This is a genomic window from Acetivibrio ethanolgignens (assembly GCF_001461035.1).
GTDB classification, from domain to species: domain Bacteria; phylum Bacillota; class Clostridia; order Lachnospirales; family Lachnospiraceae; genus Velocimicrobium; species Velocimicrobium ethanolgignens.
In genome coordinates this window covers 1-48,152 of sequence record NZ_LNAM01000135.1, presented here as the reverse complement: position 1 = coordinate 48,152, position 48,152 = coordinate 1, and the positions used below count along the sequence as shown (strand labels likewise).

The 48,152-nt window shown below is 42.1% G+C and carries 46 protein-coding genes and 1 pseudogene; 13 read left to right on the top strand and 34 right to left on the bottom strand.

Translation table 11 applies throughout. The features are described from left to right. The first annotated feature begins 319 nt into the window (after positions 1-319). From ASU35_RS07190 to ASU35_RS20135, 4 genes and pseudogenes are all read left to right on the top strand, one after another. Positions 320-706, top strand: coding sequence for a tyrosine-type recombinase/integrase (locus ASU35_RS07190; RefSeq protein WP_058352354.1), 387 nt, complete (start codon positions 320-322; stop codon positions 704-706). 224 nt (positions 707-930) lie between these two features. After that, positions 931-1,485, top strand: coding sequence for a type II toxin-antitoxin system PemK/MazF family toxin (locus tag ASU35_RS07185; protein WP_058352353.1), 555 nt, complete (start codon positions 931-933; stop codon positions 1,483-1,485). Between the two features lie 192 nt (positions 1,486-1,677). Further along, positions 1,678-2,055 carry a hypothetical protein gene (locus ASU35_RS20590; protein WP_058352352.1) on the top strand — a complete coding sequence of 126 codons (378 nt, stop codon included), beginning with the start codon at positions 1,678-1,680 and terminating at the stop codon, positions 2,053-2,055. A gap of 105 nt (positions 2,056-2,160) precedes the next feature. Further along, positions 2,161-3,110 (top strand): annotated as a pseudogene (locus ASU35_RS20135) (ATP-binding protein). 265 nt (positions 3,111-3,375) lie between these two features. On the opposite strand, the gene ASU35_RS07165 reads toward ASU35_RS20135, so the two are convergent. The 14 genes from ASU35_RS07165 to ASU35_RS07100 all read right to left on the bottom strand — a co-directional run bounded on the left by ASU35_RS07165 (position 3,376) and on the right by ASU35_RS07100 (position 14,661). Next, positions 3,376-3,690: a hypothetical protein gene (locus tag ASU35_RS07165; RefSeq protein ID WP_058352350.1), complete on the bottom strand. Its 315-nt coding sequence runs from the start codon at positions 3,688-3,690 to the stop codon at positions 3,376-3,378. Then, on the bottom strand, positions 3,687-4,325 hold the full coding sequence (locus ASU35_RS07160) for a hypothetical protein (RefSeq protein ID WP_058352349.1): 639 nt from the start codon (positions 4,323-4,325) through the stop codon (positions 3,687-3,689). Before ASU35_RS07160 ends, ASU35_RS07165 begins: the two co-directional genes overlap by 4 nt. 1,053 nt (positions 4,326-5,378) lie before the next feature. After that, the gene (locus ASU35_RS07155) at positions 5,379-5,699 is read right to left on the bottom strand and encodes a hypothetical protein (RefSeq protein ID WP_058352348.1); all 321 of its coding nucleotides are present in this window, start codon (positions 5,697-5,699) and stop codon (positions 5,379-5,381) included. Continuing rightward, positions 5,693-7,201, bottom strand: a complete 1,509-nt coding sequence (locus tag ASU35_RS07150; protein WP_058352347.1) for a helix-turn-helix domain-containing protein — start codon at positions 7,199-7,201, stop codon at positions 5,693-5,695. The genes ASU35_RS07155 and ASU35_RS07150 overlap by 7 nt, the downstream gene beginning before the upstream one ends. 106 nt (positions 7,202-7,307) lie before the next feature. After that, positions 7,308-7,721, bottom strand: coding sequence for an ATP synthase F1 subunit epsilon (gene atpC, locus ASU35_RS07145; RefSeq protein ID WP_058352346.1), 414 nt, complete (start codon positions 7,719-7,721; stop codon positions 7,308-7,310). Between the two features lie 11 nt (positions 7,722-7,732). Further along, the gene (gene atpD, locus ASU35_RS07140) at positions 7,733-9,130 is read right to left on the bottom strand and encodes a F0F1 ATP synthase subunit beta (RefSeq protein ID WP_058352345.1); all 1,398 of its coding nucleotides are present in this window, start codon (positions 9,128-9,130) and stop codon (positions 7,733-7,735) included. 202 nt (positions 9,131-9,332) lie between these two features. Continuing rightward, entirely contained in the window at positions 9,333-10,196 is an 864-nt protein-coding gene (gene atpG, locus ASU35_RS07135) for an ATP synthase F1 subunit gamma (protein WP_058352344.1), read from the bottom strand. A 20-nt stretch (positions 10,197-10,216) separates the two neighbouring features. Next, entirely contained in the window at positions 10,217-11,725 is a 1,509-nt protein-coding gene (atpA, locus tag ASU35_RS07130) for a F0F1 ATP synthase subunit alpha (RefSeq protein ID WP_058352343.1), read from the bottom strand. Positions 11,726-11,754: 29 nt separating this feature from the next. Continuing rightward, complete coding sequence (atpH, locus tag ASU35_RS07125) at positions 11,755-12,303, bottom strand: ATP synthase F1 subunit delta (protein ID WP_058352342.1); 549 nt, start codon at positions 12,301-12,303, stop codon at positions 11,755-11,757. Further along, complete coding sequence (gene atpF / locus ASU35_RS07120; protein WP_058352341.1) at positions 12,291-12,833, bottom strand: F0F1 ATP synthase subunit B; 543 nt, start codon at positions 12,831-12,833, stop codon at positions 12,291-12,293. Before atpF ends, atpH begins: the two co-directional genes overlap by 13 nt. 52 nt (positions 12,834-12,885) lie before the next feature. Then, complete coding sequence (gene atpE / locus ASU35_RS07115; protein ID WP_058352340.1) at positions 12,886-13,152, bottom strand: ATP synthase F0 subunit C; 267 nt, start codon at positions 13,150-13,152, stop codon at positions 12,886-12,888. Positions 13,153-13,191: 39 nt separating this feature from the next. Beyond that, positions 13,192-13,920 carry a F0F1 ATP synthase subunit A gene (gene atpB, locus ASU35_RS07110; protein WP_058352357.1) on the bottom strand — a complete coding sequence of 243 codons (729 nt, stop codon included), beginning with the start codon at positions 13,918-13,920 and terminating at the stop codon, positions 13,192-13,194. A 25-nt stretch (positions 13,921-13,945) separates the two neighbouring features. Further along, positions 13,946-14,347, bottom strand: a complete 402-nt coding sequence (locus tag ASU35_RS07105) for a hypothetical protein (RefSeq protein ID WP_058352339.1) — start codon at positions 14,345-14,347, stop codon at positions 13,946-13,948. Further along, positions 14,344-14,661 (bottom strand): AtpZ/AtpI family protein, encoded by a 318-nt coding sequence (locus ASU35_RS07100; RefSeq protein ID WP_058352338.1) that lies wholly within the window; start codon positions 14,659-14,661, stop codon positions 14,344-14,346. The genes ASU35_RS07105 and ASU35_RS07100 overlap by 4 nt, the downstream gene beginning before the upstream one ends. A gap of 160 nt (positions 14,662-14,821) precedes the next feature. On the opposite strand from ASU35_RS07100, the gene ASU35_RS07095 reads away from it, so the two are divergent. From ASU35_RS07095 to ASU35_RS07085, 3 genes are read left to right on the top strand one after another with little or no spacing between them, the layout of a single operon-like run. Next, positions 14,822-15,298, top strand: a complete 477-nt coding sequence (locus tag ASU35_RS07095; RefSeq protein WP_058352337.1) for a ribonuclease FAU-1 family protein — start codon at positions 14,822-14,824, stop codon at positions 15,296-15,298. A gap of 26 nt (positions 15,299-15,324) precedes the next feature. Further along, positions 15,325-16,443 carry an L-threonylcarbamoyladenylate synthase gene (locus ASU35_RS07090; RefSeq protein ID WP_058352356.1) on the top strand — a complete coding sequence of 373 codons (1,119 nt, stop codon included), beginning with the start codon at positions 15,325-15,327 and terminating at the stop codon, positions 16,441-16,443. Further along, a complete protein-coding gene (locus ASU35_RS07085) occupies positions 16,436-16,888 on the top strand; it encodes a low molecular weight protein arginine phosphatase (RefSeq protein WP_058352336.1) in 453 nt (150 codons plus the stop codon). Before ASU35_RS07090 ends, ASU35_RS07085 begins: the two co-directional genes overlap by 8 nt. Here the strand turns inward: ASU35_RS07085 and ASU35_RS07080 are convergent. Next, positions 16,872-17,570, bottom strand: coding sequence for an N-acetylmuramoyl-L-alanine amidase (locus ASU35_RS07080; protein WP_058352335.1), 699 nt, complete (start codon positions 17,568-17,570; stop codon positions 16,872-16,874). The genes ASU35_RS07085 and ASU35_RS07080 overlap by 17 nt on opposite strands. A 51-nt stretch (positions 17,571-17,621) precedes the next feature. Beyond that, positions 17,622-18,794 carry an aminotransferase class V-fold PLP-dependent enzyme gene (locus ASU35_RS07075; RefSeq protein ID WP_058352334.1) on the bottom strand — a complete coding sequence of 391 codons (1,173 nt, stop codon included), beginning with the start codon at positions 18,792-18,794 and terminating at the stop codon, positions 17,622-17,624. Between the two features lie 61 nt (positions 18,795-18,855). Between ASU35_RS07075 and ASU35_RS07070 the strand changes: the two genes are divergently transcribed. Beyond that, a complete protein-coding gene (locus ASU35_RS07070; protein WP_058352333.1) occupies positions 18,856-19,104 on the top strand; it encodes a putative Se/S carrier protein in 249 nt (82 codons plus the stop codon). Between the two features lie 5 nt (positions 19,105-19,109). On the opposite strand, the gene xdh is transcribed toward ASU35_RS07070, so the two are convergent. The 8 genes from xdh to ASU35_RS07025 all read right to left on the bottom strand — a co-directional run bounded on the left by xdh (position 19,110) and on the right by ASU35_RS07025 (position 29,478). Then, a complete protein-coding gene (xdh, locus tag ASU35_RS07065; protein WP_058352355.1) occupies positions 19,110-21,665 on the bottom strand; it encodes a selenium-dependent xanthine dehydrogenase in 2,556 nt (851 codons plus the stop codon). Positions 21,666-21,725: 60 nt separating this feature from the next. After that, entirely contained in the window at positions 21,726-22,334 is a 609-nt protein-coding gene (locus ASU35_RS07060) for a nucleotidyltransferase family protein (protein ID WP_058352332.1), read from the bottom strand. Position 22,335: 1 nt separating this feature from the next. After that, on the bottom strand, positions 22,336-23,745 hold the full coding sequence (gene yqeB, locus ASU35_RS18610) for a selenium-dependent molybdenum cofactor biosynthesis protein YqeB (protein ID WP_083504183.1): 1,410 nt from the start codon (positions 23,743-23,745) through the stop codon (positions 22,336-22,338). A 14-nt stretch (positions 23,746-23,759) separates the two neighbouring features. Further along, a complete protein-coding gene (gene yqeC, locus ASU35_RS07050) occupies positions 23,760-24,455 on the bottom strand; it encodes a selenium cofactor biosynthesis protein YqeC (protein ID WP_058352331.1) in 696 nt (231 codons plus the stop codon). Positions 24,456-24,514: 59 nt separating this feature from the next. Beyond that, on the bottom strand, positions 24,515-26,236 hold the full coding sequence (locus ASU35_RS07045) for a glycosyl hydrolase family 18 protein (RefSeq protein ID WP_058352330.1): 1,722 nt from the start codon (positions 26,234-26,236) through the stop codon (positions 24,515-24,517). A 159-nt stretch (positions 26,237-26,395) separates the two neighbouring features. Further along, the gene (locus ASU35_RS07040) at positions 26,396-26,722 is read right to left on the bottom strand and encodes a hypothetical protein (RefSeq protein WP_058352329.1); all 327 of its coding nucleotides are present in this window, start codon (positions 26,720-26,722) and stop codon (positions 26,396-26,398) included. Next, positions 26,700-27,548 (bottom strand): hypothetical protein, encoded by an 849-nt coding sequence (locus ASU35_RS07035; RefSeq protein ID WP_058352328.1) that lies wholly within the window; start codon positions 27,546-27,548, stop codon positions 26,700-26,702. Before ASU35_RS07035 ends, ASU35_RS07040 begins: the two co-directional genes overlap by 23 nt. Positions 27,549-27,972: 424 nt before the next feature. Then, positions 27,973-29,478: a serine/threonine-protein kinase gene (locus tag ASU35_RS07025; protein ID WP_058352326.1), complete on the bottom strand. Its 1,506-nt coding sequence runs from the start codon at positions 29,476-29,478 to the stop codon at positions 27,973-27,975. 221 nt (positions 29,479-29,699) lie between these two features. Here ASU35_RS07025 and ASU35_RS07020 point away from each other — a divergent pair, with 221 nt between their 5' ends. Further along, the gene (locus ASU35_RS07020; protein WP_058352325.1) at positions 29,700-30,491 is read left to right on the top strand and encodes an adaptor protein MecA; all 792 of its coding nucleotides are present in this window, start codon (positions 29,700-29,702) and stop codon (positions 30,489-30,491) included. A 52-nt stretch (positions 30,492-30,543) separates the two neighbouring features. Here the strand turns inward: ASU35_RS07020 and ASU35_RS07015 are convergent, their stop codons facing one another. Next, the gene (locus ASU35_RS07015; RefSeq protein WP_083504181.1) at positions 30,544-32,799 is read right to left on the bottom strand and encodes a transglycosylase domain-containing protein; all 2,256 of its coding nucleotides are present in this window, start codon (positions 32,797-32,799) and stop codon (positions 30,544-30,546) included. A 209-nt stretch (positions 32,800-33,008) separates the two neighbouring features. On the opposite strand from ASU35_RS07015, the gene ASU35_RS07010 reads away from it, so the two are divergent. Beyond that, a complete protein-coding gene (locus tag ASU35_RS07010) occupies positions 33,009-33,494 on the top strand; it encodes a QueT transporter family protein (RefSeq protein WP_058352324.1) in 486 nt (161 codons plus the stop codon). Between the two features lie 180 nt (positions 33,495-33,674). Here ASU35_RS07010 and rsmA read toward each other — a convergent pair whose 3' ends face one another. The 4 genes from rsmA to ASU35_RS06990 form a co-directional block, all read right to left on the bottom strand. Continuing rightward, positions 33,675-34,544, bottom strand: a complete 870-nt coding sequence (gene rsmA / locus ASU35_RS07005) for a 16S rRNA (adenine(1518)-N(6)/adenine(1519)-N(6))-dimethyltransferase RsmA (protein WP_058352323.1) — start codon at positions 34,542-34,544, stop codon at positions 33,675-33,677. 14 nt (positions 34,545-34,558) lie between these two features. Next, a complete protein-coding gene (locus ASU35_RS07000) occupies positions 34,559-35,332 on the bottom strand; it encodes a TatD family hydrolase (RefSeq protein ID WP_058352322.1) in 774 nt (257 codons plus the stop codon). A gap of 14 nt (positions 35,333-35,346) precedes the next feature. Continuing rightward, positions 35,347-37,323 (bottom strand): methionine--tRNA ligase, encoded by a 1,977-nt coding sequence (metG, locus tag ASU35_RS06995; RefSeq protein ID WP_058352321.1) that lies wholly within the window; start codon positions 37,321-37,323, stop codon positions 35,347-35,349. Between the two features lie 69 nt (positions 37,324-37,392). Continuing rightward, on the bottom strand, positions 37,393-38,262 hold the full coding sequence (locus ASU35_RS06990; RefSeq protein WP_058352320.1) for a YitT family protein: 870 nt from the start codon (positions 38,260-38,262) through the stop codon (positions 37,393-37,395). Positions 38,263-38,411: 149 nt separating this feature from the next. On the opposite strand from ASU35_RS06990, the gene ASU35_RS06985 reads away from it, so the two are divergent. Further along, a complete protein-coding gene (locus tag ASU35_RS06985; protein ID WP_058352319.1) occupies positions 38,412-39,089 on the top strand; it encodes a TIGR00266 family protein in 678 nt (225 codons plus the stop codon). A 188-nt stretch (positions 39,090-39,277) separates the two neighbouring features. Here ASU35_RS06985 and ASU35_RS06980 read toward each other — a convergent pair whose 3' ends face one another. Beyond that, a complete protein-coding gene (locus ASU35_RS06980; RefSeq protein WP_058352318.1) occupies positions 39,278-41,851 on the bottom strand; it encodes a leucine-rich repeat protein in 2,574 nt (857 codons plus the stop codon). 1 nt (position 41,852) lies between these two features. Beyond that, on the bottom strand, positions 41,853-43,943 hold the full coding sequence (locus ASU35_RS06975) for a bifunctional diguanylate cyclase/phosphohydrolase (protein ID WP_058352317.1): 2,091 nt from the start codon (positions 43,941-43,943) through the stop codon (positions 41,853-41,855). Positions 43,944-44,209: 266 nt separating this feature from the next. On the opposite strand from ASU35_RS06975, the gene ASU35_RS06970 reads away from it, so the two are divergent. Further along, on the top strand, positions 44,210-44,758 hold the full coding sequence (locus ASU35_RS06970) for a Uma2 family endonuclease (RefSeq protein ID WP_058352316.1): 549 nt from the start codon (positions 44,210-44,212) through the stop codon (positions 44,756-44,758). Here ASU35_RS06970 and ASU35_RS06965 read toward each other — a convergent pair. The 3 genes from ASU35_RS06965 to ASU35_RS20465 all read right to left on the bottom strand — a co-directional run bounded on the left by ASU35_RS06965 (position 44,677) and on the right by ASU35_RS20465 (position 47,643). Next, a complete protein-coding gene (locus ASU35_RS06965; protein ID WP_083504179.1) occupies positions 44,677-45,939 on the bottom strand; it encodes a right-handed parallel beta-helix repeat-containing protein in 1,263 nt (420 codons plus the stop codon). The two genes, ASU35_RS06970 and ASU35_RS06965, sit on opposite strands and share 82 nt — an antisense overlap. 39 nt (positions 45,940-45,978) lie before the next feature. Then, on the bottom strand, positions 45,979-47,313 hold the full coding sequence (locus tag ASU35_RS06960; RefSeq protein WP_058352315.1) for a sensor domain-containing diguanylate cyclase: 1,335 nt from the start codon (positions 47,311-47,313) through the stop codon (positions 45,979-45,981). A gap of 195 nt (positions 47,314-47,508) precedes the next feature. Further along, positions 47,509-47,643, bottom strand: coding sequence for a hypothetical protein (locus ASU35_RS20465; protein ID WP_278278067.1), 135 nt, complete (start codon positions 47,641-47,643; stop codon positions 47,509-47,511). A 96-nt stretch (positions 47,644-47,739) separates the two neighbouring features. Here ASU35_RS20465 and ASU35_RS19175 point away from each other — a divergent pair, with 96 nt between their 5' ends. Further along, entirely contained in the window at positions 47,740-47,892 is a 153-nt protein-coding gene (locus tag ASU35_RS19175) for a hypothetical protein (RefSeq protein ID WP_156059369.1), read from the top strand. Positions 47,893-48,152 lie beyond the last annotated feature (260 nt).

The following is a 48,152-nucleotide window of genomic DNA, read 5'->3' as shown; positions in this document are numbered from 1 at the left end:
TGCCAGATATTGAATTTTCAAGGTGCATAGCGAAAATTTATGTGCGAAGTTTGAGTTAACAGCTTAAAGGCGAGTTGCTTTAATCGGGCAACCATAGAGGAATGGATTCTCTGGTTAAAAAATGAGCGTAATTGCTGTCCAGCGACATGCAATAACCGCTTGGCTTGCCTGCGGGTTTTTCTAAAATATCTTGGAAGCAAAGAATTAGATTTTCTTTACCTGTATCATGAAGCAACTTTGATACTACGATTAAAAACACCGAAAACAAAAGTAAAAGGAATGAGCAAAAATGCTGTTAAGGTTTTGATGTCAGTACCTGATGTTACAACCAAAACCGGAAGCATTTGTTTTCTATTCCAGAAATACCGGAGTGTTTGGAAAACTTACACAACCATCTGTCAGTAAAATGCTTAAGAAACATGCCGTATGTGCACATAAAATATGCGATGAAGTTCCCATAAATCTTCATACACACCAAATACGACATGCAAAAGCATCCCACTGGCTTGAAGATGGTATGAATATCGTACAAATCTCTCTTCTTCTGGGACACGAGCATCTTCAAACAACTATGGTTTATCTGGATATTTCAAATAATAAAAAAGCTGCTGCATTAGCTACATTGTCTGATGAAACCAGTCAAAAAGTAACATCAAAATGGAAAAATGCAGATGGTTCTCTTCTAAATCTGTGCGGATTAAGCTAATTATTGTTGTATAAAAAATCTAAACCTTTTCCATTCAAAAGCATTATAATGGATACCTGCACGGAAAGGTTTGGATTTTATTTTGGTTTGGATAAATGAGATAATCGAAATGAAGAAACAAGAGAAAATCCATCAATAGTTTTTGTGGAATCCTGTGTGAATATATGTTATTATAGCATGTAGGGAAATAAGCCCTACATGCTATAATGATTGGAGTGAAAAAAGTGACACCAGAAGAAAAAAATGTCTTAGTTAAGTCCCAAAAGATTAGCAGGTGGAATGCACAAAAGCTATATTATGCTATTGGGAAAAAAGCTCAAAGGAAATGGACCGTAAAAAGAGGAGAGGTTTATTTTGTGGATTTGGGAGAAAATGTAGGTAGTGAAGAGAATAAAATCAGACCGGTTGTAGTTTTACAATCAAACGCATATAATTTTCATTCACCTGTTTTTACCGTAGCAATTATTTCTTCTAGTACTCTCACAATTCCAGATATTCAGATTCCAATAACAGGTAAATATCCATTTGTAGATGAAAATGGAATAACTAAAAACCTATGTGGTGCAATAGACCTTGGGCAGATAAAGACGATTGGTAAAGAGAGAATTGTGTCAAAGAAAGTTTGTGATTTATCAGCGGAAATGAAAGATGTTGATACTAAATTGTTGAATGTACTGGGATTAAGTAGTATAATGAAGAAAAAGGACAATTTAATTCAGTCGTTAAATGGAAAAGTAGAATATTTGAAAGAACAGCTTAAAAAAAATAATGAGGAATAGTTCATAAAATATTTGACTTTTCATATAATATTGGTGTATGATAGTCATACAGTTATGGTTGGTCTGGCGACTGACCGGTAAAAATTGATTCAGTTATGGTGAATCTGGCGATTCATCGGCAAGCCCTTACGAAAGTAGGGGCTATTTTTTACCCTTTTTTGGGGTAATGGATGTAGAAAGAAGGTGAGAAAATTGAAAATCAAAAAAGTCGGTGGAAAGCCTATGGTAATCCATACCAAAAAGAAAGCTAAGATTCATATACGTCGGCGCAAGAAGGCTTCCATCAAAGCTTCCAGCATCTATACGGTTGACCGAAGTCCGAAGATTAAAGGGTCGAAGATTACAACTACTGAAAACAAGAAGTTTCGGAGAAGTACGATTCATCCTGCCCCCAAGGCAAAGAATTTTTCCATTAAAGTTGCAGGAGCAGCCGCTGGAGATAACACTCTATTGGCTGTTGATGATGGAATTGTAATTGATAACGACAAGAAAGTAACTGTCGATAATGACAAGCATCTTGTAGTTGTCGACAAAGATGGAAAGAAAACAGTAATTGACGATTCGCAGTAATACTGGTAAAGAGGAAAAAACGTGGATAATATTATTACAGCGTATTTTTATGATGATAATTGATACATAAAGAAGTGCAACTGCACAAAAACAAGGAGTGAAACTATGGAGATTAAGAGAGATTCATACCTTGAACAGTTAAAGATAAGAAAAGATAACGGAATGATTAAGATTATCACGGGAATCAGGAGATGCGGCAAATCATTCCTGTTATTTGTGTTGTTTAAGAAATATTTATTGGAGAGTGGTGTAGATAATGACCACATCATTGTAGACGGCAGTCTGCTTGGTACTCTTCTTGCAAAACCAAAATCTTATCCAGTAGGTATGATTAATCTTCTTAATATCTATCCTCTGACCTTTGACGAATTTCTTGACGCTACAGACAAAGCTTTGTATGCTTACTATAAAAGCATTGAAAAAGAACAACAAATTGAAAAAATCTTTCACAACCGACTGACGGAAGCCTGCAACAATTACTTTATTATTGGCGGTATGCCTGAGTGTGTTGCCTCATGGATAAATATAAGGACCCTGCAAAGATTACTCAAATCCAACGCGATTTTGAAGAGGCTATTGAATGGCTTGTTTCCGCAGGCATGCTCAACCGTGTTTACAACGTTTCCAAAATAGAGCATCCACTTTCTGTCTTTAACAGACTGGATCAGTTCAAGCTGTTTCTGTTTGACACCGGTCTTCCTAAACATATGGCTGGTATTGATAATAGTGCTATTCTTTTAAAAACAGATTACCAGTTTAAAGGAGCCCTAACAGAAAACTTTGTTTTACAACAGCTTCGTGGGCAATTTGAAGTCGAACCCCACTATTTTTCAGATAAAAATAGTGAAATAGATTTTGTAATTCAATCTGCTACAGAAATCATCCCCATAGAAGCCAAAGGCGGTGAAGATAGGTCCGCTCCTTCCTTTAAAAAATATGTTATTGCTAGGAAACCGTCTTGTGCCCTTCGTTTTTTGAAACGAGGCTACCGCAAAGACGGATATATTACCAATCTTCCATTGTATCTTGCAAATAGAACGCGAGAGCTTTTATAATTTCACAAAATACCAAATCCCCCTTGCTCTAAGCAGTACCTATGGCTTAGGGCAAGGGGATATCTTGTTCAACTTTACAGCTTGAATTTATGATAATCCGCCACACCAAAACCAGATATATCTTCTCCATAAGGGTCATTATATAGTCCCGTAGAGTTTTGTAATTTCTAATTTCTCCTGTTATAGCTCAAGTCATTTCGTGCCTAAAAACTATATAATGTCCATGTAAAAATGTTAAATATCGACCAGACAATACTAAGTGCAATTAAATATAAATATTTCTTTTTATTACTTTCCTTATAATACTTAGCAAAAAACATATAAGGCACACATAATATAGTGCCGCAAAGAAAACAATCACACCGCATCCTAACAAGACATATTGTTGAACTTGTTCAGGCAACTCCTTATACCATCCGCCAAATCGAAATGCTGCTCCCAAAAGATGAAAAAACACCGGTACAGCAAAAATTAAGTCATAGCAAAAAAGTCTAAATTTTTTCTCTTGAACAGAAAAGCTTATCTTATTTTTCTGTTCCACTTCTTCATTTTCAAACTTACGTTCTCTACATTGAATCATTTTAAACTCCAAAGCATAGGTTTATATAAAATAATCGCTATAAGTATCAACTGTGCCACATTTGCCAGATAGGTCAAAGCAACACTAAAGCCATACCTCCAACAGTTTCTTTCCCAAAGCCGATTATATTTCTTTATATAGCGAAGCTCTAAAAAGTCCACAATGCAGCTCCAAAGAAAGCATATTTCGATAATTCCGATTGTACACAGCGAAAGTAGTCTTAGCCACTGTTCAGATATGCTCGCTGTATAGCCGGAAAACCCCCGGAGCAGATAATAACACGCCAATGGATATACCAGCAGGGCTGCCAGCTTTAAAATACTAACAGTGCCAAAATGCTCTCCGGTAAAAAGCCGCATACCAGCTACACTATCCCCCAAATAGATGTGATAATTTTTATTTTTGGCAAGCAGCTTTAAGTCAGCCCTTTCCATGTCCTGCTCTGAAAGCTCTGTACTTCCAACAGGAAAAGCAAATAACTTTTCTGCTTCTGAATTTTCCTGTCTTATAAAGTAGTCAAACCCCTTATTATGCTTTTCCAGCATCCATCCACGCTTTGCCATGCCACGATAATAGTAATTTGCATCTGCAATACCCAAGCAGGATAGAAGATGAAAAACTTCCATTCGTTTCATTTGCATACCTCACTTCTCTATATACTTTTAACATTAATTTATAAAATGAGTTGCCTATTTGTCGGGCAACTCATAAAATATATCATCCCTCAATTATCCATACTTAGCCATGAGCAAAACTCCGCACATATAGTATTTATACAGGTTTATGAGACATGACAAACCTTTTTATCATTCCAAAATATATAGTAATAATCAGTTCCATTGGTATAATTAGCTTGTCAAAACAAGCTCCACCGAAAGGAGCTGATTGTTATCTATCACCAAGAAATCCTAAACGATATCTGACTGTTTCCTTTCAACCAGTTGCTAAATTTTACGATTCACTCTTCCTGAATCTTGATCTTTCTTTCGTTCATGAATACCCTTCTACGGGGCGACCTGGTTTCTCCTACCACGCTATGATTTCAAACCTTGTTGACAATCTGAATAATAACCTTCTTATTGCACATTACTGCGGCTTTGATATTTCTTATCCGCTTTCATCTTACTGACATTTGACCGTTTCCTGATTCACTTTGATAATACCATTTTATCTGACATTATGCAATCACAGGTCATTTCACTCGCAGAGAAAGGTATTATAGATACTTCCTTCATAGGTTTGGATTAATTTTGAATTCAGCTTTCAATATTTTATCAAAACCAAGTTTATAGACAAATTCTTTTACAAAAAGCACACTTACACCAGAGAATAAGTTACCTCAATTAAAGTTTATTTTCATCTCTCGAGAAACTATCCAAATCTTACCACACATTTTTCATTTTGTTTATGACGTTTCAAGAGTAATTTAATAATTTTTTAAATTACCTCTAAAACGTCATAAACTTTTTTCTATTTTTATAGTATAGTAACCTCATCAAACAAAAGAAAGGAAGATTCTTATGCGATTAAAAAAACAATTTGCACAGTACTCACTACCATTATTTTCGTCCTAACAGTCGCTGTAAGCACCTTTGCAGAAGCACCAACAGGGAATCCTATTCCAACAGGAATAACTTCCTCTGCTATTACCACGGTATGATTTTTTAGCTGCTGCTTTCATAATATTTTTATTTTATGCAGCAGCTTTCCTCCACTTCAATTTCCTCGCCATATACAGCTTTAAAATGATTGAAAACAATTCCTTTTGTTACATTCTCCTGCATTAAATCCAGTAAATAATACGCCTGAATATACATTTGTTTTCTCTTTTCTCCTTGCGTATTCTGCCGTTCCATCGTATAAGCCGCATCCACAAGTATCTTTCCTACACCCCCAACTCTTCTACAGGATAATTCAAGTTGTATTTTTTTCTCCAGTTGTCTTAGGGCTTCTTCAAAGCAATCCTCTTCCTCTAAATAAAGTGCCAGATTTCCCAGAACTGTCAACATTCCGTATGCCTGAAATACCGGTGCAATTTTACTTTGGCGGTAGCCCCCCCCCCCATAATATCCTCATAAAGCTCTATCGCCTTTTTCTTTTGTCCCATTTGTGCATAAGCAATTCCCATTCCATTTAATATCAAAATCTCCTGCTTTGCCAAAACATAATCCTTTATTTTTGTCCAGTCCTCTAATTTCAGCGTCATTTTTAATGCCTCTTTCAGAAGCTTTAAAACCTCCTCCGGCTCTTTTTCCTTTAATTGAAGCTCCAGCATTGCCAACATGTAGCTGACATACTGCTGTCCCTCTATCGTATCCGGGCACAGGAATGCCAAAAGCTTTTCTTTTGCCTCCTGATTTCGATAGCGGCTGGCCAGCCAGTCTATTTCCCGCTTCTTTTCCAGAAGCACATAATCCCAGCAGCCAATTTCATTTGTCCGCTTTTCCTTTTTCCAGGAGACCCTTTCTGCCAGCCTTTGAAAATTCTTCTCTCTGGCTTTTCTTCCACCTTCGATACGAGCAAGGGTTTCCTGTGTACATATCCCCTCACTTAGCTTTTCCTGAGTTATCCCCATAGCCTTCCGATTTTTTCGGATAATTTCTCTATCCAGATAAAGCTCTCTTTTTACCTTTGTAAAAATTGATGTTTCAGAGACCTTATAAAAATATTCCTTTTCTATCGCCTCCAAAGCATCTTTTTGTCTTATCAGCCGCTCCAGCTCTTTTTCTTTACCTTCCAGCTCCTGTAATGCGATTATCCGAAGCTTCAAAAGCTCTAAGAGATTGGAAATTGTATTATTTTCTGTCAAAATCCTAATTGCCTTTTTACATAATTCCTGTACCTGCTGATACTTTTTCTCTTTTATCAACCGACGACAGTAAAGCAATACCGTAAATGGATAAATTTTTGCCTTTTCCTCTTCATCAAGCCACTGTTCTTCTATATATGCCAGCAGCCTTTCAAAAAAGCGACTTAGCTCCTCTTCTTCCTTTATTCTATCTGCCCATAGGAGAAATAATCCTGCCTCCAGCCAGCTTACCGCATGGCTCCAGATGCCTTCTTCTCTCCAAAAAGGCATAGTCCTGTCCATAGCACTTTCCAACCAGGCGATTGCCTCCTGCTTTTTTTGTTCCTCTGTCCATACAAGAAAAGCCCGTACCATATCCAGATATTGAAAATGTAATACGTCCTCTTCCATCAGATATTCTTCGTATTCCGCTAATTTTTGCTCTACCTCTCTATATTGCTCCTGTCCCAATGCCTCTTCAATGGAATCCCGCAGCACATAGAATTTATATTCTTCCTCTGATATGACATATTCCAGCTTGTCTGCACTTTTCCCCATGCGGCTCATAAAAGCCTCCAAAAGAAAGGTATCCGGTAAGTCGTTTCCCATTTCTATGCTTGACAGCTTCCGCTGCTCACATAAACCGCAGGCCAGCTCCTTTTGCGATATCCCTCTTTCTTCTCTTGTCCTTAATATCAGTTCTCCAATGCCGTGTATCTGCACACCTTTTCACCTCTCATATTTTATTTTAAATGTGCAAGATTATATTCTCATATTAATAAAACCTGCCGCAAATCTCAAGTATTCACCGCAGGTCTTATTTTATATTTTATTTACCATACTTCTGTCCAAGGTCAATTCTTACCAGCGACTTTCTAAGTGCCAGTTCAGCACGAACCTCATCGATTTCGCCCTCTGCACCTTTAAGTCTTCGTTCTGCACGAATCTTTGCCTCGTTGGCACGGTTCACATCAATCTCTTCCGGCCATTCGCAGGCTTCTGCCAGTACGATAACCCTGTCTCCCAGAATCTCCACAAAGCCCTCGTGGAGAGCAGCCTCCTTTACCTCGCCGCCATTCATAATCCGCATAACTCCCGGTGCAATCACCGCCGTCAGCGGAATATGTCCTGCCAGAATACCAATATCACCCTCTGTGGTCTTAAGCTCCAGCATATCAGCCTCTCCGGTAAAGAATACCCGTTCCGGGCATATCACCTGAACCTGAAATAATTTATCTGCCAAAGGAATACCTCCTATTTGTTATCCATTCTAGCAAGAACATCATCAATATTACCTGCATTTAAGAAGTAGCTCTCAGGAATATCGTCATGCTTGCCCTCCAGGATTTCCTTGAAGCCCTGGATTGTCTCAGATAACGGTACATACTGACCTGGTAAACCGGTAAACTGCTCTGCAACGTGAAACGGCTGGGATAAGAATCTCTGAATCTTTCTTGCTCTTGCTACTAAAAGCTTTTCCTCCTCAGAAAGCTCGTCCATACCAAGAATAGCAATAATATCCTGCAGCTCCCTGTATCTTTGCAGAACCTCCTGTACGCCACGGGCTACCTTATAATGCTCCTCACCTACGACACGAGGGTCCAGGATACGGGAGGTAGACTCCAACGGGTCAACCGCCGGATAAATACCCAGCTCTACAATAGCACGGGAAAGTACAGTGGTTGCATCCAGATGGGCGAAGGTAGTAGCCGGAGCCGGGTCCGTTAAGTCATCCGCAGGGACATAAACAGCCTGTACGGAGGTAATGGAACCATTCTTTGTAGATGTAATACGCTCCTGCAAAGCACCCATTTCTGTCTGTAAGGTAGGCTGGTAACCAACGGCACTAGGAATACGTCCCAATAACGCGGATACCTCAGATCCTGCCTGAGTAAAACGGAAAATATTGTCGATGAATAAAAGCACATCCTTACCGCCTTCATCACGGAAGTTCTCTGCAATTGTAAGACCGGTAAGACCAACTCTCATTCTCGCTCCAGGTGGCTCGTTCATCTGACCGAACACCATGGTAGTTTTATTAATAACGCCGGACTCTATCATCTCGTAGTACAGGTCGTTACCCTCTCTGGTACGCTCACCTACACCGGTAAATACAGAATATCCGCCGTGCTCGGTAGCGATATTCGTAATCAGCTCCTGGATTAGAACGGTCTTACCTACACCGGCACCGCCGAACAGACCAATCTTTCCACCCTTCTGATAAGGACAAAGTAAGTCAACAACCTTGATACCTGTCTCCAGAATCTCGGTAGAGGTTGACTGCTCCTCAAAGGAAGGTGCCTTTCTGTGGATTGGCATATATTTTACACCTTCTGGAGCCGGTTTTTCATCAATCGGCTGACCAAGTACATTAAACATACGTCCTAATGTATTTTCACCAACCGGTACAGAAATTGGTCCGCCGGTTGCTTTGGCATCCATACCACGCACAAGACCATCGGTAGGTCCCATAGCGATACACCGCACCGTATCATCTCCCAGATGCTGGGCTACTTCTACGACCAGTGCTTTGCCATCTTTTGTCTCAATATTAATAGCATCATAAATTTCAGGGAGCTTACCCTCCTCGAATTTAATATCAAGTACCGCACCGATAATCTGAGTGATTTTTCCGATATTTAAATCTGCCATAATTTCGCTCTCACTCCTTTTTCATATTTTGCTGTTGCAAGGCTGCAAGCCTCGTGATACTACGAGCTGCTCCGTGCTACGCACTCCCACAGCTCTAACCTCTTCGAAATCCGCCCTAACGGGCTACTTTCTCAGACGTTGCGGGCTCCAAATCTGTGCTTTTTTATGCTAGCATAAAACGCACAGGCTTTTCGCCCTTGTATCACTCTATCGCAGTTGCTCCTGCAACAATTTCGGTAAGCTCCTGTGTAATGGAGCTCTGTCTTGCTCGATTATATTTCAAAGATAAATCAGATATCATTTCCTCTGCATTGTTAGTTGCATTATCCATCGCCTGCATACGGGCACCGTTCTCACTGGCTAACGCCTCGATTAAAGCACCATAAATAATGCCATTGATGTATTTTGGAATGATTTTATCCAATACCTCCTCTGCCTCCGGTTCATAATTCATGAGAGTCAGCCTGTCTGCCGCATTTTCCTCCTCCGAAGGCTCTGCCGGTTCAAAGGGCAGAAGCTTTAAAAGGGTAGGAATATGGGTTACCGTATTCTTAAATACGGTATAAGCCAGATAAATTTCTCCCACTTCATCGTTAGAGAAAGCGTCCATGACTGCTCTGCCAATGGCCGCGGCATCATTGTATAAAGGCTGGTTTATGACCTCGGAATAATCCGCCTTAATCTCATAGCCTGCCCTTGCCAGAGCATCTCTGCCCTTTCGGCCAATAGCATATACCCTAACGTCCTCTTTTTCAAAATCACCTCTGGTAATCAGCTTAACTACATTTGCATTGTAGCCGCCTGCCAGACCACGGTTTGAGGTAATGACGATAACTGCCTTTTTCTTAGAAGAGCCGCCGGAAAGCATTGGATGTGACAAAGTACCGGATTTGGAAAGCATCATATTAATTGCTTCATACAAATATTTAAAATATGGCTTCGCTTCCTCCGCATTGCTTTTTGCCTTCTGCAGCTTTACGGTGGAAACCAGCTTCATTGCCTTTGTAATCTGTCCGGTGCTTTGGATACTGCCTTTACGTCTTTTGATATCTCTCATTGACGCCATGGTCTAATCACACCTTCCTGTTAATTTAAGAACTGCTTTTTGCACTCTTCGATTGCCTTTACGAGCAGGCTCTCTGTTTCCTCACTAATTACCTTTTCTTCACGGATTTTCGCAGGAATATCCGGATATTTGGTATCAATAAATTCAAATAATTCCTTCTCAAAGGCCAGAACATCTGCTACTGCAATGTCCAGAAGATGCTTTCTGGTCGCAGCATAGATAATGATAACCTGATATTCAACTGCCATCGGCTGATACTGAGGCTGCTTTAATACCTCGCGGATTCTTTCACCCTGTGCCAGCTTCTGCTTTGTATCCTCATCCAGGTCAGAACCAAACTGGGAGAATGCTGCCAGCTCGCGGTACTGAGCCAGGTCAATACGGATTGGACCTGCAATCTTCTTCATCGCCTTAATCTGTGCTGCACCACCTACACGGGATACGGACAGACCAGCATTTACTGCAGGACGGAAGCCGGAATTGAACATTTCGGTCTCCAGATAAATCTGACCATCAGTAATAGAAATAACGTTAGTCGGAATGTACGCAGAAACGTCACCTGCCTGAGTTTCAATAATAGGCAGAGCAGTTAAGGAACCGCCGCCCAGCTCATCGGAAAGTCTCGCTGCACGCTCTAACAGTCTGGAATGTAAATAGAATACATCTCCAGGATAAGCCTCACGTCCAGGTGGTCTCTTAAGCAGTAAGGAAAGGGTACGATATGCAACCGCATGCTTACTTAAGTCATCATAAATAACCAGTACATCCTGTCCATTTTCCATCCATTCCTCACCGATTGCACAGCCAGAGTACGGAGCAATATACTGTAATGGTGCCAGCTCACTGGCTGTCGCTGCAACAACAGTTGTATAGTCCATTGCACCGTATTCCTCTAAGGTCTTAACAATGGTAGCTACCGTAGAAGCCTTCTGTCCAATAGCTACATAAATACATTTTACATTCTGGCCCTTCTGGTTAATGATAGTATCAACAGCAATCGCTGTCTTTCCTGTCTGTCTGTCACCGATAATCAGCTCACGCTGACCACGACCAATCGGTATCATGGAGTCAATGGCCTTGATACCTGTCTGAAGCGGCGTGTCTACAGACTTTCTGGAAATAACACCAGAAGCCACTCTTTCAATCTGACGATATTTCGTAGTTTCAATAGGACCCTTGCCATCAATCGGCTGTCCTAAAGCATTTACAACACGTCCAAGCATAGCATCGCCTACCGGCACCTCTACTACTCTTCCGGTTGTTTTAACTGTGTCACCTTCATTTATATTCTTGGAATCACCAAGCAATACGGCACCAACATTATCCTCCTCCAGGTTCAGAACCATTCCGAAGATTTCATTTGGAAACTCCAGAAGCTCACCAGCCATGGCCTTTTCCAAACCGTGGATACGGGCAATACCGTCGGCTACCTGAATTACCGTACCAACATCAGAGACTTCCAGCTTTGTGCTGTAATTTTTGATTTGCTCCTTGATAACAGAGCTAATCTCTTCCGGTCTCAAATTCATGATACTTGTGCACCTTCTTTCTGTTCATTCTAGTTGAGCTGTATCTTCATCAGATCCTTTGCCATATTATCAATCTGGGTACGGATACTGGAATCCACAACTCTGTCGCCTATCCGGATGACCATGCCTCCGATTAAGGAAGGGTCAACCTTATAATCCATGTTGAACTCAACATATTTTGTTACCTCTAAAAGCCGTTTCTCTACGGCTGCCTTCTGCTCATCTGTCAGAGCAACTGCAGAGGTAACCTTCGCAGTGCCGATGTTTTTATATTCCATTACCTGGTCCAGGAAATACCGGAAAATCTCAGGAATCTCATTATGTCGTCCCTTCTGGACGATAATTACAAGAAAACCTACAATGTTATCAGAAACCTCTCCCTTGAAGACATTTTCGATAACCTTAATTTTTTCTTCCCTGGTAACCTTTGGGTGGTTTAAGAGATTTAAAAGCTCTTCATTTTCGGCAAATGCGTCTAAAACGGCCTCGGCCTCCTTCGCAGTGGCATCCATGGTATTTTCCTCTACTGCCAGCTCGAACAGGGCATCACCGTAGGTTTTAGATACTAATTTTGCCATGTTTCATCACCCATCTCTTTTAACGTGTTTTCGATTAACTCGGCCTGTGCCTTTTCATCCATGGATGCTGCGGCAACCTTGCCAGCCATTAAGGATGCAACGGAAATCATTTCCTTCTTAACCTCATCCTTAACCTTGCTCTTTTCCAGTTCAATCTCTTTATTGGCTCTCTCACGGATACGGGCTGCTTCTGCGTTTGCCTCGTTCACAATCTCGTTTTCCTTCTTCTGAGCCTTTTTACGGGTTTCAGAAAGGATTGCCTCTGCCTCTTTACTTACCTCACTAAGCTTCTTGGAATACTCTGCCTGAAGTCTTCCCGCTTCTTCTCTTCCCTTCTCGGCAGCCTCCATATCTGCTGCAATCTTATCCTGACGCTTTTTCAAAAACTCCCTTGCAGGATTAAACAGCAGGTAGGACATGCCCAGGAACAGAACGAAAATAGCAAGGGCTTCAATAGCAGCATCTGCAAGAAGCTGTAAGTCCAGTCCGAAGAGACGATCAAATCCCTCTGTTGCTAAAAATACGTACACTTTTTGGCCTCCTTCCGCTTATGGTCTTATTAAATAAGCCACCAGCTATTTATTAAAGCTTACCAAGAAGTGGGTTAGCGAATAACAGAATAAGTGCGATAACCAGACCATAAAGACCTGTTGTCTCTGCTACGGCCTGTCCTAAAAGCATAGTAGACATGATGGTTCCTCTTGCTCCCGGATTACGTCCTACAGCGGCAGCACCCTGTCCAGCTGCATTACCCTGTCCAATACCAGGACCAACACCGGCAATCATTGCCAGACCTGCACCAATTGCGGAACATGCTAAAATTAAACCTTCGTTTGTAATATTGCTCATAATTAATTTCCTCCTTAAAAATTAAATTAAGAATTTGATTTACGCTGAGGCTTCATCACCGATAGCATCGGCAATAAATACCATCGTTAACATAATAAATACGAACGTCTGAATGGCTCCTGAAAATACATCCAGATAGGCATGCAGAGCTGCCGGCCAGATTAAGGTGCAAACCTTTGGAAGCAGGCCATAAATCAATGCCAGCATAACCGTACCGGATAAAATGTTACCAAACAAACGCAGGGACATGGAAATCGGTGTTGCAAACTCTCCAATCAGGTTGATTGGGAAGAATAAGAAAATCGGCTCAAATAGTCCCTTAATCTTACCGAACTTCTGATACTTGAAGCCGTTATACTGTATCATAACCCAGGTAATAATTGCCAGCGGAAAGGTTACACCATAATCCGCTGTCGGCGGCCGCAGACCAAACAAGCCTGAAATGTTGGAGAAAAAGATAAACGCAGCCAGGGTTCCTACATAATTTGCAAATTTCGGAGCCTGCTTTGGTCCCATATTGGAGACCACCAGATTATCCAGACTTTCTACCAGCAGTTCAATCACGTTTAAGAAAGGGCCCGGTACCTTATTTGGGTCTGCTTTTTTGATTGCGATATTCGCTGCAATCGAAAAGGAAAACAGCACAATCAGAACAATCAATATGGAAATATGAGTTGTTGTAATATGGAGCGTCTGTCCAAAAAGCTCATATTCACCATATGACTTTACTCCAAGGCTTACATCATTACTTGCACGTATAAGGTTCACAAATGCAACTCCTTGGTTCACTCTTTCACCTTCCTTTGTCAAAAATTTTACTTGTTATGCCCTTATGAAGCACCGGCTGAAAAAATGCAGCAAATTTTAATGTCAATATTCCGAGAACCACTCCAATAATATTGAAAATCCCCGATAATTTTAATGCTGCAAGCACTGCTGCACCCATAATGAGCATCCTGACTCCTGTCATGGCACGGGCACGCTTTGCGGCACCCTCCTCATCCAGATCCAAAGTCATCTCCAGCGTCTTATACATGTGGAAGCATAAGCCTGCCGCTACGGCTCCGCCGAAAAAAACACCAAGAAAAAAAGCCAGCCTGTCCTCTGTCAGTATTACCCCGACAATACTGATTAAGGCAGAGAATAAAACAATCCCAATAATCAATTCTAAAAAGGTTATTTTTTCTTCTCTCATTTTACACTCCCATCCTTTTTTCGCTGTCCTTTTCTGCGACCGTCCCTTGCATTCTTAAGCTCCGCAAAATAGCGAAGCTCTGCTTCCTCCCTCTCCAAATCCTTTGCATAGAATTTTCTCATCAAAAGATAGACATTACGGAAGGCTGCAAAAACGCCGAAAAGCACAAAAACAATAAAGAGATACTCTGTACCAAACCAGTCATCCAGCTTTAATCCGACATAAACACAAAGAAAAATCGGTACAAGCATCGTAATGCCAACCTGTGAAATCATTGTCAATGCCTGCAGAACTGTTTTGTCTGATTTTTTCAAATATCTCACCTCAATTATCCTTTCATGCTAATATTTATATTATATACGGCTTTTTTCTGAATGTCCACCCAAATTAGCGATATTTTTCTTTCTATTTTACCCTGGATATGCTATACTATCCGAAAAGGCAGTGCTACTGTTATAGCAAGGAGCGATACTTATGAAATCTCAATGGAATCTGTACCGAAAGAGATACCTTCCCGATGAAATCGTTCACTTAAAAGATGATATTATCCTGTACCAGGATGAGCAGTGTATTGTCACCTCCTGGGAAACCTTAAAGCCACGGAAAGATATAAAAAGGGGAATTTCTGCTTACTTTACAGGGGAAGGAATCAAGGTAAGTAAGGTCTTCAATGCCAGAAACGAAGTCGCCTACTGGTACTGCGATATTATCCGCACCGAAAAAATTGACTCTTCTCTTATTTTTCATGACCTTTTGGTAGACATCATTGTCTACTCCGATGGTTTTGTAAAGGTTGTCGACTTAAACGAGCTGGGACAGCTTTTAAGTGCAGGAAAAATTGATGCAGCTTTTGTTTCTGATGCTTTAACAAAGGCCAATCGGCTGCTTTCCCTGATTTATGACAACAGCTTTGGACAGTATCAGGCTTTCATTAACAAATTTGACCAATGAACGCCTTTGTGGTATACTTATCCATTATGAAAACAACAATCCAAACTATTAGCAAAACAAATCCAACAAAAGAAGAACTGCAAACTGCTGCCGGCATTCTACAGAATGGCGGCTTAGTTGCCTTTCCAACAGAAACCGTTTACGGGCTGGGCGGCAATGGCCTTCGGGCAGATGCAGCAAAAAAAATATATGAAGCTAAGGGTCGTCCTTCTGACAATCCTTTGATTATTCATATTGCTGATATAGAAAGTCTTTCCCGTTTAACAGACTCTATTCCAGAGAAGGCTCGTATACTGGCAGAAAAATTCTGGCCGGGTCCACTGACCATGATTTTCCCAAAAAGCAGCCAGGTTCCTTATGGCACCACAGGAGGGCTGGACACCGTCGCTGTCCGCATGCCGTCTCATCCGGCTGCATTAGCACTGATTCGTGAATCCGGTGTTCTAATCGCCGCTCCAAGTGCAAATACCTCTGGCAGGCCAAGCCCTACAAAGGCTTCTCATGTAAAAGAGGATTTAGACGGTAAAATAGATATGATTTTAGACGGCGGTACCGTGGGTATCGGAATTGAATCTACGATTGTAGATATGACCCAGGAGCCTCCGATGATTTTAAGACCCGGCTATATTACAAAGGAAATGCTGGAAGAGGCCATTGGAACTGTTACCATTGATAAAGCCATTCTATCCAAGGCAGATCCAAGCTTAAAGCCAAAAGCTCCTGGTATGAAATACAAGCATTACGCCCCAAAGGGCGATTTAACTATTTATGATGGTGCAGGGGATATCGTTGTTTCCTATATTGCTGCCCGGGCAAAAAAAGAACTGGCTGCCGGACGTACCGTTGGCATTATTGCGACAGAAGAGAGTTTTGAACTTTACAAAAAAGCTTTTTCCGCTGCCGGCTGCAATCTGCCGGAGGAAGGACCTTTAAGCCTCAAGGTCATTGGTTCCCGTAAAGACGAAGCTTCTATTGCCCATAGCCTCTACAGCCTGTTACGTGATTTTGATTCCGCAGGTACACAGATTATCCTGTCCGAATGCTTTTCCTCCGACCAGCTGGGACAGGCTATTATGAATCGGCTTTTGAAGGCTGCTGGCTATCAGATAATTCATTTAAAGGAGGGAGAATGTTACCATGAGTAAATTTCAAAAGGTTATATTTGTATGTACTGGCAACACCTGCCGCAGTCCTATGGCAGAAGTGCTTTTTAAGAGCCTCCAGAGTGACAATAGTATTCAGGTCCTTTCCCGTGGCCTGGTCGTACTTTTCCCGGAGCCTTCTAATCCTAAGGCAGAAACGGTTCTAAAAAGTCATAATCTGATACTGGAAAACCATACCGCTACACCTCTCATGGCAGAAGATATAGATGATGCTACCCTGATCCTTGCTATGACCCAGTCTCAGAAAAACAATATTATTGAAGACTTTGGGCATCCGGAAAACGTCTTTACCCTAAAGGGCTTTGTTGGTGAAGAGGGAGATGTTACCGATCCCTATGGCGGAGATTTAATCGACTACGAAAACTGCTTTGCCCAGCTGGCAAGACTGGTCAAAAAAACAGTAATCAAAATCAATGAACTGGATTAGAAAAATACGCCTCAATTCCCAGAAAAATGCCTTCTGCAATTTTTTCCTGGTATTCCGGCGTTACCAAAAGCTGTGCCTCCTCGTAATTGCTTAAAAAACCACATTCAACAATTACCAGTGGGCACAGACTATTTTTCAGCATATAATAACTTTCATTGGATTTTGCAGCTCTGTGGTTTCCATCCCCTACGGTTTCCTTTATTTTTTCCAAAATTGCCTCTGCCAGCTTCTTAGCCTCTAAAGAAGACGGATAATAAAAGGTCTGGGCTCCCTTTGAGCTTTCCTCACGAAAGCTGTTCTGGTGGATGCTGACAGCAATATCCGCACCGCTTTCATTAATCAAGCCCACTCTTTTCTGCATATCCGAACGCTTTTTATTACTGTCACCCTCGCTATAAAGCCCTTCATCTGTTTCTCTGGTCATAACAACCTTATAACCTGCTTTTTCCAATTTTTCTCTTAGAATAAGGGATATTGACAGGTTAATTTCCTTTTCCAGCCACTCTCTTCCATCAATGCTTCCAGGGGTAAAGCCCCCATCAAAGCCTCCATGCCCCGGATCAATTGCCACAGTCTTCTCTCCCTTTAGGTTCTGGACTAAAGACAAGGCTTCCCGTGAAAACCAGAAAGCCCCGATAAAGAACATCAAAGAAATTCCAAGCTGCATCCATTTTCGATTCATATACAATACCTGAAACTATTTTTGTTCTACTATATGCTTTTTTCGCTCAAATCATACCGCCGCTACAAGAATTTCACGGATAGCATTAAGGGCAGTCTCCACCTCTTCCTCCGTATTATGATACCCAAAGGAAAAACGTATGGTTCCTTCCGGAAAGGTATTAAGCGTCTTGTGGGCATTCGGTGCACAATGCATACCAACCCGTGTCTGGATATGATACTGGCTGTCCAGTTCAAAGGCCAGCACTGCTTCATCCCTTGTATCACACTGTATACTAACTACTGCCGTTCTGCCTTCCATATCTTCTTTTCCAATAAGACGTATACCCGGGATTTTTTTTAAGCCCTGGAGAAACAGCTCCGTCAGACGGCATTCCTTTTCCCGAATCACATCTATCCCTGTCTCCTCCAGATATTCCAGTGCACGGTGCAGTCCCACAATTCCCGGCAAATTCATAGTTCCAGCTTCAAATTTGTCCGGCAAAAACTCCGGTGTGTCCTCCGTATCTGAAATACTTCCTGTACCGCCTGTCACTAAGGGTTCTATTTTCTCAGACAGTTCATCCGTAATCAGAAAGCCACCAATTCCCTGAGGTCCCAAAAGTCCCTTATGTCCGGTAAAAGCCAGGGCATCTATCTGCATTTTCCTCATTGAGATAGGAAATACTCCTGCCGTCTGTGCTGAATCCACAATAAAATAAAGTCCATGCTTCTTTGCAAGCTGTCCAACCTTTTCTAATGGAAGCATTGTACCACAAACGTTGGAACCATGAGTCATAATAACTGCCCTTGTATTTCCACGAATCAAACCTTCCATTTTCTCCAGGCAAAGCTCACCTTTTACATTACAGGGTACCCTGTCAAAGGAAATGATACCGGATTTTTCAAGCTGCACCAAAGGTCGCATAACAGCATTATGCTCCATTGCACTAACAAGTACATGATCACCCTTTTTTAAAAGTCCTTTAATCAGCATGTTTAGTGCATAGGTAATATTTGCTGTAAATACCACATTTTTTGCCTTATCCGGAAGTGGTCCGAAATCAAAAAAACGGCATAGCATCTCTCTTGTTTCGTACACAACCCCTGCGGTTTCATAGGCATCCTCATAGCTTCCACGGTTGATATTTACACCAACCCTTGTAAGATACTCTGCCATCTCTTTTGCAACGCCTTCTCCCTTTGGAAAAGAGGTCGCCGCCTGGTCCAAATAAATCCGATTCATAAAATCCCTCTTTCTATTTTTCTTCAGATACGGTATGATATCCTTGAAAGGAGTGTTTTTCATGGAATATTATCTAATTACCTTTGCCAACACCAATACCGCTATGGCTGCTCAAAAGGAGCTGAAAGGAAAGCTGGACTTTCACATCATGCCAACTCTCCGAGAAATCTCCGGCAGCTGTGGCATATCTATCAAAATCCAGCCCTCCGCTTTTGAAGAAGCAAAGGCTCTTATCCGTGGATTATTTCCTGCTTCTTCCCTATATCAGTTTTATCAAATTACTCCAGAAGCAATTCTCCCTGTGGATTAATTCCTTTATTTTGCATAAGGTGTATTTTCCATTGGGAGGGTAGTTCTGAATTTACCATCATACTTATAATATGCAGCCTGGATTGCCGGTGCTGTTGGAATTGAAGTGATTTCTCCGATTCCAATTGCTCCATAGGCCACATCAATACCCGGCTTCTCAATAATAATACTCTCTACCTCCGGCACCTTATTGGCACGGAACAGCCCCAGAGTACCATATTTTGCCTTCGGCACACCATTCTCCAAAGGATACTTTTCTGTCAGGGCATAGCCCATAGACATAACTACACCGCCCTCAATCTGGCCTTCAACAGACTTTGGATTAACCGCCTTTCCAACATCATGAGCTGCTACAATCTTATCTACGGTTCCATCCTCCTTCAGAATACATACCTGAGTTGCGTAACCATAAGCCACATGAGATACCGGATTTGGCTTATCAGAGCCCATCTTGTCAGTTTTCGCAAGATACTCTGCATAATATTCCTTTCCTTCCAGCTCCTCAAGAGTATGCTTCTTTAAGTCCTCTGCCAGCTGAATACCTGCTCTTCTGCCTGCTTCACCGGTCACCAGTGTCTGTCTGGAGCCAGAGGTTGTTCCTGAATCTGGTGCCATAGAAGTATTCGGTCGGGAATACTGAAGCTTTTCTATCGGAAGTCCTGTAGCTTCGCAAAGCATCTGAATCAATACTGTTCCAATACCCTGACCAATACAGGAGGCTCCTGCATGAATCTGCACCTTTCCATCCTTTACGAAAAGCCTTACACGACCGGTATCCGGAAGTCCTACACCAACGCCTGCATTCTTCATTGCACAGGCAACACCTGCGTATTTGCTGTTTTCAAAAACATCCTTTACTGCTTCCAGCGTTTCTGCCAGTCCGGTAGATGGGTCTGCAATCTGTCCGTTCGGAAGCTCCTGCCCCGGGCGGATTGCATTCCGGTAACGGATTTCCCAAGGAGAAATACCTACCATATCAGCCAGAAGGTTCAGATTACACTCTGTTGCAAAGCAGCTCTGGGTTACACCAAAACCACGAAATGCACCTGCCGGTGGATTATTTGTATATATAGCTTTTCCATCAATATCGATGTTCTGATAATTATATGGTCCTGCCGCATGGGTACAAGCTCTTTGCAGAACCGGTCCACCTAAAGAAGCATAGGCTCCTGTATCCGCAATCAATGTCGCCTGCATGCCGGTCAGATAACCATTTTCATCACAAGCCGTTGTAAATTCCATAATCATCGGATGACGCTTTGGATGTACAATAATGCTTTCTGCTCTGGTCAGCTTAACCTTTACTACCCGCTTTGTAAGATAAGCAATTAAAGCTGCCTGATGCTGTACGGTAACATCCTCTTTGCCTCCAAAGCCACCGCCTACCAGCTTATTTTCAACAATAATTTTTTCCGGTGCAATTCCCAGCATAATGGAACATTCCTTACGGGTATCATAGGTTCCCTGGTCTGTTGAATAGATGTAAACACCATCATCAAAGGGCATAGCAATCGCTGCCTCCGGCTCCAAAAATGCATGCTCCGTAAATGGGGTCTCATACCGTCTTGTTACTTTATATTTTGCTTCTTCAATAGCCTTCCTTGCATTTCCCCTTACAAGATGCTCATGGGCCAGGATATTTCCATCGCTATAGATATGTACCCTCGGAGAATCCTCCTTCATCGCTTCTACAGGATCTGTAATCGGCTCCAGCACCTCATACTCGACCTCAACCAGCTTCTTAGCTTCCTCTAAAATCTCCGGAGTCTCTGCTGCTACCAGGCAGATAGCATCACCAAGATAATGGGTGGTATCTCCAACAGCAATCATCGTATCCCAGTCATGCTTTAAATGACCTACCTTATTATCCCCCGGAATATCAGCTGCTGTAAATACACCAACAACTCCCGGCAGTGCCTTTGCCTTTTCTGTGTGGATTGCCTTAACAACAGCTCTTGGATGCTGGGAACGAAGGGCACTTCCATAAATCATACCCTCGATTTCCACATCGTCTACATACTCTCCTGTACCCAGTACCTTTTCCTCTACATCAATACGATGCAGATAAGTACCAACCTTAACCTCTTCCGGCTTTTCCTCCGGAAGCTTACCTGCCCTGAAAATCTCAGCAGCCAGAAGAATTGCATCTAAAATTTTCTTGTAACCGGTACAACGACAAATATTATTACGAATTGCAAATGCTACCTCTGGTCGGGTTGGATTCGGATTTACATCCAGAAGTCCCTTTGCACAGATTACCATACCCGGAATACAGAAGCCGCACTGTACTGCTCCTGCCTCTCCGAAAGCATAGGTATAGACTTTCTTTTCCCAGTCGGAAAGTCCCTCAACCGTTACTATTGCTTTTCCCTCAAGTTTAGAAACCATAGGCACACATGCCTTGGTTGGCTTCCCATCCACCAAAACTGTGCAGGTTCCACAAGCACCTTCGCTACATCCGTCCTTCACTGACTTTAATTTTAAATCATCCCTTAAAAATCGCATGAGCTTTTTGTCATTTTCTAACGAAAATTCCGTTCCATTTACCGTTAAATGAAACACCTTCACCATCCCCTTTCTACCACAAGAATATCATAGTCTGGCAGAAACCGCAAGGTATTTTTAATTTTTTTTAGGTTGGATAAAAATTTTTGTATCTATGTCTAGAAGCTCCCTTTTTCTAGAAATAAAGAAGGGTTCTGCATCCTCTAAATGGCGGCGAATAACCCTCTTTCCACCTACATCACCCTCCAGTAAAAAAAGCTCCTCAAAGTAGTGCTTACTAATAATACAGGGATTCCCCGCCTCCTCAAGAGTACCCCCCGCTGGCACGGAGCAAAGAATATTCATTTCTCCCTGCCGGAAGCATTGAAGCATCCCATTTACTGTGTCCACAGATAAATAAGGCTGGTCACATACCAAAAACAGAACACCATCTATTTCCGGTCTATGCTCCAGCACCTTCTTAAGTCCCAGCTTCAAAGATAAAGAAATTCCAAAAGCCGGCTGGTCATTCCAAACAACCTGCATCCCCAGCTTGTCAGCTGTTTCCCGAACTTCCTGATATCCTGTTACCACAACCTTTTCCTCTGCTTTGGCTTCTTTAAGAATCTCCATAGCATACTGGTACATCTTTTTTCCCTGAATGTTATCCAAAAGCTTGATTCCGCCATACCGCCGGCTTTCTCCGGCGGCAAGCAAAATCACAGCTAACGTTCTCTCTTTTTTCATTCTATAATGTAATTACCTTTCCAGCAGTCTGCATCCGTCCGGCAATATCATACATATTGCTGACATTTCCGATTTTAAGCTCCTCTGCAATACCAAAAAAGCTTAAGCAGGTTCCGCAAACTAAAATATCAACGCCTTTTTCCTTTAAAGCCCCGAGATGGCTTATAATCTGTTCATCTCCTACTGGAAGCCTTACCCCGCCATTCATAAACAAAACAGCCGTCGGCAGATGTTCCGATTCAGTAAGCGTGTAAAAGAACATTCGCATAAGATTTTTCCCAAGCTCATGATCTCCATCTCCAATCCACTCTTTTCCGATAAACACAACATAATCTTCTCTTGGCACAGCGGAAGGAAGCTCAGAAAGAATCTCTTCACACTCAGCACAGCCCTTCCACATACTTACCAGATAGAGCGAATCCTCTTCCTTTGTCTCTGTCTGGTATCCACAGGAGGCTGCCAGTTTCTTTAGGTTCTCCACAGCCACACGGTTGTCCACCTTAACAAGTAGCTTTTCTTCCCCACTTTCAATTTCCTTTTTTGTCATGATAACCGGCATCGGACACGGTTTTCCCAGTGCATCTACTACTTTGCCCATAATCTCAATCTCCTTTTTTAAGTTTATACTTTTATGTTCATAGGCACATACTGCCTCCAGCACGCCTCCGCCAATAGCTCTCGCCTTGTCAGAAATCGTGTAGCAGTGTTCTGCCTCTGATCTCGCATCAATATCTCCACATTTCATACCGATTGTTACAGACACTCCGGCCTGGAGCATACCTCTTACAAGCCCAGGCATTAAGGCAAATATTTCCTGTCCACCACTTTTCGCCACCAGCTGCCCTTTTTCTACGGTGTCTCCAATCCGTACCACCGGCTCAAAAATACCGTCTGCCGTTGCCCGAATAATTCGCTCTGTCGTATAACCTCCAATATTTCCTGGCACTCCTGTATTTGGAATTGCACTTCCTTCCCAAAGAACCCGTCCCAGGAAATGTCCTCTTTTTGTTTCAACTACAGCATTGCAATCCTCTAAAGCAGTAAACCCTGGTCCTACCCCAATTACAAATTTAGCATCATCCATTTGCGTTCCGATATTTTTCTTTGCAATAATCGCATCAACCAGAATCTCCGGCTGATACTCTTTTCTTATCTCTGCCGTCACATCTACAAATACTGGTATCTTTCCTTCCGATATCGCCTGTTCTGCTTCCGCCAACGTTTCACAGCGTACGGCTGTAATACCCTCTACCACAGCCTCTCCTTCATAAACAGCCCTGGAAAAAGCTACCGTTCTCCGTACAGTTGTTGGTACTGCCGCCTCTGTCATAACCACTGTGTAACCGGCTTTTTTTAACCGCCAGCCAATGCCGGTTGCCAGATCACCAGCCCCCTTAATTAATATCCTCACTTAAATTGCCTCCCTTATAATAACTCCTTTGCCTTTTTGCAGCTTAAAACCATGCATTCACAGCCTCTTTGCAAAAGCTCTTTTTTTATCCTTTCTCCAGCATCCCTCGCCCCCGGTAGATCTGCTTTGTTCAGCATTACCATATACTCAGCCTCCGCAGGAATTCCCTTTTTTGTTCCCTGGGGATGCAACAAAAGCTTCATAAGGTCTGCCTCTGTCATACAGTGTCGAATATCTGTCTCCAATAGTCCTGCCGCCAGCTCTGGACGGAAACACACCTCTTCCAGAGGTCTCCCCAGACAATCCAGCCCTGCTACACCAATGACCAGTTTTGTGTTTTCAGGTATCACGGGCTCATGCTCTGCCGGTACCTTGCAAGGAAAATGCCTGGCACCATCAGCCTCTATAAGTACTGCTGCATCCAAAGCAAACAGCCTCTCTAAAAAATCGTCGGACACACCTGTTATCTTATTTTCCTTTACAGGCTCTCCAACCCAGACAATATGACCTTCATCTAATTGTTTTATAATTTCTTCAAATTGTCCTTCTCTATAATAACCCTCTTCTGGCTCGTACATATGAGTTGTCGTTGTAATAATGACCCTGCTTCCCTTTTTCAAAAGCCATTGAGCCAGAAGCATAATAAGGCTGGTTTTTCCACCAGCCCCTACTACCGCTATTATGCCTTCCTTTTCTTTTCTATTTTTCATTCTACACACCGTCGAAAAATTCTCGTCAAATATGTCAAGCCGCTTTTTAAAGCTTCCATTTAATTTACATATTTAACAATAACATTCCATATACTCTGCTTTTCCAGACCTAACTTCCAGCCTGCCACACCAGCCACCTGAGCCTCATCAATCAGCTTCATCTTAGCCTCAATAGAATCATCCTCTTCCAGCCATACCTTATAAACAGCTCCATTCTCCTCCACTTCAGCATAGTACTGTCCATCCTTCTTTGACCACTTTGGTTCAACACCCCTGTCAGCAAGCCAATTTATCGCCTGGTTCATACCATAAGCAGCACTTGTAATCTCTGTCTTTCCGTCCTTTTCCTCTTCCCTCCAAATCCGGGTATAGAAAGGAATTCCGATAATATTCTTTTCAGCTGGAACTACCTCCAGCATATCCTTAATCGCTTTCTCCACATAACCAAGGGATGCTACAGAGCCACTTTCCTCAGAAGCCGAAGTATGCTCATCATAGGCCATCGTAATAACATAATCTACTACCTTACCCTGCTCTTTTCTATCGTAATGCGCCGTATATCCAGGTGCATAGTTATCTACTGAAAGAACGATGCCGTTGCTTCGGCACTTTACCGACAATTCACGGATAAACTGAATAAAATGAACACCCGCTTCCCTTGTAATCTTTTCAAAATCAATATTAATTCCATCCAGATTATACTTAATCGCACTGGCAATCAATTCATTTTCCAGCTTTTCTCTTCTGGACGTATAGCTTAACAGCTCATACATATTTACATTCTTGGTATCAAAATCATCACAGAGAGCCCATACCTCAACTCCGGCATTATGTGCCCTGGTAACGTAGGTCTCACTAGCCAGGGAAGTGATTGCCCCTTTATTATTCGCTACGGAAAACCAAGTTGGAGAAACCGTTGTAACTCCCTTTGTACTTCCCAAAAGATTTAAAAGTCCATCATTGGCAGCCATATTTGTAACCTGGTGCCATACCAGATTAATCTTGTAGTCCTTAGAAATTCTAGGGTACTCTTCCTCTTGATAATCATTACTTAAAAGCTCTGTCACCGGCTCACCCAGGCGGTTTTTCTTCACATATCCTACAATACCATCCTGAGTAACCACCTTTACATAATCTTCAGCAATCGTCTCTGCTTCCCCTTCAGAAAGCTCTGCATAAAGAACCTTATCTCCTTTTTTAAGCTCTGCAACACCCGGAGCCTTAATATTAGACAATGTTCTGATTTTTGCCTTTTTCTTTGCGGTAGCATAAGTATATTCCTGATTCCACTTATAAGTCAGTACAATTCTGTTCGGTTCTGTATATAATTCATATTCCAGGTTAGAAAACAGCTTTACATAGTCTGCTGCCACATAAACCTTATCACCATCGGTCTTTACAATCTGATACTTGGTATCTGTCTTACTTTTATTTACATAATAAGCCCTGCTTCCTACCTCCGCTTTAATTACCTCTGTTGCAGTCGTATAGATAAGCAGATTTTCATTGGCATCCCAATAAAACCGTTTATTCAGATAGCCGGCAACAGTATCATAATCAATATAGGCCTCTCCATCTATCAAAAATCCTTTTTCTTCATGAACCTTATCCTGAAGTACAATTAAAAGCTCGTCCCCCTCTATCCCATAATAATCCGTCAGAGACACCATCTCATTATTTGGTGCAAACTTTTTTATCAAAATGGCTACACCTGTTATCAATACAACAAGTAAAAACAAGGTGATTCCAACATACGCTTTCTTTTTTACATCCGTATTCATCTTAAGTCCTCCTGTTTCCCCCAGAATTCATCTTTTCAAGCTTCGCTTTTTAGTATACCACTTTTTCCTTTCAACGTCATTAACTTTTTAACAGCTGCCGGAGAAATTAAGAAATTCATAAGAATTTCCCCGGCAGCTCTCTAATAAAGGGCATACGTTTTATTGATTACTGTATTTTGGGGGTTTTGGTATTTTAACCCTGGAAAAACTTATTTCTATAATTCTACCGTTATCATCTCCTATATAGTCCTCCATATATGTTATTTCCTCCTGTACTCCTGGGAGCGTTTCTATTGACTCAATACCACAGATGCCATCTACTCGGACAGAGATTCCGCCAATGATGGCACGCCGTATCTCTTCCATAATCCATCTTATTTCACCTTCTTCCATATATCCTCCTTCTCCCGCTGTAAAAAGGTGCTTTTCGTGAGACAAATTCCATTCCATGCGGGATTTATCATCAGTCAAAATAAATAATCTCATCCTCTGCGGACTCCTCAACAGACTCTTCTGTTTTCTCTTTTATCTCCATTTCTCCGACACCAGCATTTACAGACAAGGAATTTCCTTCATCCTTCCATTCATTCCAAATCTGCCATTCCAGAACATTCTCTGCCTTTTCTACTATGTTCGGATCATCTTCAATCAACTGTGCTACTACATCATTTACCTTGTAGTTCATAATAGCAGCCTTTTGATTTTTTTCGATATACATAACTGCATAAATATTACAGCCATCATTCAAAAAAGCCTCTACAGCCGCACTGGATAATCTTAAAATTTCTTCTTCAGACACATGAAGCCAAATTGCATTTTCTCCTACCCCTTCCTCAGACCAGGTAATATCCTGTACCTGTTTCTTGGATAGAAGGACAAAATCTGCTCCATTTGGAAAAGAGATACGGATATCAATATAATCTCCCTTTTTTATCCGCTCTGTTAATTTAATAAAGGTGTATTTGTGAAGTCTCATGTCATCCGTAATCGGCTCGCCTTCGTACACGGAATCCTCCATAAGTCGCATTCCTTCCGCTGTGTCTCTTATAAGCCTTGTTCCTTCTGCCTGTGCAGCTGTAAGATAGCTTTCTCCAGTTCCTGTATCATACTCAAATACTGCAAGGTCAGCCTTCGTCAACAGCTCATTCCGTTTCATAGAACGTACCAGCTGACATCCGAAGGCCCTCCCGGACTCCTTTTTCCGGTATTTTAAAAAGCCTTGCATTCCAAAGAAAATCATGCTTACCAAAAGACTTATAAGTCCTAAAACTGCTGTGATTTTTAATACCTTCCTTTTGTAGCTTCTGTTCATTTTACATCACTTTCTCCCTCCTTGAATCAGGGACAAAAACACTTTCTCACAAGCCGCTGTCAACGGCTCATGTAAAGGCTGCCAGCCTAAAACTGCAACTGGAGTTTCCAGATATTCTGTTAATCTACGAGCCTCCTTCTGGCTGCTAAGAGAAAGCACTCCCTGCCATGCAAGCTCCGGAGCCATCTGTCTGACCCCTTTTACCGCCTGACAAAACCGTCCCTGCCGCCAGGGTGCACCGCTGCCTACCAAAACTGCTCTGGCTTCCTGTGGCAGCCCTTTCTTCCAGAAATTTAAATCAGTCCCCATATCTGCTATTATATAATCATAGTTTTCCAGACAAAGCTCCTCTAATCCTCTCCCCTCCAGACTCTCATAGTCAGCGGAGAAACGACTTTTTTGAATATACTGGATATCTCTGTGATTATTTACTTCTAAAAACAGCGTCCGTGCCCCTCTTCTTTCTTCTAAAAATTCTGCCAGTAAAATACCGGTATGGGTTACTCCTGCACCAGGTCCGGCACCAACCAAATAAACTGTTTTTGGAAGCCTTAGTTCCCTTCTTTTCATAAAAACTCCTCTTGAAAAGCCTTTCCGTAAGCTCTGAAAGCTCCTTATCCTTCTCCAGTACTTTTTCGCGGTAAGGCATCCTAAGACAGCTTGTCTTTTTTTCCTTTACCAAAGAGAAAAACTCCCTGGCTGAAATCAGATTCACCAAAAAGTAAAGCCGTCCACTCTTCCCGTCCTTCTCATGAAATTTTCTTCGTAAAATCTCCTTCTCTGCTGTTTCCCATAATCCCATCTCCCACGGTCTTGCACAAGTTACCAGACAAACGGTATCCTTTTCCCAAAAAGCTTCTCCCGCCTCCTGGTAGACTCCATAATCACAGATAAAGACCTCGTATTCCTGATATTTGTTTCTGAGATGCTCCGGTTCACCGCAAAGAATCGGACATGTCCACCTGCTTTCCTTTAGATAAAGCCTCTGGATATCCTTCTTGCTCCCTGCTTCTACATAAACAGCCCTTTGTCCCTGGCGACACAGATATTCCGTAAGTACAAGACAGATAAATGTCACCCCACATCTTGGCTGTACTCCTGCAAAAGCAGCCACAAGAGATGCTCCTCTCCGGTCGGGCAATCCTTTGCCTTCCTTTGGACTCAACACCAGCAATCTTTCTACTATCTGGTCTATTGTTTCAATACGTTCAGCTTTGTTATATTTTAAGCATTGAAATACCAGCTCTTTAAAGGCTCTGCTGTATTCTTGTTCTGTTTCCAACAGCTTTAATCCCGCTGCTCCGGTAGCTCCTGCTGCCATAAAAAGCATGAGATTCCCCAAGCCATATATATCACTCTGCCCATCTGCACCCTCCAGTGTATATTGCTCCGGTGCTGCAAACCCCCTGGTACCCATAGATATACTATTTCTGTTTTCTCCCCTTCTTCTTGCTGCTCCAAAGTCAATTACTTTAATTTTTAACTTTTCAATGATAATGTTGTCCGGTTTTAAATCCAGATAAAGTATTGGTTGTTCTGCGGAATGTAATAATTGAAATACCTTACAGATTTGCAAGCAGATCTCTATAATCTCTGCTTCTCTGATACGTCCCTGCTTTAAACACAGGTCTTTTAAAGACAGTCCCTTTACATACTCCATAACGATATAGGAGTACTCTCTATCCTCCTCCACATCATAAATCTGTGGAATCCCCGGATGTACAAGGTCTTTTAGAATATCGGCCTCCTGCATCAGCTGTTCATAAGCCGGATGGCTCTTCCTGATTCGTTTGATTGCCCGAAAATACTTAAGACGGATATGCTCCGCCAGAAATACACTCCCGGTCCCTCCTTCTCCCAGCTGACCTAAAATCCGATATTTTTGAAACCAGATTTCGGTGCTGATAGTTCTCCCCCTTTCTTTTGCCAATGTTTTACATCTATGGTTATTATAACCACCTTTCTTTTTCTTTGCAAATGTTATTTTGCCGTCAAAATTTCCAATATTTCGACAAAAATTTTGGTTAATTTTTTATTAAATTTTTTGTCACAAGCCTTATTTCCTTATATTTTATTGACTTTATTTCCATTTTAAATTATACTTTGTTTACAATCACAGTGTAGGATTTGTATAGAAAAGGATGTGATTTTATGAAAATAGAAAAAATCAGCGATAATCAGATTCGCTGCACCTTAAGCAAAAAAGATTTACTGGAAAGAGAGCTCCGTATCAGTGAGCTAGCTTATGGTACAGAAAAGGCAAAGGCTCTCTTTCGAGATATGATACAGCAGGCTTCCTATGAGTTCGGCTTTGAAGCAGAAGATATTCCTCTTATGATTGAGGCTATTCCCATTTCTCCCGATTCTCTGGTTCTTGTTATTACCAAGGTAGAAGATCCGGAGGAACTGGATACCCGGTTTTCCCGCTTTTCACCGGAGCAGATGGATGAGGATGACAGCCCTGATGAAGAAGAGGATACCGCCTATGCCGACGAGATTCTGCATTGCTTTGACCAGCTTAATGAATTGATGGAAGGCACAGAGGAAGAGAAGGATACCTCCTCTGACGATTTTATTCCACTTCCTGAGGCTCTTGGTCAGAAAAAGAAAAAAGAGAGCGAGGAGCTTAAACCAATTACTGTACAGACAGATTTAACTAAGGTTTTTTCCTTCCGCTCTCTGGAGGAAATCATCCGTCTGTCTGCTCATATTGTATATTCTTATAACGGTATAAATACAGTCTATAAAAATCCGGTCAATGGTACCTATTATCTGGTTATCAGTAAATCAGAGCATACACCAGAGGAGTTTAATAAGATATGCAATATTATTTCTGAATATGGTTCCTCCGAACGGGCAACCTATGCAAGCCCTGCATATTATGCAGAGCATTTTGAGCTCATTATAAAAGACAATGCCATTCAAAGACTTTCTGTGATGTAAATAAAAACTGCGGAAACTGTTTTATCAGTCTCCGCAGTTTTTATTTCCCTTCCTATCCTCCGACAGGCTCCTCTTCTTCCGGAATTACCGGTTCTGAAGGCTCTTCCGGAGTTGTTTCATCCGGTATTTCCTCCTCCGGCTCCTCTTCTGGCTCTTCCACAGGAGCTCCTGGAGCTTCCGGTTCATTTTCCATATCTTCGCCACCTGACGTTTCATCCTCTGGTATCTGCTCATCCTCCGGTACGGTAATATCTTCAGCAATGTCATCTTCTTCCTCCAGCTCCTCCGGCTCTTCCGTTTCCTCAGGCTCCTCTTTAACACCCTCGTAAGGCTCAAAGCCTTTATTTGCAAGTCCCTCGTGAATCGTATTCATATAGCTTTTCCAGATAGCCCCCGGATAGGTAGAACCATACAAATCCTTCACTGTTTTTGGTATATCATAGCCTACCCAGACACCAGTCGTATAATACGGTGTATAGCCTACAAACCATCCATCTTTTTTATCATTTGTCGTTCCTGTTTTTCCGGCAGCCGTCATATTCGTAAGCTTCAGACTTCTTCCCGTGCCCCGGGTCAAAACACCAGTCAGGACATCAGTCATCATACGAGCTGCATTCTGGTCATAAATTATCTTTTCATCTATCGTATCGCCAACAATCGTTTCGCCACGGCTATTCATAATCATAACAATGCAGGTCGGTTCTCTGTATTTACCATCATTTTCCAGAGCTGCAAAGGCAGAAGCCATTTCCACCGTGCTAACACCATTGGTCAATCCACCCAGAGAAGCAGCCGGGAAATAATCATTTTTATCAATTTTTGCAAAATTCATGCTTAAAAGATACTGGATGCCTATCGATGGAGTCAGTTCCTCAAATAGCTTCCAGGCTACAGTATTCTTTGACTTTTCCACTGCAGTTCGTAGAGTAATCTTACCTGAGTATGTACCGTCCGAATTTCTTGGTCCATCCTCAGTCTTCTTATCCTCAACCATCGTATCCGGTCTATACCCCCGCTCCAGCATCGGTGTATATACAAGCAGCGGCTTAATGGAGCTTCCCGGCTGGCGAAAGCTCTGGTAAGCACGATTTAATGTGTATCCCGTCAGGTTCTGGGAACGGCCTCCAACAATTGCTACTACTCTTCCTGTCTCATTATCTATGCAGGTGGCTGCTCCCTGCATAGCATAGATACCCTCCTCTGTCTTTTCGTCGAACTTAGACAAAGTATCATCTACAGCTGCCTGAAGGGCCTTCTGCTTCGTCTTATCAATCGAAGTATAGATACGATAGCCTGCACTGTATAAGGACTGCTGGCAGACAGCATACAGCTCATCATAGCGCTCGTCATAGCGTTCCTTATCCTCTTCACTGTCGAAGCTGTTGCGGAAGGTAAAGCCCTGATTTTCCATCAAAGCACGGATTGCACAATTATATACATAGGTCTCCACATAATTATACTTTTTAGCCTTTTTCTTTTTCAGGGTAATCTCATCCTGCTTTGCTTCCTCGGCCTCCTGGGCTGTTATTTTCCCTTCTTCTACCATCTGGTCCAGGATACGTCCCTGTCGTCCCTCCGTATTTTCCCTGTTATGGTACGGGTCATACAAGGCAGGGTTATTTGGAATCGCACAAAGGAAGGTAATCTCACCCAATGACAGATTCTCTACCTCCTTCTTATAATAGCCCTTACTGGCTGCCTGAATACCATAATAGCCATTTCCAAAGTAAATATTATTAAGGTAGAATTCCATAATCTGATCCTTGGAATACCGTTTTTCCAGCTCCATTGCGATAAACATTTCCTTTATTTTCCGTTCCCAGCTTACCTCATGGGTCAGGAAAATATTCCGGGCCAGCTGCTGGGTAATCGTACTGGCTCCCTGATGTATCTCACCCTTATTGACAATCAGAGCCTTCACTGCACGCATAATACCCTTAAAGTCAATGCCGATATGAGTCTCAAACCGCTTATCCTCTATGGAAATCATCGCATCCTTGGCATATTCCGGTATATCCTCATAAGCAATGTAGTAAACATCCTTTTCCCCCTTCAGGGTCGTAAGAACATTGCCATCCACATCATAAATAAGACTTGTCTCCGACTGCCGGAAGGTCTCTGTGGTAGAGCTTCTTACCAGCTCCTTTGCCTCATCCTGAAGCTTAAAGATATCCCTTCCGTAAGCAATATAAAAAATGACACCAAGAGCAAGCATCGTTAAAAGCAGCAGCAGTACAATCACCTGCATCGCCAGCTTAAAACGGTACCTGCCCTTAGTCATAGGCTTTTTCTTCTTTTTTTTAGACATAATGCATCCCTTCTTTGAAGTTTCTGTGTATTACGAGTGTATTATACTAAAAACTACAAGGAATAGCAAATTAAGTTTTCTTGACATTTCTCTAAATTTGTGATAAACTGCAAAACGTTGCAAACCCCATAAAAACAAGGTCTTAGGGGATAATAAGCCGAGTGTTCGAGACCTTCCACTCGTAAAACAAAACTAAAGGAGAAAAGAATATGAAAAACAAATTTTTAACCCAGGCTGCTATGATTGCAGCTCTCTACGTCGTTCTGACCTATGTCGCCAACATGCTTGGATTAAGCTCCGGTGTCATTCAGGTCCGCTTTTCCGAGGCACTTACCATTCTGCCTTATTTCACCCCAGCAGCGATACCAGGACTTTTTGTCGGCTGCCTTTTAAGCAATATTCTTGCCGGAGGCATTCTGCTTGACGTCATTGGTGGAAGTCTAATTACTTTGGCTGCCGCCTTTGTTTCCTATGCATTGAGAAAACATAAGCTTTTGGTGTGCCTGCCACCGATTATCGGAAATACCATCGGAGTCCCTTTTATTCTCCGGTATGGCTATGGTATTGTTGAAGACAGTATTCCTTATATGATGCTGACTGTAGGTGCCGGCGAGGTTATTTCCTGCGGTATTTTAGGAATACTTCTCCTGCTTGCCCTTTCTAAGCAGAGAAATGCAATTTTCGGCGAGCAATAAGTCTACGTCACAGAACATAAATTTTAATTGTTTATATTACGTTGAATGTGCATAAAGCCCTTTTCCCGGGCTTTAGAAGAGTTTCCCTCATAAGGCTCTTCAGTTCAACACAAAAAGGAGCTTTGCACTAACTACCTTATGCAACAGCTCCTTTTTTATGCTATAAAAGAGCTATTCTGTTTATTTTAGCCGTTTCCCGATACAGTTGCTTAAAGCCGCAAACTGCTCCAGAGTCAGAGCCTCTCCCCTAACCGCTGCTGGCAGTCCAGCCTCTTTAATCACCTCTGTAATCTGCTCCTTTGGCAAAGCTATCTCCGGTGAGTTATTCAAGCCATTTTGCAACGTTTTCCGCCTTTGGTTAAAGGACGCCCGAATAACCTTAAACATAAGCTTCTCATCCTCTACCTCTACCGGCGGCTTTTCATGGCAGATCAGCTTTATAACAGCGGAGCCTACATTTGGCCGTGGCATAAAGCAGTTCGGTGGTACATGGGTAGCTATTTCCGGCCTTGCATAATACTGCACCGCTAAAGAAAGTGCCCCATAATCCTTGGTTCCCGGGCCTACCTGCATCCTATCAGCTACTTCCCTTTGTACCATGACCGTAATACTTTCCAGCGGAACATGGCTTTCAAACAATCCCATAATAATTGGTGTGGTAATATAGTAGGGAAGATTCGCAACTACCTTAATCGGTCTTCCACCATTTCTCTCCTTCGCCAGTTGGTTTAAATCCAGCTTTAAAATATCCTTGTTAATTACAGTTATATTGTCATAAGCTGAAAGGGTATCGGACAAAATCGGTATCAGATTTTTATCAATCTCAACTGCCACGACTTCTCTTGCATTTTCGCAGAGATACTGGGTCATTGTACCGATTCCAGGACCAATTTCCAGTACAAAATCGTCCTTTGTAATACCAGCAGCTTCCATAATCTTATCCAGCACATGGATATCAATTAGAAAATTCTGCCCGAACTTCTTCTGGAAATTAAAATTATATTTTTTCAATATTTCTATTGTGTTCTGGGGTATTCCTAATGTCGCCATCTTTCCCTCTTTTCCTAAATACGATACATTTTCCTTGCATTTTTTGTAGTCTGTGCAATTACCTCATCGGTAGAGCATCCCTTTAGCCTTCCGATTTCTTCTGCCACATAGATTAGATTTAAAGAAGAATTGCGTTTGCCCCGGTTTGGCACCGGCGCCATATAAGGGCAGTCTGTTTCCAGCAGAATCCGCTCCAGAGGTGCATACTCTACAACCTCCTTAAGCTTTTTGCTGTTTTTGAAGGTTACCACCCCGCCAATGCCTAAATAAAAGCCCATATCCAGAAATTTTTCTGCTATTTCCTTTGCATAGGAAAAGCAGTGGATTACACCACCAGCCTCCTCAGCATGACCAGCCTTCATCAGCTCATAAGTATCCTTTGCCGCATCCCGGCTATGAATAATCATCGGCAGCTGTTTTTCCCGTGCCAGAGCAATTTGTCGTTCAAACCAGATTTTCTGAACCGCCGGATCCGGCTCTTTCCAGTAATAATCCAGACCAATTTCACCGACGGCTACTATCTTATCACAGGAAAGCTGCTCTGAAAGCCATGCAAAGCTCTCCTCCGTAAGCTCCAAAGCCTCCTCCGGATGTACACCTACGGCACCATATATAAAATCATATCCTTTCGTAAGCTCCAGGGTGCGTTTTACTGTCTCCAGACTGGAGCTTACATTTACCACAAACTCAATGCCATTTAGGGGCAGGCTTTTCAAAAGCTCCTCACGGTCCTCATCAAACTGCCTGTCCTCATAATGGGCATGGGTTTCAAATATCCTTGCTTCCATTTAAAAATCTCCGATTACGCAATTTCTGCACCAGCAGGCATCTTTTTCTCTGGTGTCATCAGTGCCAGCTCTCCATCCTCGCCTTCTGCACACAAAAGCATACCCTCAGACAGCACACCAGCCAGCTTCGCAGGTTTAAGGTTCACTAAAACCATAACCTTCTTACCAACCATCTCCTCTGCAGTGTAATGCTGCTTGATGCCGGAAACAATCTGTTTTACCTGGCTTCCGATACGCACCTGGGAGCATAAAAGCTTCTTGGACTTCGGAACCTCCTCACAGGCAATAATCTCACCTACCTGGAACTGAAGCTTCTCAAAATCATCAAAGGTAATCTCCGGCTTTGCTTCAATATCAATTACCGGCTCCTCATTATCAGAAGTAGCCTCTGTAGCACCTCCATTCGCTGCTGCCTGTGCTGCCTGAATCTCAGCTGCCTTTACAAGCACCTCATTCACATCCAGACGCTGGAACAAAATCTCAGGAGCATCCGTTACCTTATTACCGGATACATAAGCCCCAAACTGGGAGAGCTCCTCTAAGCTTCTCTCCGGTGCATTTAACTGTGCCAGAATCTTATCTGATGTCTCAGGCATAAAGGGCTTTAACAGATTTGCCCCAATAGAAATACTCTCTACCAGGTTGTAAAGTACAGTTTCCAGCCGAGGCTTTTTTTCCTCTTCCTTTGCCAGTGCCCAAGGCATTGTCTCATCAATATATTTGTTGCATCTTTTAAATAAAGTGAATATCTCAGAAATAGCATCGGCAATCCGAAGCTCATCCATCTTATGCTCCACCTTCCTTGGCGTCTCCAGAGAAAGAGCAATTAACTCATCATCTACCGGCTCCTTTACCCCAGCATTATTTACAGCACCACCAAAATACTTATTGGACATGGAAATTGTACGATTTACCAGGTTACCCAGAGTATTTGCAAGCTCAGAATTCATTCGCTCAACTAAAAGCTCCCAGGTAATCACACCATCATTTTCAAATGGCATCTCATGAAGCACAAAATAACGTACCGCATCTACACCAAATAAATTCACCAGGTCATCTGCATAGATAACATTTCCCTTGGATTTGCTCATCTTGCCATCACCCTGCAGCAGCCATGGGTGTCCAAAAATCTGCTTTGGCAGAGGGAGGTCAAGAGCCATCAGCATAATTGGCCAGTAAATCGTATGGAAACGAAGGATATCCTTACCAATCAGATGCAGGTCTGCCGGCCAGTATTTCTCAAATAACTCTCCGCTGCTGCCATCCTGGTCATAGCCCAGACCGGTAATATAGTTACTTAAAGCATCTATCCACACATAGACCACATGCTTGTCATCAAAATCCACCGGAATTCCCCATTTAAAAGAGGTTCTGGACACGCACAAATCCTGCAGGCCCGGCAGAAGGAAGTTATTCATCATCTCATTCTTACGGGACTCCGGCTGAATAAATTCCGGATGGGTATTAATGTGCTCAATTAAAGGGTCTGTATACTTGGAAAGCTTCAGAAAATAAGCCTCTTCCTTTGCAGGCTGGCACTCTCTTCCACAGTCCGGGCATTTGCCGTCTACCAGCTGGGAGGAGGTGAAAAAGGACTCGCAAGGAGTACAGTACATTCCTTCATAATATCCCTTATAGATATCTCCCTGATCATAAAGCTTTTTGAAAATCTTCTGTACCTGCTTCTCATGATAATCATCCGTTGTACGGATAAACTTATCATAAGAAGTATTCATTAAATCCCAGATAGACTTGATTTCTCCTGCAACACCATCTACAAATTCCTTTGGTGTTACGCCAGCCTCTTCTGCTTTCATTTCAATCTTCTGTCCATGCTCATCAGTACCAGTCTGGAACCGTACATCATAGCCCTGGTATCTTTTAAAACGCACGATACTATCAGCCAGCACTGCTTCGTAAGTGTTTCCAATATGCGGCTTACCCGAGGTATAAGCAATCGCAGTTGTCAAATAATAAGGTTTCTTTTCCATTGTAATCTCCTCTTTCATAAAATTATTGTTAAGTGTATTCGCAAAATCCATTTTTGTCAAGGTAGAATTTTACCAAACCTTCGGCTGGTACCGCATATCTGCCACTGTGTACACCGTGATAAATGCATCCGGATCTTCCTTGTTAATATAGCTCATCAGCCTCTGGTATTCGTTCTTATCCACAATTGTAATAATCTCATTTCGTTTTTCCATATTGTAAGCACCAATAGCCTCATAAATCGTTGCCCCGCTATGAAGCTCATGAATAATAAAGTGCCGGACAGCTTCTTCTTTTTTTGTAATAATACAGACACGACGCTTCAGCTTCTGTCCAAAAATAAAATGATCCAGCACCATACCATTTAAATAGGTTCCAAGAACACTTAAAACAACGGTTTTCTTATCGTACACCAGAGCAGAGGAAAGTGCTACACACATACCGGAAAGCGACATCGCTTTGCCAAGCTCCATATGAAAATACTTATTCATAATTTTAGCAACAATATCTAATCCGCCAGAGGAAGCATTCCTGTTAAACAAAATACTTAAGCCCACACTGACCAGAAAAATATAGCATACTATATCAAGTTCCGCACTGCCAGTAAAGGACTGGTTGTTTGGGAATAATCTCTCTAGCATTGCCAGCAAAACAGGAAGCAGAATACTGGTATATACCGTCTTACCTCCAAATTCCTTTCCACAAGTAAAAAATCCAATCACCAGCAGAACCGTATTTAGCAGCAAAGTAATCATTGATATGGATAGGGGTACCAGATTGCTCAGTACAATCGCCAGTCCCGAAATACTACTAATAGATGTATGGCTGGGAATCAGAAAAAAATATACAGATACAGCAATAATTACCATAGCTGCTGTCAATATCAGTCCTTCCCTTATCCAATCTACCCGCTTCAGCCTGCTGTCATCTGCCTTTTTCATGCCCTCGCTCCTATCTCTCATAATTCCATTCCAAATATAGCATTTTATCCCATTGATGTAAAGATAAATTCTCAGATATTTTACCTTTCCATTGACACTCTCCCCTTAATCCTTTAGAATTAATTTATCAAATACTAGGAGGATAAGATATGCAATATAAAGTTTTAGGCTCTACTATGCCTGCTGTCGAAGTTAAATTAAACCGCGGCGAAAGTATGTATACACAGTCCGGAGCTATGGCATGGTGCTCTGATGGCATTACTATGGACAGCAATATCAAGGGCGGCTTCATGAAGGGTCTTGGCCGAATGTTTACTGGTGAATCTCTTTTTATGGCGACCTATCGTGCAGAGCGTGATGACGCTACTGTTGCCTTTTCTTCCACCGTTGCCGGAGAAATTCTTCCTATTCATATGGATGGCCGTGCAGGACTTATCTGCCAGAAGGATGCCTTTTTATGTGCCGAGCCTGGTATTGAGCTGTCTGTAACCTTTACAAAAAAATTCTCCGCCGGCCTATTTGGTGGTGAAGGGTTTATCCTTCAAACAATTCATGGTAACGGCGTAGTTTTTCTGGAAATTGATGGAGATAAAATCGAAAAGGAGCTGGCTCCGGGCGAAGTTCTCAAAGTAGATACCGGCAATGTTGTTGGTTTTGAGCCTTCTGTTTCTTACGAAATTGAAACCGTAAAGGGTCTTAAAAATATGTTCTTTGGTGGTGAAGGTCTATTTCTCACCCGCTTGACCGGTCCTGGAAAAGTCATCTTACAGACACAGAATTTCAACGATTTCGCAGGCCGTATTATCCGTATGGTTCCATCGAAATAATTTTAGCAAAGAGTTTGTAAAGCAAACTCTCCGCCTGCGGCGGGTCGCGAAAGTGACATCTTCCACGCCTCCGCAGTGCGATCCTTAGCGGAGCGTTTTTTATTCGATAGGACGCACTTTCCTATCGAATAAAAAGAGGTCCGGAAACACATTCCGGACCTTCCTTTATCTTTCCTTCAGTATCATGTTTATTTTTTTATCTTAAATTTTTTCAACCCCGCATTCTTAAGTATTTTTTCTATTTTTTTCTGCTCTGCTCCTGTCGTATTTTTCGGAAGCTCAACAATAACCTCATTTTTAATACCCTGAAAAGCATTTTTCCCAATTGCTTTAATTTCTTTTCCCTTAAAGGTAAGTTTTTTAAGCTGTGTGCAGTTTTTAAAGCATTCCTTCCCAATAACAGTGATATTTGCACCAATAACAATATGCTTAAGCTCCTTATCACCCTTGAAAGCCCCTGATGCAAGCCCCGTCACCGCAAAATCAGCTTTATTTACATTTATAACCGCCGGGATCGTTACTTTATTAGCTTTTTGCTTTCCTTTCTTCTCTAAAACAAGTTTTTTACCCTCTGCAGAGGAAATCTTATATTCCAAATCCTTCGAGATAACTTTATCCTCAACCATTGCCGGCTTTACCGGAACTGGCTCTGCTGGTACCGGTGGGACTGGCGGAACTGGCGGAACTGGCTGTACCGGCTCTGACTGCACTGGTACCGGCGGGACTGGCTGCACCGGCTCTGGCTGCACTGGTTCTACCGGAACCGGCGGCTGTGTAGCTGCATTTTCCTTCCACGAAGGCCGCCCGGAAGCAGCAGTACTGCCATTTGTTGCAGACTGGAGGATGACGACCCTTTGAGGCTCAGAGGCCAGGGTAGTTCCATATCCTTTATATCGCACATAGTACACACCAGCCGAAAGTCCTGTGATCTCTCTTTCGGTACAAAGACTCCAATAGGTGTCCCCTTCCTTTTGGTATTCCATCTGCTTGCGCAGGTTAGTTAATTTCCCAGCTTCTGCTCTTACCCATCTAGGCTCATCCGGCCATTGTAAAACAATCCTTTGAACCTCAGAATCTATTTTTTCAGGACTGCTGCTCCTTTTTATAACAGAAACAGGCCTTTGATACATAGGCTCTACCAGAACCGGCTCCTCTGAATTGACCTTATGCCATACTCCATCTCCTACCGTATATTCCATCCCCGGCTCCAGATTGGAAAGAAGCCCTGTGAACCTGCCCACCGCTTCGAAGGTCGCCTGAGGCTTATCCTCCCTTATTACACTAACCAGAAAGCTTTCTGATGCAGGAGTAATCTCAAAGCCTCGTTTACGTATCTCCACCGGCAGCTGTGTTTTATCTCCAACCCGGATATTATAAATCGGCAGCTCATAAGTGCCATTTCCTTTATCCTCCAGCACTCCCTTATCAGCATCCTTTAAAAAGATATTGGAAGCAGAAAGCCCTTCCACCTCCTGGTCAAATTTCAATCTCAGCTTCGTCGTAGTTTCCCCTTCTCCATTCCCCGGCTCTACACAAAGAAGCTTAACCTCCTTTGCCGGCTGAGGGCTGATATTGCTTACCTTATAAACATATCGGGTATAGTCTCCTACGATCCAATTTCTTTGCTTATTTATATCGGCACTTCTACCTGCTATTTTCTCCAGTCTGTCTGTTATCTCATTGCGATGCATTTCCGTAGGAATCAGGACATCTATCATGGCCTCTGCTCCGGTAGTGGCATCAAACTGTTGAGAAAGTATGGCAGCAAGCTCTTCCTTATTCCTTGCAAGCATCCCCTGTTTTTCATAAGGATAGTATCTGTACTTTGTTCCATAAGCTTCATCTATTGGAGTATACCAGCCCTTATGATCCCTTCCAAGGGTCTCAGGATCAATAAGGCAGTAGGTGTAGTCTATGAAATCACGGTCATCCCAGGTAACATCCAGGAAATACCATTCTCCCTCCAGCTCAACCTTATTCCACAGATGCTCCTCCTGTCCGGCATATCCGGCGACACAACGGCAATTTACATTCAGCTTCTCCATAAGCTTCAGGAATGCCTGGGCATATCCGGCACAGACAGCCCTTCCATTCAGCAGAGCTCCTTCGGCACCTCCAAGCAGATAGTCCATATCATATACCACATGGCTTACCAGATAATCATGGGCTGCTAAAACCTTATCCACATCCTTCAGATGCATCATATCCTTCACAATTTCCTCTGCCCTTATGTCTGCCTGTTTTCTTTCCTTTTCCACTAAAGTCTCATACTCTGTACGAACAGTCACACCGCAGCAATACAGAGTGTCTCCCCACTTCGCCCATACCTCCAGAGAACCAGGCCTCTTTGCCGTGATGCGTCCCTCCTTACTAAGGCTTAAGCAAAGCAAGGCTTCCTCCGAGCCTGCTGCTGAATACAGCTTATCCTCCGGAATCCTGGTTCTGCAAAACCATTCTACACCATCCTTTATTACACCTGCTTTCCCTATAAGCTCCAGCGAAAGCTCCTCGCCTATATCCAGCTTTACATTTTTCAGATTCAAAGCAGTATCCTCTGCTTCCTGTGCATCCGGAGAAGCTAAGGACTCTATCCTCTGTTGCAGGTCCTTAAGCTTCTCCTCTCCCCACTGGATAGTCCTTCCGGCACTCGCCTCTACAGCAAAGGCAGGCACAGAAAGAGCCTGAAAAGCCACAGAAACTGCCAAAAGAGTAGAAAGCAGTTTTACTTTTTTCCCCTTATTATTAAACCTTAAGAATCTCATACTATTTTTCATCCTCCATATTTTCTAGCTCCTCAATCGAAGACAGCACCGGTCGCATACTCCGCATGGTTTTATCATAAAAGCTGTATCCCTTTTTCTTTTCCAGCTTGATTGTAGATAGTGCCTGCTCTGCACCTCTCAGCAAAGCTTCACAGTCTCTTCCAATATCCTCAGTCCGGGCGATTCCCATAGCAACAGAAACAGGAAAACCATCGTGCTCCCCTGTCAGATCGTTGTAAATACGTTCAATCACCTTTTCTTTTTCCTTTTTATACTCTACCATAACCAGGAATTCATCACCGCCAATGCGGGCTGCGATATCCTCACTTCGAATACATTGGCGAAGCCTCTCTGCCATATACTTAAGCAGATTGTCTCCAAAAATATGTCCATAGCGGTCATTGGCACTCCGAAAACTATCCAGATCAAAGATTATAATAGCAAATTCACTATTCCTGCGAAGCTCCAGTTGTTCTCGGATACGAAGCCTTGCATGGGTAAAATTAAGCAGTCCGGTCAATGGATCCCTCGTTATCATTTTATCAATATCAACAACCACATTTTCTTCATCCTTAAGCTCTACAATTTTGCCGATAAGCCCCGTATACTGAGGTGGCTCATCCCCTGACCAGGTCGTGCAGCAGACAAGCCGTGCCCATTTCAGCTCATCATCTATCGTAATCCTGCAGTCATACTGAAAAATCGGCTGCTCCGGTGTCGCCCTTTTCACAAGCTTTCCAAATCCCTGTAAGTTTTCTGTCCCAAAGGTATGCAGGACATTACGATTCTGATAAGGGTTCAGCATCGTCTCCCTGATACCAAGCCTCTTTGCTCCCTGTTCAGAAAAGGTTATCATGGATGGTGTATTCGTATATTCAAATAAAATATCATTTGTCATAGAAGCCAGGAATTGATATTTAATCCTCTCATGCTCCAAAAGGTTCAGAGTCCGTTTAGACAAGGAAAGCTCCGCATGTGCCATAAGCTCCTCTGCAATCTTCTGCATTTCCCTCTGGCTGCTTTTACTAAAGGAGCTCTGCTCCAGTTCCTCCTTTAATTGCTCCTGAATCTCTGTCAGGCACTCTAACAAAAGAGGATTAAACACTCCACACTCTCCATCCAAAATCATCTGTATTGCCTTTTCATGGGAATAGGCATCTTTATAAACACGTTTACTTGTTAAAGCGTCATAAACATCAGCCAAGGCTACAATCTGTGCAGCAATGGGAATCTCATCGCCCTTTAACCCATCCGGATACCCCTTTCCATCATATCGCTCATGATGCCAGCGACAAATTTCATAAGCCAGACGAATCAGCTTCTCATTCTGGTAAAAAGGAAGCCCACTAAGCATCGTCGCTCCCAGCATCGAATGGGTTTTCATAATTTCAAACTCTTCCCTTGTAAGCCTCCCCGGTTTATTCAGGATAGCCTCCGGAATTCCTATTTTCCCAATATCATGAAGTGCTGAGGCTGTACTAATCAGGGAAACATCAGAACGTGTCAATGAATACTTATTACTCTTTTTTACCAGAGACTTTAAAAGCAGCCCGGTAATAGTACGAATATGAAGTACATGAAGCCCACTTTCTCCATTTCTGAATTCTACAATATGACTCAATATAGACACCATCAGGTTGCTGGTCTTTTCCTTCTCATAAACCTGGTCAGCCACCAGACTGATTAACTTTTTTTGCTTAGCATAGAGCATAATTGTATTAATAACTCTCCGTCGCAGAATCAATGTGTCACAGGGACGGGCAATAAAATCAGTAATTCCCATCTCATATGCTTTCTCAATATAAACAGGATCCCTTTCCGTAGAAATCATAACGACAGGAATATATTCAATCCAGCGATTTTCATTCATGGCACTTAAAACACCAAAGCCATCCATATTAGGCATAATGATATCCAAAAGCACCAAATCAATCTGATCCTCATATTTCCGAAGGATCTCTACTCCTTCAACACCGTCACAGGCCTCTAGTATCTCATAGCCACCTCCAAGCATATCTTTCAGTATTGAGCGGTTAACCTCCGAATCATCAATAATTAGAATTTTCTTCTTTTCCTGTCCACTTTCGCCCATAATCTGTATCCTTTCAAGCCGTCCTGGCAGCCCTTTCTTTTGTTCTCTTCTCTATTATAAAGGATGCTGGCAAAAAAATCCAGACTATCTTTTTAAAACCCAATTTTTTCCATTACATGAAAGCACCTTCAGAAGAATAATCCTGCTGTACGCATCTATTAAAGTATGCTATAATGTAACTGCAGGGTGGAGAATTAACGCTGCTGCCAAATACCGGAATAACCAGCTTTAAACGGTATACAATAACTATGAAGGGAAGTGCTACCATGCCATTACCAAGAGAGCAAACATATACCATTGATGATATTTACAACCTCCAGGAAGGTGAACGTGCAGAACTGATTGACGGTCAGATTTACTACATGGCACCGCCCAGCCGACTACATCAACGTATCACCGCAGAATTATGCACTGTAATTAATAATTATATCAAATCCAATAATGGCTCATGTGAAGTCGATATTGCCCCATTTGCAGTATTTTTAAATGACGATGATAAAAATTATGTTGAACCGGATATCTCTGTTATTTGCGACAAATCCAAGCTCACAGATAAAGGCTGTTCTGGTGCCCCAGATTGGATTATTGAAATCGTTTCTCCTGGAAGCAGAAGAATGGATTATTATACAAAGCTGTTTAAGTATCGCACTTCTGGTGTAAAAGAATACTGGATTGTAGACCCTGCTAAAAATCGTATCACGGTTTACAATTTTGAAACAGAAGATACTGAAGACTATACTTTCACGGATTCTATTAATGCTGGTATATATGAGGATTTATCCATTGATTTCTCTGATATTGCCAAATCAATATAATATTTATAGCTTCCAGTAACAAATTCATTATAAATCGTGTTATACCTTATAAAATTCTCACTTACATTGATTAGTGTATTTTTTTGCATTGCCGCAATATTTTCCTCACTCAGCTCATTATAAATAATGCCATAGCTTTCACCAGCTCCCGAATTTTTCCATGGCATAATCTGAATCGGACGGGCTACATTCGCAATCGTATTATTCATAAAAACAGGATTTTTTACACCGCTGGCTAAGATAGCACGATATTTTCCATTACCTCCTGCCACGTTGGAAATACGGTTACCTTCAATCACCGGAGAATCCCAGTTCATAACCCGAATTGCATCCTGTTCACAGCCATCAATTGTGTTATTCAGAATCCGTATATTGGCATGAAGCTGATTTTCGCTGTATTTATGTGTACCTATCGCCCTCTCCAGAGAAAGAAATGTATTGTTTTGTATCGTTACATCCTTATTCGGAGTACAGTCATAAGTTGTCCAGATTTCATGGAAGCCGTCCGTATTCTTATCCGGTGTATCCAGATTAATGGCCTCTTTATTCTTCTTTGGAGATGCCTGATGATTCTGGAAGGTACAATTTTCCACCAGAACCTTCCACGCCGCATCCATTTCTATAAAATGTCCATTTTTCATATTCCGGAAGGTAATTCCCGACACTGAAATATCCTGATTATGTCCCATAACAACCGCAATGGCACCCTCTACATATTTTAAGTCTATAACGGCCTTTCCTTTTCCAATCAGCTTAATGTTTTTTGCTCCATTATAGCCACTTACACTTCCCTCTTTCGAAGCTTTTTTCGGTGAAATACACTGAAAAATCGTTCCCGAAGCTGAAAATTTCTTCGTTCCAGTCTTTGTTGTTTTATTTATGACTACGCCATCCTTTAGTTGAATAGTTACATTAGACGGGATGTACAAAGTATTGGAAATATTATAGGTGCCCTTTTTCAGTACCAGTGTGCCGCCGCCCTTTTTCTCCAGCTGCTCCAGATAAGAACGCAGCACATAATAATGCTTTGTATACTTATTATAAGTGGTGTAGTTCGTATATGTCTTTTTATACGGAGCACTCCCGGGCGATACCGTATAGGTCGGTTTTTCAGCTGCCAGCATGGTAGAAGGCAGCATAATTACAGCCAGGATCAGAAATAATTCTATATACCGCTTCATCTCTTATCCTCCCTTTCTTTGCAGTCTCTGAGGTATTCTCTACCCCCCCCCCGATTTTTCTCCAAGGGCCTTGTAATATGCCTTTTTATCCTTATACATCAGTTCCTCTGCCAGAGATAAAAGCTTGTCCAATGGAATGCTGTTTTCCTTTTCCCAGATAGCTCCAATCGCCATAACAACCTCTTTCTCCTGCAGGTCTTTTTTTAACTTTTCAATCTTATTTTTTAACTCATCTTCTTTTATCTGCGGGCACAGAGCCAACAGTTCATCTCCACCGATGCGGAACAAGCCGTAGCCATGGAAAGCAATTTCTAATCCTTCACAGGCACGAAGGATTAATCTGTCTCCCGCCTCGTGACCTTCCGTATCGTTCACTCGCTTTAATCCGGTTATATCACAATAAACAACTCCAATACTATCCCTCCGCCCCATCTGAAGTGCATATTCATTCATTGCAAACCGGTTTCCCAGCTTAGTAAGCTGATCTAAGTAGCTTATCCGCTCCAGCTGCTTAATGAGATCCCTCCTTTTCAAGGATGATACGATAAAGTGGCCTATGATTTGAAGGATATTTTGAATATAATCCATAGATTCCTTCGGCGGGTTATCAATACCATAAAACCCTATGACTTTTCTCTCATCATACAGTGGAACTACCACGATAGAGCAAATATTCTGCCTTTTTAGATTTGCATATTGCAACGGATCTTCCTCTCGAATATCCTCCAAATCCTCAATCACAATATTTTTATTCTCTTTAAAATTCTGATACCAGTTTGCACAGACCTCTGGCGACAGATTCTGCAGGTTCTCCCTTTCCGGTGTTATCCCCTCAGCAACCCATTCGTAGGTATTGTCATCTCCTCCCCTTGTATTTCGTTCAAAAATATAAGCTCTCTCACCTTTCAATATCTTTCCAAGATGCTCTAAAATAATCTCCAAGGACTTATTCGGTGTCGATGCCATCAGGGCAATCCGAATACTCTCATTCACCAGCTTCTCCAGATTCTCATATCTGCAAGCTGCTTCATTTTGACGCTCCCTCATACTAACATCAATAGCAAGCTCTATACGGCAGCGTCTTTTATTAACCTCTATCATGGTATCTTTTAATTCCAAATGCTTGTGAATTACAGGATTGTAATATCGCCATTCCTTAAAGTTCCCTGGAGTTAATAAATGATTTGTACATATCGCACAGGGAGCATTTGATTTTTGTAATACCTCATAGCATTTTTTCCCGATAACTCCTTTATTAGAAGTAAAGCCATAGGCTTCCCTTGCCTTTTTATTCATGTACAATATTTCATAGCTGTCCATATCTGCCGCATAGACAAATTCATCTAAGTTCTCAAAAAATTCCCAAATTTTCATAAAGTACCCCTTAATATAATTATTTGCTTGTAGTTTCCTTCTGGTATTATTTTACTACTTTCCTGTAAAAAATTCTACTTTTATTTATCTCCTTCCCCCTTAATCTTGATGTGTAATTTTCCCTTACCCAAGGCTATACTTTTTGCCATTTCCATAGCTATTTTTGCATAAGCCGCAACTAATTCGGTGTAACTGCTACATAATCTGAACCTCCCTAAGCTCCTTGAGCATTGCCATAACATCATCGTTATCCTCTAGACTGACTCTTTCCGCTTCACCTACGAAAGCTCTCTGTGCATCACGAAATGCATCCATAGAAGCTTTCATCATATATACTCTCCCTGATTCTTCCATGAACAATACCTTATCTCCATTCTTGATTCCTAGTGTAATATTGTCGAAAAGAGCTTTAAAAATAGTTCAGGAATGGAGCAAACAACAGGAAAACGATTTATTAAGGATAACACAACAGTTTGTATTCCGGCATTTAAAGACTTAGAAATAATTAATGGATTATTTGATATAGATTTATCTGCCGATGAGATTTGGGAGCAGGGAAAGGTACCAGAGCATGCATAACATTACAAAAGAGCCGTCAATAATGGCGGTTTTTTAACACTCTTGACATAATTACAAAAATATGCTCGCATTATTGAGCATTTTTCAGAAAAAACTGTCTTTGGATGATGCACTGAACTTTTTTTACCATTCAGAGATTTAATCAGTGAAGGGGTATCCGCTTTACGTAACGCTTTACGTAACGCTTTCCGCACGGCTCTGCTCAATGAAATGGAGTCCAAGATCGGTCCTTCTTTCAAAAAAGTGAAAGCAAAATGCTA

Coding starts and splice junctions, on each gene's coding strand:
- ASU35_RS07190 (WP_058352354.1), top strand. CDS start 320: ATGTTACAACCAAAACCGGAAGCATTTGTTTTCTATTCCAGAAATACC.
- ASU35_RS07165 (WP_058352350.1), bottom strand. CDS start 3,690: ATGATTCAATGTAGAGAACGTAAGTTTGAAAATGAAGAAGTGGAACAG.
- ASU35_RS07160 (WP_058352349.1), bottom strand. CDS start 4,325: ATGAAACGAATGGAAGTTTTTCATCTTCTATCCTGCTTGGGTATTGCA.
- ASU35_RS07155 (WP_058352348.1), bottom strand. CDS start 5,699: ATGTTGACAGTTCTGGGAAATCTGGCACTTTATTTAGAGGAAGAGGAT.
- atpD (WP_058352345.1), bottom strand. CDS start 9,130: ATGGCAGATTTAAATATCGGAAAAATCACTCAGATTATCGGTGCGGTA.
- atpG (WP_058352344.1), bottom strand. CDS start 10,196: ATGGCGTCAATGAGAGATATCAAAAGACGTAAAGGCAGTATCCAAAGC.
- atpA (WP_058352343.1), bottom strand. CDS start 11,725: ATGAATTTGAGACCGGAAGAGATTAGCTCTGTTATCAAGGAGCAAATC.
- atpH (WP_058352342.1), bottom strand. CDS start 12,303: ATGGCAAAATTAGTATCTAAAACCTACGGTGATGCCCTGTTCGAGCTG.
- atpE (WP_058352340.1), bottom strand. CDS start 13,152: ATGAGCAATATTACAAACGAAGGTTTAATTTTAGCATGTTCCGCAATT.
- ASU35_RS07105 (WP_058352339.1), bottom strand. CDS start 14,347: ATGAGAGAAGAAAAAATAACCTTTTTAGAATTGATTATTGGGATTGTT.
- ASU35_RS07095 (WP_058352337.1), top strand. CDS start 14,822: ATGAAATCTCAATGGAATCTGTACCGAAAGAGATACCTTCCCGATGAA.
- ASU35_RS07090 (WP_058352356.1), top strand. CDS start 15,325: ATGAAAACAACAATCCAAACTATTAGCAAAACAAATCCAACAAAAGAA.
- ASU35_RS07085 (WP_058352336.1), top strand. CDS start 16,436: ATGAGTAAATTTCAAAAGGTTATATTTGTATGTACTGGCAACACCTGC.
- ASU35_RS07080 (WP_058352335.1), bottom strand. CDS start 17,570: ATGAATCGAAAATGGATGCAGCTTGGAATTTCTTTGATGTTCTTTATC.
- ASU35_RS07075 (WP_058352334.1), bottom strand. CDS start 18,794: ATGAATCGGATTTATTTGGACCAGGCGGCGACCTCTTTTCCAAAGGGA.
- ASU35_RS07070 (WP_058352333.1), top strand. CDS start 18,856: ATGGAATATTATCTAATTACCTTTGCCAACACCAATACCGCTATGGCT.
- ASU35_RS07060 (WP_058352332.1), bottom strand. CDS start 22,334: ATGAAAAAAGAGAGAACGTTAGCTGTGATTTTGCTTGCCGCCGGAGAA.
- yqeC (WP_058352331.1), bottom strand. CDS start 24,455: ATGAAAAATAGAAAAGAAAAGGAAGGCATAATAGCGGTAGTAGGGGCT.
- ASU35_RS07045 (WP_058352330.1), bottom strand. CDS start 26,236: ATGAATACGGATGTAAAAAAGAAAGCGTATGTTGGAATCACCTTGTTT.
- ASU35_RS07040 (WP_058352329.1), bottom strand. CDS start 26,722: ATGAGATTATTTATTTTGACTGATGATAAATCCCGCATGGAATGGAAT.
- ASU35_RS07035 (WP_058352328.1), bottom strand. CDS start 27,548: ATGAACAGAAGCTACAAAAGGAAGGTATTAAAAATCACAGCAGTTTTA.
- ASU35_RS07020 (WP_058352325.1), top strand. CDS start 29,700: ATGAAAATAGAAAAAATCAGCGATAATCAGATTCGCTGCACCTTAAGC.
- ASU35_RS07015 (WP_083504181.1), bottom strand. CDS start 32,799: ATGTCTAAAAAAAAGAAGAAAAAGCCTATGACTAAGGGCAGGTACCGT.
- ASU35_RS07010 (WP_058352324.1), top strand. CDS start 33,009: ATGAAAAACAAATTTTTAACCCAGGCTGCTATGATTGCAGCTCTCTAC.
- rsmA (WP_058352323.1), bottom strand. CDS start 34,544: ATGGCGACATTAGGAATACCCCAGAACACAATAGAAATATTGAAAAAA.
- ASU35_RS07000 (WP_058352322.1), bottom strand. CDS start 35,332: ATGGAAGCAAGGATATTTGAAACCCATGCCCATTATGAGGACAGGCAG.
- metG (WP_058352321.1), bottom strand. CDS start 37,323: ATGGAAAAGAAACCTTATTATTTGACAACTGCGATTGCTTATACCTCG.
- ASU35_RS06990 (WP_058352320.1), bottom strand. CDS start 38,262: ATGAAAAAGGCAGATGACAGCAGGCTGAAGCGGGTAGATTGGATAAGG.
- ASU35_RS06985 (WP_058352319.1), top strand. CDS start 38,412: ATGCAATATAAAGTTTTAGGCTCTACTATGCCTGCTGTCGAAGTTAAA.
- ASU35_RS06980 (WP_058352318.1), bottom strand. CDS start 41,851: ATGAGATTCTTAAGGTTTAATAATAAGGGGAAAAAAGTAAAACTGCTT.
- ASU35_RS06975 (WP_058352317.1), bottom strand. CDS start 43,943: ATGGGCGAAAGTGGACAGGAAAAGAAGAAAATTCTAATTATTGATGAT.
- ASU35_RS06970 (WP_058352316.1), top strand. CDS start 44,210: ATGCCATTACCAAGAGAGCAAACATATACCATTGATGATATTTACAAC.
- ASU35_RS06965 (WP_083504179.1), bottom strand. CDS start 45,939: ATGAAGCGGTATATAGAATTATTTCTGATCCTGGCTGTAATTATGCTG.
- ASU35_RS06960 (WP_058352315.1), bottom strand. CDS start 47,313: ATGAAAATTTGGGAATTTTTTGAGAACTTAGATGAATTTGTCTATGCG.
- ASU35_RS20465 (WP_278278067.1), bottom strand. CDS start 47,643: ATGATGAAAGCTTCTATGGATGCATTTCGTGATGCACAGAGAGCTTTC.
- ASU35_RS19175 (WP_156059369.1), top strand. CDS start 47,740: ATGGAGCAAACAACAGGAAAACGATTTATTAAGGATAACACAACAGTT.